The 56387-nt window shown below is 53.0% G+C and carries 56 protein-coding genes; 26 read left to right on the top strand and 30 right to left on the bottom strand.

Annotated features, from left to right (window positions below):
• Positions 1-389: 389 nt before the first annotated feature.
• Positions 390-791: a GFA family protein gene (locus tag AAC019_RS13910; RefSeq protein ID WP_339899638.1), complete on the top strand. Its 402-nt coding sequence runs from the start codon at positions 390-392 to the stop codon at positions 789-791.
• A gap of 247 nt (positions 792-1038) precedes the next feature.
• Here the strand turns inward: AAC019_RS13910 and AAC019_RS13905 are convergent, their stop codons facing one another.
• From AAC019_RS13905 to AAC019_RS13890, 4 genes are all read right to left on the bottom strand, one after another.
• On the bottom strand, positions 1039-1641 hold the full coding sequence (locus AAC019_RS13905; protein ID WP_339899637.1) for a PRC-barrel domain-containing protein: 603 nt from the start codon (positions 1639-1641) through the stop codon (positions 1039-1041).
• Positions 1642-2293: 652 nt separating this feature from the next.
• The gene (locus tag AAC019_RS13900) at positions 2294-2650 is read right to left on the bottom strand and encodes a phage holin family protein (protein WP_339899636.1); all 357 of its coding nucleotides are present in this window, start codon (positions 2648-2650) and stop codon (positions 2294-2296) included.
• Between the two features lie 234 nt (positions 2651-2884).
• Positions 2885-3481 (bottom strand): chromate transporter, encoded by a 597-nt coding sequence (locus AAC019_RS13895; RefSeq protein ID WP_339899635.1) that lies wholly within the window; start codon positions 3479-3481, stop codon positions 2885-2887.
• 621 nt (positions 3482-4102) lie between these two features.
• Positions 4103-5773: an endo-1,4-beta-xylanase gene (locus AAC019_RS13890; protein WP_339899633.1), complete on the bottom strand. Its 1671-nt coding sequence runs from the start codon at positions 5771-5773 to the stop codon at positions 4103-4105.
• Positions 5774-6418: 645 nt separating this feature from the next.
• Between AAC019_RS13890 and AAC019_RS13885 the strand changes: the two genes are divergently transcribed.
• Together AAC019_RS13885 and AAC019_RS13880 are read left to right on the top strand one after the other, a co-directional pair.
• Positions 6419-8188, top strand: coding sequence for an SLC13 family permease (locus AAC019_RS13885; RefSeq protein ID WP_339899632.1), 1770 nt, complete (start codon positions 6419-6421; stop codon positions 8186-8188).
• 218 nt (positions 8189-8406) lie between these two features.
• A complete protein-coding gene (locus AAC019_RS13880) occupies positions 8407-9828 on the top strand; it encodes an MATE family efflux transporter (RefSeq protein ID WP_339899630.1) in 1422 nt (473 codons plus the stop codon).
• Between the two features lie 35 nt (positions 9829-9863).
• Here the strand turns inward: AAC019_RS13880 and AAC019_RS13875 are convergent, their stop codons facing one another.
• The 3 genes from AAC019_RS13875 to AAC019_RS13865 form a co-directional block, all read right to left on the bottom strand.
• A complete protein-coding gene (locus AAC019_RS13875; protein ID WP_339899628.1) occupies positions 9864-10397 on the bottom strand; it encodes a peroxiredoxin-like family protein in 534 nt (177 codons plus the stop codon).
• A gap of 162 nt (positions 10398-10559) precedes the next feature.
• Entirely contained in the window at positions 10560-10970 is a 411-nt protein-coding gene (locus AAC019_RS13870) for a Dabb family protein (RefSeq protein WP_339899627.1), read from the bottom strand.
• Positions 10971-11076: 106 nt separating this feature from the next.
• A complete protein-coding gene (locus tag AAC019_RS13865; protein ID WP_339899625.1) occupies positions 11077-11349 on the bottom strand; it encodes a DUF2798 domain-containing protein in 273 nt (90 codons plus the stop codon).
• 139 nt (positions 11350-11488) lie between these two features.
• Between AAC019_RS13865 and AAC019_RS13860 the strand changes: the two genes are divergently transcribed.
• From AAC019_RS13860 to AAC019_RS13845, 4 genes are all read left to right on the top strand, one after another.
• Positions 11489-12415: a LysR substrate-binding domain-containing protein gene (locus AAC019_RS13860; RefSeq protein ID WP_339899623.1), complete on the top strand. Its 927-nt coding sequence runs from the start codon at positions 11489-11491 to the stop codon at positions 12413-12415.
• Positions 12416-12574: 159 nt separating this feature from the next.
• Complete coding sequence (locus tag AAC019_RS13855; protein ID WP_339899621.1) at positions 12575-13768, top strand: mechanosensitive ion channel domain-containing protein; 1194 nt, start codon at positions 12575-12577, stop codon at positions 13766-13768.
• Between the two features lie 109 nt (positions 13769-13877).
• Positions 13878-14192: a hypothetical protein gene (locus AAC019_RS13850; RefSeq protein ID WP_339899647.1), complete on the top strand. Its 315-nt coding sequence runs from the start codon at positions 13878-13880 to the stop codon at positions 14190-14192.
• A gap of 264 nt (positions 14193-14456) precedes the next feature.
• Positions 14457-15785, top strand: coding sequence for an outer membrane protein transport protein (locus AAC019_RS13845; RefSeq protein WP_339899619.1), 1329 nt, complete (start codon positions 14457-14459; stop codon positions 15783-15785).
• Between the two features lie 83 nt (positions 15786-15868).
• Here AAC019_RS13845 and AAC019_RS13840 read toward each other — a convergent pair whose 3' ends face one another.
• The 6 genes from AAC019_RS13840 to glnL form a co-directional block, all read right to left on the bottom strand.
• Positions 15869-16345, bottom strand: a complete 477-nt coding sequence (locus AAC019_RS13840; protein ID WP_339899618.1) for a GNAT family N-acetyltransferase — start codon at positions 16343-16345, stop codon at positions 15869-15871.
• Complete coding sequence (locus AAC019_RS13835) at positions 16342-16587, bottom strand: DUF2164 domain-containing protein (protein ID WP_339899616.1); 246 nt, start codon at positions 16585-16587, stop codon at positions 16342-16344. Before AAC019_RS13835 ends, AAC019_RS13840 begins: the two co-directional genes overlap by 4 nt.
• A complete protein-coding gene (locus tag AAC019_RS13830) occupies positions 16587-16763 on the bottom strand; it encodes a hypothetical protein (protein ID WP_339899614.1) in 177 nt (58 codons plus the stop codon). The genes AAC019_RS13835 and AAC019_RS13830 overlap by 1 nt, the downstream gene beginning before the upstream one ends.
• Before the next feature lie 70 nt (positions 16764-16833).
• Positions 16834-18183 carry an alanine/glycine:cation symporter family protein gene (locus AAC019_RS13825; protein WP_339899645.1) on the bottom strand — a complete coding sequence of 450 codons (1350 nt, stop codon included), beginning with the start codon at positions 18181-18183 and terminating at the stop codon, positions 16834-16836.
• Positions 18184-18306: 123 nt separating this feature from the next.
• Positions 18307-19731 (bottom strand): nitrogen regulation protein NR(I), encoded by a 1425-nt coding sequence (gene glnG, locus AAC019_RS13820; protein WP_339899613.1) that lies wholly within the window; start codon positions 19729-19731, stop codon positions 18307-18309.
• Positions 19718-20821, bottom strand: a complete 1104-nt coding sequence (glnL, locus tag AAC019_RS13815) for a nitrogen regulation protein NR(II) (RefSeq protein ID WP_339899612.1) — start codon at positions 20819-20821, stop codon at positions 19718-19720. The genes glnG and glnL overlap by 14 nt, the downstream gene beginning before the upstream one ends.
• Positions 20822-20872: 51 nt before the next feature.
• Here glnL and AAC019_RS13810 point away from each other — a divergent pair, with 51 nt between their 5' ends.
• Positions 20873-21034: a hypothetical protein gene (locus AAC019_RS13810; protein WP_339899610.1), complete on the top strand. Its 162-nt coding sequence runs from the start codon at positions 20873-20875 to the stop codon at positions 21032-21034.
• Positions 21035-21040: 6 nt separating this feature from the next.
• Here the strand turns inward: AAC019_RS13810 and AAC019_RS13805 are convergent, their stop codons facing one another.
• Positions 21041-21580, bottom strand: a complete 540-nt coding sequence (locus tag AAC019_RS13805; protein ID WP_339899609.1) for a DUF4124 domain-containing protein — start codon at positions 21578-21580, stop codon at positions 21041-21043.
• Between the two features lie 129 nt (positions 21581-21709).
• Positions 21710-23113: a glutamate--ammonia ligase gene (gene glnA, locus AAC019_RS13800; protein ID WP_339899607.1), complete on the bottom strand. Its 1404-nt coding sequence runs from the start codon at positions 23111-23113 to the stop codon at positions 21710-21712.
• 367 nt (positions 23114-23480) lie between these two features.
• Here glnA and thiI point away from each other — a divergent pair, with 367 nt between their 5' ends.
• The 4 genes from thiI (at position 23481) to AAC019_RS13780 (ending at position 28970) form a co-directional block, all read left to right on the top strand.
• Positions 23481-24962: a tRNA uracil 4-sulfurtransferase ThiI gene (gene thiI, locus AAC019_RS13795; protein WP_339899605.1), complete on the top strand. Its 1482-nt coding sequence runs from the start codon at positions 23481-23483 to the stop codon at positions 24960-24962.
• 2 nt (positions 24963-24964) lie between these two features.
• Entirely contained in the window at positions 24965-25426 is a 462-nt protein-coding gene (locus AAC019_RS13790; protein ID WP_339899603.1) for a hypothetical protein, read from the top strand.
• A gap of 141 nt (positions 25427-25567) precedes the next feature.
• A complete protein-coding gene (gene typA / locus AAC019_RS13785) occupies positions 25568-27391 on the top strand; it encodes a translational GTPase TypA (protein ID WP_339899601.1) in 1824 nt (607 codons plus the stop codon).
• Positions 27392-27632: 241 nt separating this feature from the next.
• Complete coding sequence (locus AAC019_RS13780) at positions 27633-28970, top strand: glycoside hydrolase family 2 TIM barrel-domain containing protein (protein WP_339899599.1); 1338 nt, start codon at positions 27633-27635, stop codon at positions 28968-28970.
• 26 nt (positions 28971-28996) lie between these two features.
• Here AAC019_RS13780 and AAC019_RS13775 read toward each other — a convergent pair whose 3' ends face one another.
• The 3 genes from AAC019_RS13775 to AAC019_RS13765 are packed head-to-tail and all read right to left on the bottom strand — an operon-like array spanning position 28997 to position 30530.
• Entirely contained in the window at positions 28997-29182 is a 186-nt protein-coding gene (locus tag AAC019_RS13775; RefSeq protein ID WP_339899597.1) for a YrhK family protein, read from the bottom strand.
• A gap of 22 nt (positions 29183-29204) precedes the next feature.
• Positions 29205-29660, bottom strand: a complete 456-nt coding sequence (locus AAC019_RS13770; protein ID WP_339899595.1) for a carboxymuconolactone decarboxylase family protein — start codon at positions 29658-29660, stop codon at positions 29205-29207.
• Positions 29661-29711: 51 nt separating this feature from the next.
• Positions 29712-30530 (bottom strand): helix-turn-helix domain-containing protein, encoded by an 819-nt coding sequence (locus tag AAC019_RS13765; protein ID WP_339899594.1) that lies wholly within the window; start codon positions 30528-30530, stop codon positions 29712-29714.
• Positions 30531-30748: 218 nt separating this feature from the next.
• On the opposite strand from AAC019_RS13765, the gene AAC019_RS13760 reads away from it, so the two are divergent.
• Genes AAC019_RS13760 through AAC019_RS13750 form a run of 3 tightly spaced genes read left to right on the top strand, consistent with a single transcriptional unit; the run spans position 30749 to position 35224 of the window.
• Positions 30749-32866 (top strand): BCCT family transporter, encoded by a 2118-nt coding sequence (locus AAC019_RS13760; RefSeq protein ID WP_339899592.1) that lies wholly within the window; start codon positions 30749-30751, stop codon positions 32864-32866.
• A 10-nt stretch (positions 32867-32876) separates the two neighbouring features.
• The gene (locus tag AAC019_RS13755; protein ID WP_339899590.1) at positions 32877-34139 is read left to right on the top strand and encodes a hypothetical protein; all 1263 of its coding nucleotides are present in this window, start codon (positions 32877-32879) and stop codon (positions 34137-34139) included.
• A 5-nt stretch (positions 34140-34144) separates the two neighbouring features.
• The gene (locus tag AAC019_RS13750; RefSeq protein WP_339899588.1) at positions 34145-35224 is read left to right on the top strand and encodes an ABC transporter substrate-binding protein; all 1080 of its coding nucleotides are present in this window, start codon (positions 34145-34147) and stop codon (positions 35222-35224) included.
• 59 nt (positions 35225-35283) lie between these two features.
• Here AAC019_RS13750 and AAC019_RS13745 read toward each other — a convergent pair whose 3' ends face one another.
• Together AAC019_RS13745 and AAC019_RS13740 are read right to left on the bottom strand one after the other, a co-directional pair.
• The gene (locus tag AAC019_RS13745; RefSeq protein ID WP_339899587.1) at positions 35284-36237 is read right to left on the bottom strand and encodes a hypothetical protein; all 954 of its coding nucleotides are present in this window, start codon (positions 36235-36237) and stop codon (positions 35284-35286) included.
• Positions 36238-36313: 76 nt separating this feature from the next.
• Positions 36314-37390, bottom strand: coding sequence for an NAD(P)-dependent alcohol dehydrogenase (locus AAC019_RS13740; RefSeq protein ID WP_339899586.1), 1077 nt, complete (start codon positions 37388-37390; stop codon positions 36314-36316).
• A gap of 51 nt (positions 37391-37441) precedes the next feature.
• Between AAC019_RS13740 and AAC019_RS13735 the strand changes: the two genes are divergently transcribed.
• The 3 genes from AAC019_RS13735 to AAC019_RS13725 all read left to right on the top strand — a co-directional run bounded on the left by AAC019_RS13735 (position 37442) and on the right by AAC019_RS13725 (position 40005).
• Positions 37442-38359: a LysR substrate-binding domain-containing protein gene (locus AAC019_RS13735; RefSeq protein WP_339899585.1), complete on the top strand. Its 918-nt coding sequence runs from the start codon at positions 37442-37444 to the stop codon at positions 38357-38359.
• Positions 38360-38425: 66 nt separating this feature from the next.
• Positions 38426-39136, top strand: coding sequence for a lysozyme inhibitor LprI family protein (locus tag AAC019_RS13730; RefSeq protein ID WP_339899583.1), 711 nt, complete (start codon positions 38426-38428; stop codon positions 39134-39136).
• Complete coding sequence (locus AAC019_RS13725) at positions 39133-40005, top strand: hypothetical protein (protein ID WP_339899581.1); 873 nt, start codon at positions 39133-39135, stop codon at positions 40003-40005. The genes AAC019_RS13730 and AAC019_RS13725 overlap by 4 nt, the downstream gene beginning before the upstream one ends.
• Before the next feature lie 58 nt (positions 40006-40063).
• Here AAC019_RS13725 and AAC019_RS13720 read toward each other — a convergent pair whose 3' ends face one another.
• From AAC019_RS13720 to fusA, 3 genes are all read right to left on the bottom strand, one after another.
• On the bottom strand, positions 40064-40435 hold the full coding sequence (locus tag AAC019_RS13720; protein WP_339899580.1) for a Solitary outer membrane autotransporter beta-barrel domain: 372 nt from the start codon (positions 40433-40435) through the stop codon (positions 40064-40066).
• The gene (locus tag AAC019_RS13715) at positions 40377-41069 is read right to left on the bottom strand and encodes a Solitary outer membrane autotransporter beta-barrel domain (protein ID WP_339899577.1); all 693 of its coding nucleotides are present in this window, start codon (positions 41067-41069) and stop codon (positions 40377-40379) included. The genes AAC019_RS13720 and AAC019_RS13715 overlap by 59 nt, the downstream gene beginning before the upstream one ends.
• A gap of 129 nt (positions 41070-41198) precedes the next feature.
• Positions 41199-43286 carry an elongation factor G gene (fusA, locus tag AAC019_RS13710; RefSeq protein WP_339899576.1) on the bottom strand — a complete coding sequence of 696 codons (2088 nt, stop codon included), beginning with the start codon at positions 43284-43286 and terminating at the stop codon, positions 41199-41201.
• Positions 43287-43656: 370 nt separating this feature from the next.
• On the opposite strand from fusA, the gene AAC019_RS13705 reads away from it, so the two are divergent.
• Positions 43657-43950: a hypothetical protein gene (locus AAC019_RS13705; protein WP_339899575.1), complete on the top strand. Its 294-nt coding sequence runs from the start codon at positions 43657-43659 to the stop codon at positions 43948-43950.
• Between the two features lie 21 nt (positions 43951-43971).
• On the opposite strand, the gene AAC019_RS13700 is transcribed toward AAC019_RS13705, so the two are convergent.
• Positions 43972-44772, bottom strand: coding sequence for a polysaccharide deacetylase family protein (locus AAC019_RS13700; RefSeq protein WP_339899573.1), 801 nt, complete (start codon positions 44770-44772; stop codon positions 43972-43974).
• A 139-nt stretch (positions 44773-44911) separates the two neighbouring features.
• Between AAC019_RS13700 and AAC019_RS13695 the strand changes: the two genes are divergently transcribed.
• The 7 genes from AAC019_RS13695 to AAC019_RS13665 all read left to right on the top strand — a co-directional run bounded on the left by AAC019_RS13695 (position 44912) and on the right by AAC019_RS13665 (position 50793).
• Positions 44912-45625, top strand: a complete 714-nt coding sequence (locus AAC019_RS13695) for a gamma-glutamyl-gamma-aminobutyrate hydrolase family protein (protein WP_339899572.1) — start codon at positions 44912-44914, stop codon at positions 45623-45625.
• A 57-nt stretch (positions 45626-45682) separates the two neighbouring features.
• Positions 45683-46231: a YdeI/OmpD-associated family protein gene (locus AAC019_RS13690; RefSeq protein WP_339899571.1), complete on the top strand. Its 549-nt coding sequence runs from the start codon at positions 45683-45685 to the stop codon at positions 46229-46231.
• Between the two features lie 533 nt (positions 46232-46764).
• On the top strand, positions 46765-47577 hold the full coding sequence (locus tag AAC019_RS13685) for a hypothetical protein (RefSeq protein ID WP_339899570.1): 813 nt from the start codon (positions 46765-46767) through the stop codon (positions 47575-47577).
• A 150-nt stretch (positions 47578-47727) separates the two neighbouring features.
• Positions 47728-48963 (top strand): hypothetical protein, encoded by a 1236-nt coding sequence (locus AAC019_RS13680; RefSeq protein ID WP_339899568.1) that lies wholly within the window; start codon positions 47728-47730, stop codon positions 48961-48963.
• Positions 48964-49114: 151 nt separating this feature from the next.
• Positions 49115-49852, top strand: coding sequence for a trypsin-like serine protease (locus AAC019_RS13675; protein WP_339899567.1), 738 nt, complete (start codon positions 49115-49117; stop codon positions 49850-49852).
• 171 nt (positions 49853-50023) lie between these two features.
• Complete coding sequence (locus AAC019_RS13670) at positions 50024-50338, top strand: hypothetical protein (RefSeq protein ID WP_339899565.1); 315 nt, start codon at positions 50024-50026, stop codon at positions 50336-50338.
• Positions 50339-50481: 143 nt separating this feature from the next.
• Positions 50482-50793, top strand: coding sequence for a hypothetical protein (locus tag AAC019_RS13665; protein WP_339899563.1), 312 nt, complete (start codon positions 50482-50484; stop codon positions 50791-50793).
• Between the two features lie 277 nt (positions 50794-51070).
• Here AAC019_RS13665 and AAC019_RS13660 read toward each other — a convergent pair whose 3' ends face one another.
• From AAC019_RS13660 to AAC019_RS13635, 6 genes are all read right to left on the bottom strand, one after another.
• Complete coding sequence (locus tag AAC019_RS13660; RefSeq protein WP_339899562.1) at positions 51071-52294, bottom strand: MFS transporter; 1224 nt, start codon at positions 52292-52294, stop codon at positions 51071-51073.
• Positions 52295-52540: 246 nt separating this feature from the next.
• Positions 52541-52798, bottom strand: coding sequence for a cell division topological specificity factor MinE (minE, locus tag AAC019_RS13655; protein ID WP_339899561.1), 258 nt, complete (start codon positions 52796-52798; stop codon positions 52541-52543).
• Positions 52798-53607: a septum site-determining protein MinD gene (minD, locus tag AAC019_RS13650; protein WP_339899560.1), complete on the bottom strand. Its 810-nt coding sequence runs from the start codon at positions 53605-53607 to the stop codon at positions 52798-52800. The genes minE and minD overlap by 1 nt, the downstream gene beginning before the upstream one ends.
• 27 nt (positions 53608-53634) lie before the next feature.
• Positions 53635-54351, bottom strand: coding sequence for a septum site-determining protein MinC (gene minC, locus AAC019_RS13645; protein WP_339899558.1), 717 nt, complete (start codon positions 54349-54351; stop codon positions 53635-53637).
• Positions 54352-54518: 167 nt separating this feature from the next.
• A complete protein-coding gene (locus AAC019_RS13640) occupies positions 54519-55658 on the bottom strand; it encodes an endo-1,4-beta-xylanase (RefSeq protein WP_339899557.1) in 1140 nt (379 codons plus the stop codon).
• A gap of 22 nt (positions 55659-55680) precedes the next feature.
• Positions 55681-56229, bottom strand: a complete 549-nt coding sequence (locus AAC019_RS13635) for a DUF2058 domain-containing protein (protein ID WP_041521600.1) — start codon at positions 56227-56229, stop codon at positions 55681-55683.
• Between the last annotated feature and the right edge of the window lie 158 nt (positions 56230-56387).

The raw sequence follows: 56387 nt of genomic DNA, 5'->3' as shown, positions 1-56387 counted from the left end.
CGAGATCTTCTGCACCTTCCTCTATGTCGTGCCACGCTGAGGAGGTGGCTTCTTTGGTGTTCTCCCAAGCGCTCTCGCTAACGTCTTTGGTTTTTTCCCAGGCCTGTTGCAGGGCGGCACAAAGTAGATGAGGGTCAGGCCTTACAATTTACACGCGCGAAAAGACTCTAGAGCCTAGATTGTAAGATCTGACCGGAGTGCCGTTCTACAAAGGCCTCTTTTTGACAGAAGTAGATTGTACAAAAAGATGTCTTAATTTGTTGATTTTTATAAGATTTTAGGCGAAATGAACGATAATAAGAGACGTGAGTTCGAGTTGTTTAATCGAAATTGCGTTTAATATACTGTTATGTGTGCGTCACCTACAAGCCATAGAAGAAGGGAATTTGATGACTAAATATTTAGGTTCTTGTCTGTGTGGTGCCGCGAAATTTGAAGTGCAAGGCGAGTTTGATAGCTTTTACCTGTGTCACTGTCAGCATTGCCAGAAGGATAGCGGTTCTGCTCATGCGGCAAATTTATTTTCACAGTCAGCTAAATTAATCTGGCTGGCAGGTTCAGGTTCTGTGGCTACCTTTACGTTTGCAGGTACTCGCCACAAAAAAAGTTTTTGTAAGGTTTGCGGTTCAGCATTGCCAAGCACTCATGACGCAGGTCTTCTAGTCATTCCCGCTGGGTGCTTGGACACGGAAGTCTCTATGTCGCCAACAGCTCACATCTTTACATCTAGCAAAGCTGTTTGGGATAAAGAGTTAGGCGCACTGCCGTCGTTCGACGGACTTCCAGATTGATAGCCCATCACATAACAAGTCAGAGCATTGAATGCTGGGGCAAATCTTGAATCGGGTTTTTTTCTGGTGGCTACTAGGTTCCACTTTAACTCCTCCAGCAGCCAGCTGAGTAAAATCTTCGGGGCGGGCCTTACAAATCACATGCACTAGAGCCTGAGCACGTTGGTGTAGATTCTATAATCTGATTCTTTCGCTTATGTAACTAAAAAAGGGCCCGAAGGCCCTTTCTGACAAAGATGAACTCAAATTAATCAGTCTTTTCTTCAATCTTGTCACCGAGATCTTCCGCACCTTCCTCTATGTCGTGCCACGCTGAGGAGGTGGCTTCTTTGGTGTTCTCCCAGGCGCTTTCGCTAACGTCTTTGGTTTTTTCCCAGGCCTGTTGCAGGGCGGCGCTGGTTTTGTTCCACCAATCTTCAGTGTATTCGGGCTGTGTTTTTAACTCGTCCTTGGTCATCTCCAAATGGACTTCATATTCCATGTCGTCAAAGCCTTTGTTGCCAGACTCTGGCTTAACGGTAAATGAGCCGCGCTGTATCACGACCTCTTTGCCGCCGAGGCCCATGACTTCTCCGGTTTCGATAACCAGCGAGTGTACGGACATATCGTTGCTCATTAGGATATCTTCTACTTCACCGATTTCCTGGCCGGTGCTGTCGAAAACCTCCGCCTCTTCAAGATCAGACATAGAGTACAGCCCTTCTGCCGCCAATGCAGAGCTGGCCATTGTGGTTGCGAGTAGAGCGGGAAGTGCAAGCTTTTGAAAATATTTCATTTTTAATTCTCCAGGAATGAAAAACTGTGCATAAATGATGTTAAAAGTCCTTCTTTTATCGAACTTAATGGTCATAGAGCAACTCTCGTACCAGAGTTGTGTGAAAATAAAAAATACTATTGGTAGGGGTGTGCGTATTGCTGGAAGAATGCTGCTGTTTTAGCGGTTTATAATGCGGTCGTACTCGGCCGCGTGATCTGTACCTGGTGCTGGCAATGTCATACGCCGCGTGGTGCCCAACGGCCATGGATATTCCACTGTCGACCGTTAAGGCTGTTGGGGCGAGGTGACTTTTTTCTAGCTGATTTGCATAGTTTTTATTTTTTTAAACTGCGAGAAAAGGCAAGTGCCGGCACTCGGTTACGGGGTTTCGCTTTGGGAAATAGAGAACGTTTTACAAGGGTATGCGATCAGCTTACAAAGTAGTAGGACAATAGGAAGGAGGTTCCGTTTAAGTTATGCAAATATCAAAGCGCCCGGCTTACGAAAAGTAGCTAGACCAGATGAGCGAAAGGCATGATAGGCCCAATCAATACAGTCGTAAAAAACTTAGGGGAGAGCTTCTAGCTAATTTTAGAGGTAAAAGATTTAGTGAGGTCGCCGGTTGACGTGGTGACGCCGATTGAGGCCCTTGGGCGTGTCTGTATATGGTGCGCTGCTTGTGCGTGGTTATATAAGCAGCGCACCAAGTCAGATCCGCCTTGATTACGCGAGGTATAGGGCTGCGTTATAGCGCGTTGTACAGTGCCCACTGGCTCAGTGTTCCTAGTGCGGCCATTATGAGGGCACCTAACAATGCCCAACCGAATCCGTCGATAGTGAGGTGGTCGGTCACTTTATCGGTAATTTTTAGCACGATGGCGTCGATGATCCAGCGGGTAATAAAAGCAAGTAGGTAGGCGATGCCTAAGGTCAGCACGGTGAACACGGTAAAAAATAGCCATCCGAGTAAAAAATTCAAAATGCCAAATATCGCTGCTACCCACAATGCGCTTTTAAAGTTCTTAATGTGAAACCCCGGTAATATAGCTGCCGTTAGCCACACAGTGAAAGATAAAATTAACCAATTTAAAATCAACGTCATTACGCTTCCGCCCAGATATTTTAGTATCAAATTTAGATTTTTATAAAGCGAAGATCATGCCAAATAAAGTGCCAAACAAGGCGAGCGCGCTCTTAAAAAGTTTCTGTAAGAAGCTAGGCATCCGAAAGTCAGTAATGGGAAAGCTTTACATTTGACGCTGCTTGCTTGAATGTCAGGTTGTCGTTTAGCTGTCAACGGTAAATACTTGCCCTTACACTCTACTCACTCTTTGTATTACTTGGTAAATACGATCAAGGATGTCATATGCGGATACGCCTGAAACACGAAAGGGCTCCCAGGTGTGAAGGTACTATCCTGCAGCGAGAATACATCGTCCGGTAGCTTAGCCATGAAATACATCTGATGGGGCGGAAAAGAAATCAGCTCTTTTATATCTTCGCGATAAGCGCGGTTATTTTGAGACATCATATACACCAGAGACCCTGTCTTTGCCGTGGGTAATTCATCGCTCTCGAATTTTTTAGCAATCTCATCCATCACTTGCTGTTCGCTGGCTCCAGCGTAAAGACGCGCTGTGTGATATTCGTAGGTCGGCAGCACTGACTCTAGGGCGGGCTTGTTTAAACAAGCCGGCTCAAAACGTTCGTTTGGGTTGCGCAACACCAAACATGTAAAATCATTGCTCCCCTCTTTTATCGTCTGAAATGTTCCGTCACGGAACATTAGGAATGTCGCTGAGTCGGTGATGTGTTTCGGCGCGGCTTCACTGGCATAAGTGACCTCACGCTTTTCTTCATCGGTCATGGCAATAGCCCCTGCCGCCACAAAAACTAAACCAAGTGCCGATACGATTTTAATAGCCTGTTCCATTTTACTGTCCTTTGGTAGGTTTTATTTACGTTATCGAAATGTTCAATGCGCTTTTACCCAACCCCTTAAAATCTATTAATCCTGTTTTTCACGGGTCAGCTTTAATTGGGTGGAGAGCTGAAATTGGTATTGCTCTAAGCTTTAACGGCCGTTATCCGCCTGCAAAGCATGTGACGACATCGCTCATCTCTTCGGTGTCACAGTAAATCGCCAAGCGTATTGCCGGTAAGACACGTGTTTTTCGTATTCTGGTTCCGAGTATTGCGTGCAGTGGTGCACCCAAGCATATTCAAAAACTTAAGGTGTTGGCACGTAAAGGTAGAGGCGAGTTAAGTCACAAGGTTATCGTGACCGTAAAAGAAGAATAGTCCACAAATCTATTATTTACTATTAGTGACTGTGGCCCGCAAAGACATTGCGGGCACCCGTACATACAAGAATCATATATGTGCCAGCGTGGGCCAACCTTTGTGTGTGTCCCGCATGCACGCTCTGGAAATAAGCAGCGTTTTGGGTGCCAAGGGTGCGCACCTTTCATAAATCACCGCGGGAATAAAAAAGCCCTGCGGTTGCAGGGCTTTAGGGGCGGATGTCCTTATCCGTTTTAGCGTTAATCCATTGCTATCGGTTCAAATAATCCATTAACCACTGCATGGCGGGGCGCTGTTGACCATTGCTGGTTATCAGGCCAGTGCCGTCGCGCCAGGTGGCGCCGACTACGTAACCCCAAAGGGTAATGCCTACCACATCCGGATGGTTGTAAAAGATCGGAAAGTGGCGCTGCATGTACTCCAGTTGCAGTTGGTCGTTGGATTCCTGAATGTCGTACTCGGAAATGTACAAAGGCAGGCCCAGTGCGGCGATCTGGTCCAGCTTGTCTTCAATTTCCTGCGCGCTCCAGGGCTGTGGGTTGTATAGGCCGTGGGCCTGCAATCCCAGAGCATCGACGTAGCCGGAGTTAACGGCGGGGCGAATCATGTCGATGATGGCATCGGTATCCCAGGTCATAAAGTTATAGTCGTTGTAGATAAGTATCGCGTTCGGGCAGTGCTCGCGCGCCAGGCGGAAGGACTCGGTAATCCAGTCGCTGCCAAAGGCGTTTGCTGCGTAGTTGGCCGGTGCGTGCGAAGGCAAGGCCTCGTTTACCACGTCAATCATCGCGGTGTCCGGGTAGCGCTCGCAGTAGTCGATCATCCACTCTTCTATTTCCGCGCGCTGCTCGGCTGCACTCAGCCCGTCGATCCAGCCTGGGCGTTGGCTGCCCCACACCAGTACGTGGGCCTTAACCGGAATGCCGTTGGCCCGTGCATAGTCGTAAATATCATCCAAAGGCCCCCAGTTGTACTGGTCGCGGGTGCCTTCTACCGAGCCCCACTTGCCTTCGTTTTCGGGGGTGATCTGATCCCAGTACTGGGTAAAGTCCGATCTCACGCTGCCATTGGTGGTGATGTTACCTACAAAAAACTCCGGGAAGTCGGGGTTGCCCGATGAGCTGCTGCTGGAGCTTGACGACGAGCCGCCATCGAACGGGTTGCCAAAACCAATAGAGCCACTGCAGTGCAGCATCTCGGAGTAAGAGCCCGCGCCGCATTCGCCGTCCCAGGCGCCGGTGTTGTCCTGTTGGTCTTCGGCTTGATAGGTGACATTGTTGACCATCACATAATCGACTTGTACGTCGCGGTCACCGGAGTCGTTGGTAAAGGCGACGCGCAGTTCGCCGCTGGCGTCGGTGTTGACGGTGTAATCCAGCATGCCGATGCTGAGCGTCCAGGTTTCGATGGTTTGCCCAGCAATTTCCAGGCTGACGCTTTCGTCGCCGGTGACACCGCTCATGCGCACGGTAATGCTGTTGCTGCCACTGCCGGTAGAGGACGAGCTGCTAGAGCTACTCGAACTGCTGGAGCTAGAACTAGAGCTGGCAGAGCCGCCGCCCTCTACCGCCAGGCTTGCCAGGCTCGCGGTGGCGCTGCCATTGGCGCAGAAACCAAAACTAGTGTCGCTACCCGGCGCGATGCTGGCGTTGTGGGCGGCCGGCGTTACGCTGGTGCCGCTAAGGTTGCCGTTCCACAAGTTGGTGATGTTAGAGCCATTTAGGCTAAGGTCTACGGTCCAGTTGGTAATGTTAGCGCTGCCGTTGTTGGCAACGATAACATCGGCGCAGTATCCGGCACCCCATTGGTTGGAGACGTTGAGTGTGGCCTCGCCAGAGCCGTCGGTAATGGCGTGTGCTGCGCTGGTACAGATGAGGGTCGTTGCTGCAAAAAGCAGCTTTATTCGAGTTGGGCTTCTCATTGCTGAACTCCTGTAAGAATCGTTATTGGCTTTGAGTTGCTCCTGTTACATTCAGGAACAGGGTTAAGCGCTAACCGGTGTCGCCGTACATCCTTTAAGCTCTAAAAGCTAATAATGAGTAACGAACATGGCTTCGCGATTCATTATTTGGCTACTGGCTAGCGAACAGCACCGCAGATTTAAGTCCTGCAGCACCTTATTGTCAATTTGAACTTAAGTCGAATGAGAGGCTTTTTACTTTTGTTTTTAAGTTTGTGCCGTGTGTCACGAAAGCATCTTGCTATTAGAAATATGTAATGGATTGTCTTATTCTGTGAGGGCTTGAAGAGAGGCACAAATATATAATTAAGCGCAACGCATAATAATAAAATTGTGTGCGTGCGTTTCACATGGCGGATACCCTTGTGCGTCGGGCACTGCACATTTGGACACTAACTGTACGTTCCCGGTATACCTCACGGCTGGCTGGGGAGATTCTGCAATCCTCTCCGACCTCCGACCTCCGACCTCCGACCTCCGACCTCCGACTATATCCCCACCCCACTTATACAAACCAGTTATAACCCTAGCAGAAATTACTATTTTTCCTGTCGCCTAAGTTTCGGTATGCTCGCGGCCTTATTGTCAGTAATTGGGTCTACGTAAATGGAATGGCAAGGGTTGTTATCGCTGGGTTTGGCGGTGGGTGCACTGTTGGTATTGATTTTTACTCGCATCGCGGCGCATCTGGTGATGATGGGGGTACTGGTCATTCTCAGTGCCACTGGCATCTTGACCGCCACCGAGGCGTTTGCCGGCTTTAGTAACCACGGGGTGCTGACGGTGGCGGCGATGTTTGTGGTGGCCGCGGGTATCCACGGCTCGGGCGGGGTCGACCTGTTGGTGAAGAATGTGTTGCGCCACCCGCGCAGTGTGCGCCTGGCGCAAATGCGTATTGGTGTGCCCGTGGCGCTGCTGAGTGCGTTTTTAAACAATACCCCGGTCGTCGCGACTATGATTCCGGCGGTGCGGGCCTGGGCGCGGCAAATTGATATCCCAGCCTCTAAGCTGATGATTCCCCTTAGTTACTCGGCCATTTTGGGCGGCACCTTAACGCTGATTGGTACCAGTACTAACCTGGTTGTGAATGGTCAGTACCAGGAGCTAACCGGCAGTGCCGGCTTCTCGCTGTTTTCGATTACCGCCGTGGGCTTGCCGGTGGTGATTGTGGGCATGCTGTTTATGTATTTTGTGTTTCCTAAACACTTGCCCGACCGCCAGGAAAAAGCCATGTTTGGCAACCTGCGCGAGTTTACGCTGGAGGTGGCGGTAGCCTCCGATGGCCCGCTGGTCGGCCAAACCGTAGAAGAGGCGGGGCTGCGCAACCTTAAACGCATTTACCTGGTCGAGATTGAGCGCGCCGGGGCGATTGTGCCGGCGGTAAGCTCGGAGGAGCAATTGCAAGGCGGCGACCGCCTGGTGTTTGCCGGTAATACCGAGGCGATTTCGGATTTGCTGCGTATTCGCGGCATTGTGCCCTCGACCGATGGCGAGCCGACGCTGGCGCGCGAGCACCGCGAGCGGCGCCTGGTAGAGGCGGTGATTTCACCTCATAGCTTTTGCATTAACCAAACGGTACGCGACGCGCAGTTTCGCGAGCGCTACGGGGCGGCGGTGTTGGCGGTAGCGCGCAACGGCGAGCGGCTGCCGGGCAATTTGGGTACCACCAAGCTTAAGCCTGGCGATACATTGTTGCTGGAGGCGCGCCCGGCGTTTGTCAGTCGGCAAAAATACAACAAAGACTTTTTGCTGATTAGCGATTTAGGCACCGAGCCGCCGCGTCATCAGCGGGCTTATTTATCTTGGGGCATTTTGTTGGCGATCGTACTGGCGGCGGCATTTGGGGTAATGAGCATGCTTAATGCCGCCCTGTTGGGCGCGGCAGCGATGATGATTACCGGTTGCTGCTCGGCGCAGCAGGCGCAAAAAAGCCTCGACCCGACAGTACTGCTAACCATTGCGGCATCGTTTGCCTTGGGTAACGCCATGTACAAAACCGGCGTCGCCCAGTGGCTGGCCGATGGCTTGTTGGTGGCGGGGCTGGGGCACCCGGTGTTGCTGCTGTTTTTAACTTATCTGGCGGTGTGGTTACTCACCGAGTCGATTACCAATAATGCTGCGGCTATTTTAATGTTGCCGGTGGTATTGGAGCTTACCCAAAAAGCCTCGCTTAACCCCGAGCCGTTTGTGTTGGCGACCATGATGGCGGCCTCGGCCAGCTTTAGTACGCCGCTGGGGTATCAGACCAACCTAATGGTTTACGGCCCCGGTGGTTACCGTTTTACTGACTTTTTAAAGGCCGGTGTGCCCATGAGTTTGTTGGTGGGCCTTACCACTGTCACCGTGCTGGCGCTGGGTTGGCCGCTGGCGCTGTAAAGAGTTTTGTTTTAGCCGCTTTTGCATGTAGGCCGCGCTGTTAGCGCGGCCTTTTTGTTTATGGCGCGGCCGCGCGCTAACAGGGGCTAATAACATTGCTTGTGTGTTTGCTCGCACAGGTACCTGGGCTTTGCACTTCTTTTACAGGCCCTTTTGCGTAATTGCACTATGGTTAGCTTAAGGATGTTTTTGTGGCGAGCCATGCTGGGGGAGTTGTTATGGCACAAGACCGTCGGGCCTTGTTTTTAAGTGGTTCTATTTTTCGCGCGTTGTTTGTGCTGGCTGCGCCCATTGTAATGGCCAATGTGCTGCAGGCCGGTTATCAGCTAACCGATGCTTTTTGGGTGGGGCGGTTAGGGGCCGAGGCGGTAGCCGCCGTGTCAGTAAGTATGCCGGTTACCTTTTTGGTTATCGCTATTGGCTCGGGGTTGGCCATGGCCGGGGCAACACTTACCGCGCAGTATATCGGGGCCGGGCGACAAGACCGGGTAAACCATGTGGCGGCGCAAACCATGCTGATGGTAACGCTGACGTCGGTATTGCTGGGTGGGCTGGGGTTTTGGTTGGCGCCGCACTTTTTAGCGCTGCTGGGTGTGGCGCCCGAGGTGTACCAGGGGGCACTGGGCTTTATGCGGGTGTCTTTTATTGGGGTTATCTTTGTATTTATCTTTTTTATGTTTCAGTCGTTAATGCGCGGTGTGGGCGAAACGCGCATTCCGCTGTTAATTGTGCTGGTCACTGTGCTGCTAAATTTTGGCTTAGACCCATTGCTGATTTTTGGTTGGGGGCCGATACCGGCTTTGGGCGTGCAAGGCGCCGCCGGTGCCACGCTTATCACCCAGTGTTTAGCGGCGAGTGCCGGGTTGCTGGTAATGCTGCGTGGGCGTCATGGTATTGCGTTGTCGTGGGGTTTGTTTCGGCCCGATCTTAGTTATATTAAAAAGGCGTTTTTTCTGGGGTTTCCGGGTTCTGTGGAGTTGTCTACCCGCAGTTTGGGTTTGATGGTGATGTCATTTTTGGCGGCCAGCTTTGGCACCCTGACCATCGCCGCTTACGGTATCGGCTCGAATATCTTACAGCTGATTACCATCCCGGCAATGGGGCTGTCGATGTCGGTATCGACCCTCGTGGGGCAAAACATCGGCGCGGGTAACCTTGAGCGCGCGGCGCAAATCACTAAATTAGGTGTGCTGATTGGCGGCGCCGCGTTAACGGTGTTGGGTGTGTGCGCTTATTTTATCGCGCCGGCGATTATTGCTTTTTTTGTGCCCGACGACCCGGACGTAATTCGCGAGGGGGCGCACTTTATTCAAATTATGGCGCTGGCGTGGGGCGGTATCGCGGTGCAGCTTTGTATTGCCTCGGCGTTTCGTGCCTCGGGCAATATGGTTAACGCCATGGTACTGGCGCTGCTGGCGCAGTGGATGTTTCAGTTTCCAGTGGCGTATGTTTTATCCAAGCATACCGAGCTTGGTGCGTCGGGTATTTGGTGGTCGTTTCCGGTTACCAATATTGCCGTGGCACTGGTGTCTGTGTGCTGGTTTGCCCGCGGCGGCTGGAAGCACACCCGCATCACCGAGGATGAGCAGCAAACGCTGCAGGTAACGCGCGAGACACTAGCGGAAGAGGGCTTCCGCTAGCCGTTAACACCAGGCGGGTTAACGCCAGGCAGGGGTTAAGAATAGGTGCCGCGAATGGGGTAATCGTTGGCCGGATCGCGCAGAAACTCTAAGCCCGATACCAGTGTGTCGGGTGCCGGCCGCGAGAAGGGGGCGTTGGCAATGTCGGCGACCTGAATGCGTCCTTCACTGTTGATGACAAACAGCGCCGGCTCGGCAAACGGGTGGTCGGTCTCCTGCTCCGAGCGCGGCTCGGAAATGTATAAACCTAGCCCTTTCATTTGCTCGATACTTAAGCCGTAATACAGCGGGAAAGAGACATCGAGCTGCTCTTGATGCTCTTTTAATTGCGCGGCACTGTCGGCCGATACGGCGACTAACTCGACCTCTATGTCGGCCAGGCGCTGCTTGTAAGCTTCGAGTTGATTTAAGTATTTTGTACAAATCGGGCAGTGCTTGCCCCGGTAGATCACCACCAGTTTCCAGCCCGTATCGGAGCTTCGCTGACCGAGAAACACCTCGTTGTCGGCGGTATCTTTTACGGTAAGTGCCGGAAATACAGCGGCGGCGGATATTTTGTTGGATCTCATTTGTGTGCTCCCTATAACCAACATGTGCGGCTTGGCGGACGGTGCGTCCACTCCCATAGACAGGAGGAGCAAGAATTAAGCCAGCCAGCATGTTTGGGCCGGGCTTAAAATATGTTGGGGCACGCAGTGACAGGCTCAGGCCGAGCCTGTCACAAGGGGGGGTTATACGGCGATTGAATCGTATACCACTACTTTGCTCCACAGGTGGCTGCACTGCTCGACAAACTTAAGGTGGATAGGGTCCACCTGATAAGCATCCTGGTCGGCGGCACTGTTAAACAACAGTAACTCCGATACCTGATAGCTGTTGTCTACGACCTCACGCTGCTCGGTGGAGGCCGGCACGCCAATATGAATGCCTTTTACCTGCTCAATCGCGCCCAGGCTTTTTAACCCGGCTATTAGCTGCTCGCGATCTTCTTTTGAGTCGGGGTTTTTAAGCCAAAAGTACACCTTGTGTACCACCGGTGGCAGGCTGCTGCAGTCTTCGGCGGCCTGTGCGGTGCCTATAGCAGCCGCCGCGCTTAGGGTAGCGGCGCCGGCCAGAAACTGGCGGCGGGATGAATCGCTCATGGTGCTCTCCATTTTTGGGGTATTGTTGTGCAGCAATAGTAGCAAACCCCATAGTTTTGCACAGCGCCAGCTTACGGTTTAACAGTTCTTTGCCTGAGGCGCATGCTTAATGCGGGTGGACTGTCCAGCTCACCAGCTTAAGCACCAGCGGGCGAACCATTAGTACGCAAACAAAGGCGCAGGGCATCGCCACCTGGTAGGCCCGCCACACCAAGCTAAAAAATGCGTCGTCTAGCCCCCGGTTTACTGCGGTAATAAGTGCGCACATCAGCAGCGCCATAATGCTGGCCATATAAAATGAAAATACGATAGGGGTGTATCGCGGGTGTAATTTACGCCGAAGCGCTGGGTTTTGCTCTGTTGCTTTGGATTGAGTCATAGAACCTCCTGCGGTGGTTGTGCCGTCAAGGTAGCGTGCTGGCAGCGGTGCCGGTAGAGGTTTGGGAGTGATAGTAGCAATAAGCTAAAGTTACGAATGATTTGGCTATTATGTTTGTTTTGGTTTTGGGTGGGTAGGTATGGATAGTCTGCGAGGTATCGAGAGCTTTGTGCGGGCGGTAGAGGCGGGCAGCATTGCCGGGGCGGCGCGGCGCCTGGGGATAAGCCCCGCCGCGGCGAGCCAAAACATCACCCGGCTGGAGTCTCAGTTGGGGGTGCGGCTGTTGGTGCGTACCACCCGTAGCCTGGCCCTTACCGACAGTGGCCGCGTGTATTATCAGCGAGTGGGATTATTGCTGCACGAGCTAAACGCGGCCAGTGAAGCGGTGAGCGAGTTGCATGATGAGCCGCGCGGGCGCCTGTGTGTTGCCGCCACGGCAGCGTTTGCCCGACATGTGCTGGCGCCGCTTATTCCCGCGTTTAACCGCTTGTATCCGCACATTAGTATCGAGCTGATGGCGACCGATCGCAATGTCGATCATGTGCGCGAGTCGGTCGATGTCAGTATCCGAATTCAGCCGGCGCTGGAGGAGGGGTTGGTCGCGCGGCATATTGCGCGCGTGCCATCAATCTTTTGCGCCGCGCCCGAGTACTTGGCCGTGCGAGGTGTACCGAAAGCACCGGAGCAGCTGCAAGAGCACGACTGTCTGGTGTTTCGGTTTCCGCTGGATGGCCGGTTTTTGCGCTGGGGCTTTGTTCGCGATGGTGAGCTTTTTTACCCTCCGGTGCGGGCGTCGACGATCAGTGACGACATCGATACACTCGCGCGTATGGCGGTAGCGGGGGCCGGTATTACGCGTTTAGGTGCGTTTATTGCCGCGCCTTTTATCGAGCGGGGCGAGCTGGTGGAGCTGTTTAGTCCCGTTGGCACGGGGGCGGCGGTAGCCGAGATAGAGCCACTGGATTTTTATTTTTGTGTCGGCGACCGGCACCAACTGACGGGCAAGGTTCGGGCGTTTCGCGATTACTTGTTAGAGGCCGTTCCGCCGGATTGGCGAGCGCCATAAGCCTACCTGACGACAAAAAAAATAACCGTTCAAAGTTAGCGGTGCTCCCTTTAAGGGCGGGTTAATAAGCGACAGAAAATTACTCGCCGCAAAGTCGCTTGCGCTATAGTAAATCTCGCTAGCAAACAAAAGTTGCTGTATGCCTTGGGGGATGGATGAATGCCGTTAATGCGCTGGATAATAGTCGTATGGTTTGCCGTGATTGCGGCGATGGTTGCCGCACAAGACGAGCCGCTGCACGAACCGGTAGAGGCTGTGGCCCCAGGCGCTGTTGATTTATGGGGTATGCATATCACCACGATCCGGGCGCAGTACCGGCAGTACACTCCCAAGCAGCGGGCTAGCACAACCCTCGAGCGCATTCGCGCAATTCCGGTTGCCAGATCGTATGATGTGTCCGTCAACCTGGTTCAGGAGCAAGATTACAAAGGCGCCTGGGTTATGGTGAATGATCAGCGGGTGATTGGCCTGCTGGATGATGACGCACCCGAAAAGCTAACCATTGGCGAGTATGCCGAACAAGTCAAAGCTCGGTTAGAGGTGTGGCTGGAGCGGCGCGATGCGCAAAAACGACCCGAGCTGTTGCTCAAAGGCGCGATTTATACCGCTATTGCCTCACTGTGTTTTGGCGGCATTATTTATCTTTTATTGCGCGGCCGCGAGCGGTTATTAGCCTGGCTGGAAAAGCGCAATAACCCGGCGGCGGTGGCGAGCCGGCTAAACGTTGGCGGTATTTATCTGGTGCCTTATTTGGTGTCGATGCTGTCAAGCTTGGCGCGATTGTTATTAATGGCGTTGATCGCGTTGTTCAGTTATTTGTGGCTGGCGTATGTGATGCGCCAGTTTCCGTACACGGTGGGTTTTGGCCAAAGGCTGACCGATTATATCGTCGATATTGTCACAGAAATTGGCTTGGGAATTATTGGCTCGATTCCCGATATTATTATGGTGCTGGTCATTTTTTGGCTGGCCAGTATTGTTAACGACATGGTTAAAAATGTGTTCTCGCGCATTGAGCGAGGCCGCTTGCGCTCGAGCCTGTTTGACCCGGAAACCGCCAAGGCGACCCGTCGCGTTATTGTGGTTTTGGTGTGGCTGTTTTCAATTGTGATTGCCTACCCCTATATCCCGGGCTCGGATACTGAAGCGTTTAAAGGCGTCAGTGTATTTTTAGGTTTAATTGTGTCGCTCGGCTCGGCCGGTATCGTCAGTCAGGTACTGGGTGGTTTAATTGTGGTTTACTCCCGTGCGTTTCAGCCGGGCGAGTATGTAAAAGTCTCGGATTATGAAGGCACCGTGACCACGGTTGGCGTGTTGTCGACCAAAATTAAAACCATCAAAATGAAGAGATAACCATTCCCAATGCGGTGCTGTTAAATGCCTCGAGTACTAACTACAGCCGCCTGGCTAAACCCGACGGTGTTATTATTTCTACCTCGGTGACTATTGGTTACGACACCCCCTGGCCTCAGGTGCACCCCATTTACTGCTAGACGCTGCCCAGCGTACCGATGGGGTGCGCGACAAACCCGAGCCCAATGTGCGGCAAACCGCATTAAGCGATTGGTATGTCGAGTATCGGTTACTGGTGCATATTGATAAACCCGAGATAAAAGTGGCCGTTTTGTCTGAGTTGCACCAGCATATACAGGACGTATTTGCCGAGGCCGATTTGCAGATTATGTCGCCGCACTTTATCGATCAGCCCGAGCAGGCACTAGTGCCCGCGCCTTGGGCGGCACCCGAGAAACCCAAGGCAACAGAGGGGCCGAAATAGCCACTGCTTATCGCTAACGGGTGGTTGATAATTGTGCGGTAATCGCAAATTTTACTAAGAGATGCTGATTTTTTTCTGGCTTCTGCTAGGCTTAGGGCAGCGTGCGGGTAACATTATCCCGACATGTTGCGGAAACTGTGTGCGGCCTTCCCGTAGGGCAATACCCGTAACCGCCGATTGCACTTGCCGATAGCACTGTAAGTGGCCTGCGGGCTACTTGGTGTATCGCTGATTTCGTCGCCTGGCGACGCAGAGGAGTCATCTATGCCTAATAAATTTAATAAAACGCTACTCGCCACAACCCTAGCTATAGCCCCATTTTTAGCCCACGGTGCATCTTTTCAGTTGCTGGAACAAAGCCCGGCGCACCTGGGTAAAGCATTTGCCGGCACCGGCTCTGATATTACCGATGCCAGCACCGTTTACTTTAACCCTGCCGGTATGACCAAGCTCGATCGCGTATCCTTTACCGCGGGTGCCAATCTGGTTGCCACTAACGCCAAGTTTAACGACGAGGGTTCGAGCTATACCGGTGGCGGTGATACCACCGACGAGTTGGGCTTTATCCCTAACGGCTACGCTGTGCTCCCCTTGGGGGATAGATTGGCCGTGGGTTTTGGCGTTAATGCTCCCTTTGGGCTCTCCAGTAGCTTTAGTGATGACTGGGCCGGGCGCTATTCGGCAACCTACAGTGAGTTGCAGCTGGTTAACGTCAATGCCACCGCCTCCTGGGAAATAAGCGATTTTATCGCGGTGGGCGCCGGTATTAACTATCAAATGATTGAGGCCGATTTACAGAGTCAGGTGGACTCAACCTTGGGTATAGCACCCGATCCGTCAACCGATAGCAGCGCTAAAATATCGGGTGATGACGATGACTTTGTGCTGGATTTAAGTGTGTTAATTACGCCGTCAGAGCGCACCAGTATCGGTGTTGTATGGCGTGAAGGTGGCGAGTTTAAGCTCGATGGCGACGCCGAGTTTACTAACAACGCCGCCTGTATGCCCGGCGCTGGCTACCCCACTGGTGCACCACCGGCGCCCACCACGGGGACTTTGTGTGCCGGGGGGTTACAGGCCTTATCCGGCGACATCGAGGCACCGGTTAATATGCCCGATACCCTTACCGTTAGTTTTACGCAGTATGTCTCGGATGGCTGGGCGTTTCACGCCGATATCGCTCAAACAAGCTGGAGCAGTATTCAAAATGTTGAAGTCACTAACAGCGGCAACGGCCAACAAGTAGACGAACTGGACCTGCAATACGACGACACTATGCGCTATGCGTTGGGTACGAGTATCGACACAGGCGCCTGGACCTGGCGCGCCGGTATCGCCTTAGATGAAACACCGCAAAGCAACCCAGAGCATGTTAGCCCGCGCATTCCCGATGCCGATCGCACCTGGTTAAGTGTCGGGGCAAACTGGGAGCTATCGAGCCATTTGTCGCTGGATTTTGGCTACGCCCACTTGTTTGTCGACGACGCCTCGCTGCGTGAAGAGTCGCAAACCGCCGCTGGCCCGGCAGTACTGGCCGGCTCGTTTGACAGCAGCGTGGATATTTTTGGGGCACAGTTAAACTGGCGTTTTTGATTTTTACGGAGAACGGGGAACGGATAACGGAGAACGGGGGCGGATAATTATTTCGTACCCCGTACCCCGTACCCCGTACCCCGTCACAACTTCTTTTCCCAAAACTCAGCCCGGCCCGCTTGCGGGTCGAGCTGGTAGCCGCTAAAGCCAAATTTTTGGTAGGCCGAGGCGGCAATTTTGTTTCCGCTCAATACCTCTAGCGTTAATTTGCAGCAGCCTTGTTCGCGGGCGATACCCTCGATATTTTGCAATAACTGTTGGCTGATACCTTGCCCGCGAAACTCCGGTAATACTGCCACGTCATGAATATTGATTAATGGTTTTCCCGCAAAGGTCGAGAACCCGGTAAAGGCATTTAACAGCCCCGCAGGCTTTTGCGAGACAAACGCCAATAAAGAGATGCCTTGGTGCTTTATGAGCCCGGCAATAATGTGGCAGCGAGCAAAATCACTTAACGGCTGGCCGCCGCCCATTGGGTCGCGTGCGTAGGCATCCAATAAATCTATAAGAGTCGCCGTGTGTTGCCGGTTGTTGTAGTCGACAGGTGTAATCTGTATCAACGCGTAAACTCCGTGGGTTTTTCTATTTCAATAATGGCGTCGGTGATAGAGTCCATTTTATCGCTCAACAGTGCCGCTGCATCGTACAAGCCGCGGTTGTAAAAATACGGGCCAATTTCTTTGACAAAAAAATCCAACAGAAACTGCGCATCAAAGCTGCCAATGCTTTGGTCTAGCTCATCGCGAAAGTATCCCTGAATTTTGTTCACGATAACGTCTTTCTCCTGATCGGAAAATTTCATTATTGTTCTCCTAAAGGCGTAATTACGGGTATGTCGGGAAGTGAGTTAACCTTGGCTTTGTCGGTATTTTTAGTGAGTCCGCGAGTCAGCGCCGCACTTTTTTGTTGTACGGTTTTACTCTGCCAATCAATATATTTTCTATCGGCTAGGTAGCGGGCCAGGCTGTCGGCTGCCATGATTTTTATATCCTTTCACTTGCTATCGCGGATCCCGCACAATTATCCGTCATCCGTCATCCGTCATCCGTCATCCGTCATCTTGCTGCCGCGCAAAATACTCTTTGGCTGCCTGCATGATACGCGGCGCGAGGATCAGGGCGGAGATCATTGTGGGTATCGCCATGGCCGCATACATCGCAATTAAAAAATTAAAAATAACCCCTACCGAGCCAACACTACCCGCGATAATCAACAGGCAGTAGGCCCAGACATAATGATGTTGGTGTTGTGCGCCGATTAAAAAGCCCAAGCATTTGCTGCCGTAGTACCAAAAAGTCATGATGGTACTAAGGCTCAAAAAAATTACCATAATCGTTAACAGCAGTGGGCCCCAGTTACCGTAGGTACTGCTAAAAGCGTTGGCGGTGAGTGTTACGCCATCGGCCTCGGTGCTTTGCCAGACGCCGGTTATAAGAATCACCAGGGCGGTACAGGTGCAGACGATTAAGGTGTCGATCACCGGGCCGGTCATCGCCACTAGCCCTTCGCGCACGGGCTCGTTGGTGCGCGCGGCGCCGTGCGCCATGGACTCTGTGCCAATACCCGCCTCGTTAGAAAAAGCGCCGCGGCTAACCCCTACTTGAATCACCGTGCCTAACGCGCCGCCAGCTACTGCCTGACCGGTAAACGCGTCTTGAAAGATTAAGGCGAAGGCGGCGGGTATTTCACTCAGGTTTGTTATCAGGATGCCCAGCGTCATTAGCATATAACCGACCACCATGGCCGGCACTAAACGCGAGGTTACTTTGCCCACGCGCGGCAGGTTGCCACTGATAACCGCCAGCACCAGTAGCGCGGCAACAATGCCGACTGCTAAGTCAAAGCCGAGGTGTGATTGCTCGCTGGCCAGTTGCAGTGGGTAGGCGACAGAGGTACGCAACATGGCCACCAGCTGATTAATTTGAAACACCGGCTGGGTGCCGCACAGGCCAGCAAAGGCAAAAAATATCGCCAGAGGGATCCAGCGTTTACCCAGACCTTCGCGGATGACATACATTGGGCCGCCCTGTAGCGCTCCCTGGCTGTCATACCCCCGGTACATAACGGCAGCGGTACCGGTAAAAAATTTGGTGGCAATACCCACGATGGCCGTGAGCCACATCCAAAATACGGCGCCCGGCCCGCCGGCGGTAATGGCGAGTGCCACACCGGCAATGTTGCCGAGCCCGAGTGTGCCCGACAGGGCAGTGGTGAGGGCCTGAAAATGACTCAGTGTGCCTTTATCGGTGCTGTTGTCGTAGCGGCCGGTGAGAATCGTAAAACCGTGGCCGAAGTGACGGTAGGGAAGGGCGCGACTGTAGAGCAGAAAAAATAAACCGCCACCCACCAGCAGTAAAATTAGGGGCGTACCCCACATAAAGCTGGCGAATTGCTCCATCCAGTTAGCCACGACATCCTCCCGTTAATAAATATACGGGATATACCCTAGCATGCTAACGGGGAACGGGGAACGGGGAGCGGGGAACGCCGGGCCATCTGAATAGCCCGGCGTAATGCAGGTTTAGTTGTTGGCTTCTTCGGCGCCGGCCATACCTAACTCTTTGAGTTTACGGGTCAGGGTGTTGCGGCCCCAGCCCAGCAGGTTGGCGGCGTCGCGCTTGCGACCTGCGGTGTATTTTAGAGCCGTTTCGATCAGCGCTTTTTCAAACGTGGGTACGGCCTCGCTAAGAAGTTGGTGATGGCCGCGGGCCAACGCTTGATCGGCCCAGTGGCGCAGGGCTTTCTCCCAGTCATCAGCCGGCGCGTTGCCCTCTTTGTTGTCCATCAGCTCGGGGGGTAAATCCTCGGTGTGAACTTCACGGCCCGATGCCATGACCGTAATCCAGCGGCAGGTGTTTTCCAGTTGGCGAACGTTACCCGGCCAGGGCAAGCTGCACAAAAACTCTTCGGTTTCGGAGAGCAGAATTTTGGTGTCGACATTCAGCTCGCTAGCGGCTTTTTGCAAAAAGAACTGCGCCAGCTTAGGGATGTCTTCGCGGCGCTGGGCGAGTTTTGGAATATGGATGCGAATCACGTTTAGGCGGTGAAATAAATCTTCGCGGAACGAGTTTTCGGTCACCAGGTTTTCCAGATCCTGGTGGGTGGCGGCAATGATACGCACATCCACTTTCACCGGGGTGTGACCACCGACGCGGTAAAACTCGCCGTCGGCCAATACCCGCAGCAGGCGCGTTTGTGTTTCGGCGGGCATATCACCAATTTCATCCAAAAACAGGGTGCCGCCGTTGGCTTGCTCAAAGCGGCCCTGGCGCTGGGTAGCGGCCCCGGTAAAGGCGCCTTTCTCGTGGCCAAACAGTTCGGATTCCATTAAGTCTTTAGGGATGGCGGCCATATTTAACGCGATAAACGGCTCGTTGCGGCGCGGGCTGTGGCGGTGCAGCGCGCGCGCCACCAGCTCTTTACCGGTGCCCGACTCGCCGTTAATAAGCACAGTGATGTTGGATTGTGACAGGCGTCCGATGGCGCGAAACACCTCTTGCATGGCGGGCGCTTCACCGATGATTTCCGTATCAATTTCGACGGCGTCCGGGTGGCTGCGCTCGGACTTTTGCTCCTCGGCGTGGGCCAGTGCACGCTGTACGACGGCAACGGCCTCGTCGACGTCAAACGGTTTGGGTAAGTATTCAAACGCACCGCCTTGGTACGCCGCCACGGCGCTGTCTAGATCTGAGTGGGCGGTCATAATAATCACCGGCACCGTCGGGTGGTTGGCGTGCAGGGTGGACAGTAACCCCAAACCGTCGACGCCAGGCATGCGAATATCGCTGACGATGGCATCGGGTACTTCGCGGCTCAGTTGGCCAAGGGCTGCATCGCCCGAGTCGAAGGTGCGGGTTTCGATGTTCGAGCCCTGCAGGGCTTTTTCTAGCACCCAGCGGATAGAACGGTCGTCGTCAATGATCCAAACTCGATTAGACTTCTGCATGGCGGTTTCTCATTGGTGTTGAGTTTGTGTTGGAGGCGGCCATTGGCAAGAACAGCGAGAAGCGGGTTTCGCCCGGCTCACTGTGGCACTCGATCAGCCCCTGATGTTGATGAATTAGGTGTTGTGAGATAGTCAGCCCAAGCCCGGTGCCTTCGGCGCGGCCCGATATCATCGGGTAAAAAATCTGCTTTGCCATTTCTTCGGGGATGCCGGGGCCGTTATCAATCACTTCAATATGTGTCACCAGCGGGTGGTGTTGGCGGCCAATGGTAAATTGGCGACGCACCCGGGTGCGCAATGTCAGCGATGGCGCCAGCGTCTGGTTTTCGAGCATCGCCTGCATGGCATTGCGGGCGATGTTGAGCAATGCCTGAATCAGCATCTCTTTGTCGCCGTGCATATCGGGAATGCTTGGGTCATAGTCGCGCACGATGCGAATGGCATCGTCGCTCTCGGCGCGAACCATCGTGGCTACCCGCTCAAGTACTTCGTGAATGTTTAAATCACTTTGCTGTGGCAGCTGGTTGGGGCCGAGCATGCGATCGACCAGGTTGCGCAGTCGGTCGGCCTCGTCGATGATGATGCTGGTGTACTCGGTAAAGGCGTCGCCGGGCAGCTCCCGGGCTAACAGCTGCGCCGCGCCGCGAATACCGCCCAGTGGGTTTTTAATCTCGTGGGCCATGCCGCGAATCAAGCCACGGGTGGTTTCCTGGCTCGAGGCCATCATCTCTTCGCGTGAAATTCTCAGCAGCCGGTCGATGGGTAAAATCTCGATCACCAGGCCGTCGTTGTTGGTAAAAGGCGTTACGGTGTAGTCCACCGTAATTTGCTCGCCGTTTAGCAGCTGCCACTCGGCGTGGCGCTTGGTGTAATGATCGGCATTGCGCGCCGCCTGCAGCAGCTCGCCGGCGGTATCGGCTGACTCGTGAAAAAAATGCGTAATCGCCTCGCCCTGACAGCGCTCACAGCTAATCGACAGCAGTACTTCGGCCGCTGGGTTCATGTGGCACAGCTGCAGGTGGCTATCGAGCAAAATGATGGCCGTGCTCAGGCTGTCCAGCAGTGGTTTGTGTATATCCTGGGGCGTCACGTCGGCTTACTACTCCAAAGACCGCGTTGCGGTGGTTGATAGAGGTGCACTATGCAAATAGCGAACCAAAGCGAAAAAGCCCGAAAAACGGGCGTTTTCGTCATGATTGTTAAAGAGTCTTCGTTATTTTTGCACAAAAATGGTGCTTTTGCGTTAAAGCAGGGCGCAGAATGCGCCCTTATTTGGGGTGTGATGCAATTTAGGGCTGCTTGAGAGCGGTTAGTTCAGAACCGAGGCGCGGTGCACATAAACCGTTACGGTCGCGCTTTTGGAGAGCACTTTACCCTTGGCCGATTCCACCTGGGCGTAGATTTTGTGTTCGCCGCGATAGATCTCGCGAATCGAGTAGTTGTTAACGGTGCCTTTACCCAGCAGCTCGCCGTCCATGTAGTAGGCGATTTGGGCGTTATCTTGCAGCGGGGCCTGCAAGCTGACGGCGATAATTAAATCCCGTTGGCCGGGGGTGACTGTGTGCTCGTCGGCCGGGCTGACGATACGAATTGCGTAGTTCGGCCGGTCGCGCTCGGACTGGCTGGAGGCTTCCGGCTCGGTAATTTCAATGGCTTTGCCGGCGGGCATAACATTGGTGGGGCGCACCTCGATTTTCTCCGACTTACCGCTTTTTTGCGCGGTGCCCGGGTCGTCGGTATAGGTGACGTTGCCGTACTTGTCGACGGACTTATACACCTCGGCCTGTGCGCTTGCCGCAAATAGCAGCAGAGCGGCAATAAAAAGCTTTTGTCCTGTGTGCGGTTTCATGGTGCTGTCCTGCGATTGACCGTCCAAGGCTATAAGATAGCGTGTCGGCCGGCAAAGAAAAAGGCCCGATCATTGCTGATCGGGCCTTTTTGTGAGCATTGACACGCGAGCGTGTCGGGCTCGGGTGACTTACAGGCTGTAGTACATTTCAAATTCTACTGGGTGCGGAGTCATTTGCAGGCGCTGGATGTCGGCTTTTTTCAACTCGATGTAAGAGTCGATAAAGTCTTTGGTGAAAACACCGCCAGCTTGCAGGTACTCGTTGTCGTCTTCCAGGGCGTTCAGAGCTTGCTCCAGGCTAGAGCACACGGTTGGGATCTGTGCTTCTTCTTCTGGTGGCAGGTCGTACAAGTCCTTAGAGGCTGCTTCACCTGGGTGGATCTTGTTTTGAACACCGTCAAGGCCGGCCATCAGCAGTGCCGCAAAGCACAGGTAAGGGTTGGCGGTTGGGTCAGGGAAGCGAGTCTCAACGCGCTTGGCTTTAGGGCTGGTAACAAACGGAATGCGGATAGACGCAGAGCGGTTACGCGCCGAGTAAGCCAGCATAACAGGGGCTTCAAAGCCAGGTACCAAACGCTTGTACGAGTTGGTAGAGGCGTTACAGAAAGCGTTCAGTGAGCGCGCGTGCTTAATGATACCACCGATGTAGTACAGGGCAGTTTCAGACAGGCCAGCGTAGTCGTCACCGGCAAACTGGTTAACGCCGTCTTTAGAGTAAGATTGGTGTACGTGCATGCCAGAGCCGTTATCGCCAATCAGCGGCTTAGGCATAAAGGTAGCGGTTTTGCCGTAGGCGTGCGCTACGTTGTGTACACAGTACTTCAGAATCTGAACTTCGTCGGCTTTTTTCACCAGAGTGTTGGCGCCAACACCGATTTCACACTGACCGGCAGTGGCCACTTCGTGGTGGTGAACTTCAATTTCCAGGCCCATGGCTTCCATGGCGTTACACATAGCGCCACGCAGATCGTTCAGTGAGTCGACCGGAGGCACGGGGAAGTAGCCGCCTTTAACGGTTGGGCGGTGGCCGGCGTTGCCGTCTTCAAAGTCGTCGCCAGAAGACCAGGCGCCTTCTTCAGATTTGATTTTGTAGAACGCGCCGCCCATTTCTGAGGCCCAGTGTACGCTGTCAAAAACAAAGAACTCAGGCTCGGGACCGAACAGAGCGGTGTCGCCCAGGCCGGTAGATTTTAAGTACTCTTCAGCGCGCAGGCCGATAGAGCGTGGGTCGCGATCGTAGCCTTGCATGGTGGTAGGCTCAACGATGTTACAGCGAATGATAATAGTCGCGTCTTCAGAGAATGGATCGACGATCGAGGTTGCGTCGTCGGGCATCAAAATCATGTCTGATTCGTTAATGCCTTTCCAGCCGTTGATGGATGAACCATCAAACATTTTGCCTTCTTCAAAGAAGTCGTCGTCGATGGTAGATGCGGGAATGGTTACGTGTTGTTCTTTACCGCGAGTATCGGTAAAGCGCATATCTACCCAGCGAGCTTCGTGTTCTTTGATCAGATCCAGTGTTCTAGACATCGAGTGCCTCCAGTTTGTAATAGCCAGCAGGGCTACGGTCGTTAATAATCAAACTTATTGAAAATACGTGGTAGCGTATTTTCGGTGCTCGTTCGCCATTGCTGCAAGCGGCAATGGTTAACAAACACAATTTTGTCTCTGGCTAAGGGCAAGAAGTATGCCACTGCTCAGGTTGCCAGTGTAGCACGGCAAATGCGCGCTTGAAGCACAGAAAATGAGTTGCACTTACTTTTGTTGGCACGATTTTGGTGCGCACGCCATCAAGGCGTGCACCATATTTGTGCGGAAGGGTTTTGGTGAGTTTTGTCTCGCTCCACTCCATGCATTATAATGTTGCGCCTTTACCCCGCGCTTACAGTAGGCTTTCATGCATTTCATCGTCAAGGTTTTCCCAGAAATAATTATCAAGAGCCCGCCGGTTCGCAAACGCTTTATTCGCCAGTTGCGAGATAACCTGCGCTCACTGCTGGCGGGCATTGATCGCGATATTAAGGTACAGCGCGACTGGGAAAAAATCGAAATTACCGCGGATGATTCCGGCCTCGACGAGGCGATCCGGGCGCAGCGTGAAGCGCAAGTGGCCGAGGTGTTGGGGCGCACTCCTGGCATTGGTAATTACCTGCATGTGGTGGAGTATCCGCTGGGCGATTTGCACGATATCTATGAAAAAACCCTGGCCAACTGGGGTGACTCGCTGGCCGGGCGCACCTTTTGCGTGCGGGTAAAGCGCAGTGGTAATCACGATTTTACCTCGACCGAGATCGAGCGCTATGTGGGCGGCGGCTTGGCGCAAAACACCGAGAACGCCGGTGTCGCGCTGAAAAAGCCCGATGTAACGGTGCGGCTGGAGGTAAAACAGGAGCGGCTGTTTGTGGTCGCCCGTCAGTGTCAGGGGCTCGGCGGCTATCCGCTGGGGTCGCAGGAGTCGGTATTGACCTTGATATCCGGTGGTTTTGATTCGACCGTGTCTACTTACCTCACCATGAAGCGCGGTATTCGCACTCACTTTTGCTTTTTTAATTTGGGTGGGCGCCAGCATGAGCTTGGCGTGAAAGAGGTGGCCTATTACCTGTGGCATAAATACGGCGCCTCGCACCCGGTTAAGTTTGTCACCGTGCCTTTTGAGGGGGTGGTGTCCGAGATTTTACAGCACGTGGATAACTCTTATATGGGGGTGGTGCTTAAGCGTATGATGCTGCGCGCCGCCAGCGCGGTGGCCGAGTCGGCTAAATTGCCAGCGCTGGTGACCGGTGAGAGCGTGGCGCAGGTGTCGAGCCAGACACTGCCCAACTTAAGTGTGATCGACCGGGTTACCGATACGCTGGTGCTGCGGCCGCTGATTACCATGGATAAGGGCGAGATTATCGATATCTCGCGCACCATTGGTACCGAGACGTTTGCTGCCAGCATGCCCGAGTACTGTGGGGTGATCTCTGTTAAGCCCACCACCCGGGCGCGGCTGGATAAAGTCGAGCAGGTGGAGTCGAAGTTTGATTTTACTGTGCTGGAGCGCGCCATTGCCGATCAGGTAACGGTGGATGTGCGCGAGCTGGCCGAGACCATCGACGATGGCGCGACTGCCGAGGTGGTTGAGGTATTGCCCGCAGACGCCGCCGTGGTGGATATTCGCCACCCCGACGAGCAGGAGCTGAAGCCACTGGTGGTTGAGGGGGCCGAGGTACTAAAAATTCCGTTTTACACGCTAAACAACGCCTTGGCGCAGCTAGAGGCGGGGCGGCAATACTATCTGTACTGCGATAAAGGCATTATGAGCCAGTTGCACGCATCGCACTTAGTGGATGACGGCCACACCAATATTGGTGTGTTTCGTCCGCAAGGCAAAGTCTAGCCATGCCGACTAAGACGCCGCTGCGCCAGCTTATTGCGCTGCTGGCGCTAGCGTTGGGGATTGTAGCTCTATCGGTGGTGTCGACACTGTATGTGCTGGACGTGCCGGTGGGCGACTTTGCCGGGAAGGTGGGGCGCTCACTGGGGCTGCGCTACCATCACGCCACCATGACGGACGCTCAGCTAAACTGCGAAAAAAAGCTCAATACCAGCTTTAAAGATCGCATCAGTGTGATGCATATGGACAGCTACAGCAGCCGTCTGTCGGCTGACGGTGAACTGTATAAGATTTTTTTAGAGGCGGACGTCTACCCCGATAGCTCTCGCGTGGGTAAGCCGCGCGAGATTTTTGTCAGCTGTTTTGTGTTTGCCAGCAGCGGCAAAATCGAGCGTTTTCAGTACGCTGGCGACGGCGAGCCGGTGCGCGGTGTCGAGGGTGAAGGCACCAATGCCTTCGGTTTATAGCACTAATTCACCATTGTTTGTCTGATTTCTGATCTTTTTGATTCCTGCCGGCGCACTTGATAGGTATAATGCGCGCCTTTTCAGCGCTATCGCCCTTGCTAAGGGGACGCTGCCATTTCTATCGCACCCGAGAGCATTACAGTGACTAGCCAATCTAAAATCGCAAATTTGCGAAATATCGCCATTATCGCCCACGTTGACCACGGCAAAACGACCCTGGTAGACAAGCTGCTGTCGCAGTCCGGCACTCTCGATCGCCGCGACGAAGGCGCCGAGCGCATCATGGACTCTAACGATCAGGAGCGTGAGCGCGGCATTACCATTCTGGCTAAAAACACCGCGATCCAGTGGAACGAATACCGCATTAATATCGTCGATACCCCCGGGCACGCCGACTTTGGCGGTGAAGTAGAGCGGGTACTGTCGATGGTCGACTCAGTGTTGCTGTTGGTTGACGCGGTAGACGGCCCCATGCCGCAGACGCGCTTTGTGACCAGTAAGGCGTTTGAAAAAGGCCTGAACCCGATTGTGGTGGTTAACAAGGTCGATCGCCCTGGCGCGCGCCCAGATTGGGCCGTGGATCAAGTGTTTGATCTGTTTGATCGCCTGGGTGCCACCGACGAGCAGCTCGATTTTCCGATCATTTACGCCTCGGCCCTAAACGGCGTTGCCGGCTCCGAGCCAGACGCGCTGGCCGACGATATGACGCCGCTGTTTGAAATGATCACCAAACACGTAAAAGCCCCCGATGTTGATATCGACGGCGACTTCCAAATGCAAATCTCGGCGCTTGATTACAACAGCTATACCGGCGTTATTGGTATTGGCCGCATCTCGCGCGGTAGCTTGTCGCCCAACCAGCAAGTGGTTGTGGCCAAGCGCGAGGGCGGCACTAAAAAAGCCAAGGTACTGCAAGTGATGGGTTACCACGGGCTGGAGCGGGTTGAGACAGATCGCGCAACCGCGGGCGATATTGTTTGTATTACCGGTATCGATGGGCTGGGTATCTCCGATACGCTGTGCAGCCCCGACAATATCGATCCTTTGGTGCCGTTAACCGTAGACGAGCCCACCGTTAGCATGACCTTCCAGGTAAACGACTCGCCGTTTGCCGGTAAAGAAGGCAAGTTTGTGACCAGCCGTAATATTCGCGAGCGCCTTGATCAAGAGCTGATCCACAACGTCGCACTGCGTGTGGTGCAGGGCGATAGCCCCGATAAATTTGTGGTATCGGGCCGTGGTGAGCTGCACTTGTCGGTGTTGATTGAAAACATGCGCCGCGAAGGCTTTGAGCTGGGTGTGTCTCGCCCTGAAGTGATTCAGCGTGAAGTGGATGGCGAAATCCACGAGCCCTATGAAAACGTTGTTATCGATGTAGAAGACCAGCATCAAGGGTCGGTCATGGAAGAGCTGGGCTTGCGCCGCGCGGAAATGACCAACATGGAGCCAGACGGCAAAGGTCGCGTTAAGCTTGAGTTTATTATTCCTTCACGCGGGTTGATTGGCTTTCGCGGTCAGTTCCTGACGCTTACCTCCGGCTCGGGCATTATGACCAGTATTTTCGATCACTACGGCCCGGTGAAAGGCGGTGAGATCATCAGCCGTCACAACGGCGTGCTGGTCTCTATGGTTAAAGGTAAAACGCTGGCTTACGCGCTGTTTACTCTGCAAGATCGCGGACGCCTGTTCTTGGGTCACGGCGCCGAGGTGTACGAAGGCCAGATTATTGGTATTCACTCACGCGATAACGACTTGAGCGTTAACCCGACTAAGGCGAAACAGCTTAACAACATTCGCGCCGCCGGTACCGATGAGGCACTGACCCTGTCGCCGCCAATTCGCCACACCCTGGAGCAAGCGCTGGAGTTTATCGAAGACGATGAGCTGGTCGAAGTGACTCCCGAGTCAATCCGGGTGCGTAAAAAGCTGCTGACCGAGAACGAGCGTAAGCGCGCTAAAAAGTAAGTACGACTTTACGCGCTGGTGATGCGCCATGCGTCACTCCAAAAGCCCTGCCAAGTGCAGGGCTTTTTTGTGGGCGGGTTTTATTGCGCGTCGCGTTGGGGCTAAGCGGTAGCCGCTTGCGTGGTTCGGGCGCAATTGGGCAGAGTTGGTTAATTTAATGTCCCACTTTTCTGGCCGTGTGTTAGTGGGCCGCAAATGCAGTCTGAGTTTGGTCTGATGGCAAAAAAACATGAGGCTTACTATGTATAAAAATATCTTGATAGGGGTAACACTACTGGTTGCCACTGCGGGCGCATCCACGATGACTCTCGCCTCGGCCGAGCCGGGCACCGTGGCACACGTTGAAATCGTCAAGCGCGATGGCGCCTACCAATTGTTGGTTAATGACGCTCCATTTGCGGTTAAGGGCGTGGGGTTGGGCGGCAATGCTCAGGGCAGCTTACGTATGCTTACCTCGGCTGGCGGCAACAGCATACGCACCTGGAGCGCACGCAACGCCGACGCGGTGCTGCAAGATGCAGCCGATAACGGCGTGATGGTTGCGCTGGGGTTTAATACCGATAAAGAGCTGCACGGCTTTGATTACAACGATGAGGCTGCCGTACAGGCACAGTTTGAGCGCTTAAAGCAAACCGTACAACGCTATAAAAATCATCCCAACCTGCTGGCCTGGGTGGTGGCAAACGAGCCGAACCTGCTGTTTAACGACGATGGCAGCTTAAAAGACGTCAACCCCAAGGTGTATCAAGCCATTGGCGAGATGATTGACTACATTCACCGCGAGGACCCCAACCACCCGGTGACCTACGCGTTTGCCGGCGCGCCCGAGCGGCACATTAAAACCGCCATGCAGTACACGCCCAACGTAGATTTTATCTCGTTACAGTTGTACGGCGATGTGGGCGACCTGCCCGAGATTATTGCCAAGCTCGATATCGACAAGCCTTTTATGGTGACTGAGTACGGCGCTATCGGCCACTGGGAGCGCCCGGCGACTGAGTGGGGCCGTGAGATCGAAGAGCCCAGCGGCGTTAAAGCGGCGAGCTTTGCCGAGCGCTTACACAGCGCCTTTGACGGCAACCCCAGCGGTAAAGTGATTGGCTCGTTCGCGTTTTTATGGGGCCAAAAGCAAGAGCGCACACCCACCTGGTACGGCATGATCAACGCCGACGGCAAGCCCAATGCACGGGTTGATGAATTAACCCGCTACTGGACTGGCGAGTACCCCGCAAACCGTGCACCGCGCGCGCAGCAAATTACCTTAAATGGTAAGCAGGCCACCGAGAGCGTTTACGTCGAACCTGGCCAGACAGTGGTAGTGAAAGTCAAGGTCGAGGATGAAGACGAGCTGCGTTACCAGTGGGAGCTGCTAAAAGAAGTGAGTGTGCGTAGTCAGGGCGGCGCCTACGAGAAGAAACCGGATGCGCTACCGATTGCCGTACTCAAAGAGCGCGAGGGTGAATTGCACTTTAAAGCGCCAGCCGCCGCCGGCGAGTACCGTATTTACTCGTACAGCTACGATGGCAAAGGCAAGGTCGGTAACGCCAACTTCCCCTTTTATGTAAAGCCGCAGCCGTAGGCGTGCGGCTTGGTTTGGTCGGCGCGCTATTCGTTACGGGTAAAGCAAACGTGTAGTGCGCCTATCAACATTAGTAATGAACCTAACGCAAACATCCAAACGCCGGCTGTGGCGTAAGGGGAGAATCGGGGCAAGAATAAAAGGCTGCCCAGTAAAAATGCCACACTGGATACAACATTAATCCAGCAAATGGCTTTGCTAAATACGGTCATAGTCGCGCTCCCTGGTGGTTTTTTAATCGGCGATCGCAGGTTGAAACTGCAGGCTAACCGAGATTCGGTTCCAGCTATTAATTTCCAAAATAACGCCGGTTAACTCAATCAAGTCGGCCTCGCCAAAATGTGCCACGGCATTTTGGTAAACCTCGTCGTCGACCGCTTGCTGGCTTATCAAAGTGGTGGCCTCGGCCCAGGCCAGTGCGGCGCGCTCTCTGGGGGTAAAGCAGGCGACTTCGCGCCAGGCCGGCAACACATCCAGCCGCTCTTGTCGCTCGCCGTCTTTACGGGCCTCGGCTGAGTGCATGTGCTGACAAAACCCACAGTGATTGATCTGCGACACGCGAAGCTTTATCAGATGAATGACGGCGGGCTCAATGTGGGCGCTATCAGCCACTTTGCCCAGCGCTACTAAGTGCTTTGCTAATCGAGGGCAGTATTGGTAAACGGCTGGTTGGGAAATACGGGTGTGCATGGCATAACCTCCTGTGAAACTTTGAGAGGCAAGCCTACCTAAGGGTAAAATTTAAACCTTGTAAATTTGCGACAATTTGCGTTTTCGGTACTCGGCGGGAGTCTCGAAGGTGCTTTTTTGAAACACGTGAGAAAAGTGTGGCTGATCGTAGTAGCCGCACTCAAGCGCAACGTCTGCCAGTGGCAGGGTGCTGGTGGCCAACAATTGTCGCGCCCGATGGGTGCGACAGTAACCGACGTACTGGCCCGGTGAAACGCCCAACTGACGTTGAAAGGTTCGCTCTAGCGTGCGCCGGCTTACCCCTAACTGTGTCCCGAGCTCGCTGGGTGCTAGCGGGCGCGCTCTAATAGCGTTAACGAGTTTCCATGTGTCGCCATGCTTAGCCGCGCTAGCGCTCAGCCGCTGTAACAGCCACTGCTCCAAAACGTTTATTTTACCGCTCAGCCCTAGAGTATAGAGCCGCGATGCGGCGGCGATTAAGTCGCTGTGCCAGGTGGGCGTAAAATCACGACCCAACACCAACAGCTGGCCAGAGAGCTCTTGTGGCTCGAGCCCGAGTAAAAAATAGGCACCAGTGGGGTTGAAACGAATACTCACGCAGGCGTGGCTCGCTTTGATCAAACGCATGGAGGTACTGGTGTTTTGCTCAAAGGTGACGAGTGGGGCGGGGCTTGATAGGTCCACTGTTAAGCTGGCGCCGCCATCGGGGTAAAATTTTTCAATATTCTGATGGTCGCTTGCCTGCTCTGTGCCGATCGACCACAGGCACTGAACCCAGGGCGCGAGCCGCGGGTGAGGGGCAAACCTCTGAAAATTCAAAGGCGAAAAGCTGCGGGTAGGAATAACGTCAGCCATATTATTAGCGCTCAAAATGAACTCTGCCTGCGGTATTGTATGCTGTTGCTGGCAGGGAATTCCAGCCCGCGGCACCCGGTATTAGGCGGTGGCACGCAATACCGTTACCTCGCGGCTTGTGTCATTTTTATTGCGCATTCGAGAGTTGCGGTTGCTGGCCGCAAGGGTGCAACCAGCGCGGCAGCCTGCTAGGCTATGGGTTGTCGTTGATAACATTCACTCTGGACGGATCTATGACTGAAGAAGCCACAAAGCGTGGCGCCGGCTCGACGGTGCTGATTCCTGTTTTTATTCCCGCTGTTGTCGTGATGGTTTTACTGGTGGTAGGCACCATCAGTAACCCCGATTTGGCCGGCAAAGTGTTTAGCTCTACGTTGGCTTATATTACCAACAGCTTCGGCTGGTTTTATATGTTATCAGTGGCTTTCTTTTTGGTGTTTATCGTGGGACTGGCGATGACCCGCTGGGGCAATATTAAGCTCGGCCCCGATCACGCTGACCCCCAGTATAGCTTCCCGGAGTGGTTTGCGATGCTGTTCTCGGCCGGTTACGGTATTGCGCTGTTATTTTTTGGTGTCGCGGAGCCAGTGTTGCATTTCTCCTCGCCGCCGCAAGGCGCACCCGAAACGGTGGACGCCGCAAAACAGGCCATGCAAATAGCGTTTTTCCACTGGGGTTTTCACATCTGGGCCATTTATGGCTTGGTGGGGTTAGTATTGGCGTATTTTGCGTTTCGCCACGGTTTGCCGCTATCGATTCGCTCGGCCCTGTACCCCCTGATTGGCGATAGAATATACGGTCCTATTGGTCATGCCGTTGATGTGTTTGCCATTTTAGGGACAATGTTTGGGATCGCTACCACGCTTGGGTTATCGGTCGCACAAATCAATGCGGGCATCCATTACCTGTGGCCGAGTGTTCCGGTGAGTACCACGGTGCAAATTATTTGTATTACCGTGATTACCGGGTTGGCTATTTTTTCGGTGGTCGCGGGTATGGACAAAGGTGTAAAACGTCTGTCCATTTTAAATATGGTGTTAGCCGTAACTCTGATGCTGTTTGTGTTTGTCGTGGGCCCGACAATACATATCTTAGAAACCTTTTTACAAAACACCGGTAGCTACCTTAACAATATCGTCGAGCGGACCTTTAACCTGGAGGCGTATTCTCACAGCGACTGGATCGGCAACTGGACTCTGTTTATTTTTGGCTGGACCATTGCCTGGGCACCATTTGTCGGATTGTTTATCGCGAAAATCAGCCGGGGCCGAACGATTCGTCAGTTCGTGGTCGGTGTCATGTTGGTGCCTTCGATATTTACCTTTATGTGGTTCTCGGTGTTTGGCGATACCGCGCTTAACCAAATTATGGAGCAGGGGTACACAACGCTTATTGGTGAAGTGCAAAATAATCAAGCAATTGCACTCTTTAAACTCTACGAGGTACTGCCACTGACCTCAATCGTCTCTTTCATTACGGTGATACTGATTATTACCTTTTTTGTCACCTCTTCAGACTCGGGCTCGCTGGTGATTGACTCGCTGGCCTCGGGTGGCGCCTTGCATACACCGGTTTGGCAGCGGGTTTTCTGGGCCTCCGCCGAAGGTGTGGTAGCCTCGTCGCTGTTGTTGGCTGGTGGCCTGAGTGCCTTGCAGACGATGACCATCGTCAGCGCCTTGCCCTTCTCGATTATTATGATTATTGCGGCAATCGGTATGTGGCGCGCGTTAACCATTGAAGGGCACCATCAGCGCAGCTTAAAAACAGATGTGCAGCAACGTTTTTCCGGAACTGGCGGGCGTGGTTTGTGGCGTCGCCGTTTACACGGCTTAGTTACCTTCCCCGACCGAGAGCGCGTGTTGGAATTTCTGTCAACTACCGTGAGCAAAGCGATGCACCGGGTAGAGCGTGAGCTGGTAAAAGAGAATTGGCAGGCGGAAGTTCATACGGATGAGGAGTTTCACCGAATTTACCTCGAGGTGATAAAAGACGAGCAGGTCGACTTTATTTATGAGATTCGTCTGCTTGAACACGATCTGCCGGAGTATGCCGCCACTGAAATGCCTGAGTCAGTGGGTGACCCTCAAGTGTACTATCGTGCGGAGGTGTTTTTGCGTCGCGGTGGTCAGTCATACGATATTTATGGTTTTGATCAACAAGATATTATCACCGACATTCTCGACCAGTTTGAAAAGCACTTGCACTTTCTGCATGTGTCTCCTGCGATACTGCCATGGCGTATGGAAGAGCACGACGATATGTTGAGTTCACCGCCCGAGCCGCCGGAAGATGAGCCGGGTGTTGATGCCGGTGACCCGTCCGGTAAAGATACCGCCAACCCATCGAGTTAGGAGCGCTGCGGTGAAAGGGACTAACTTTTACATAGCGCTGGGCACCGCTGCGTTGTTCAGTGGTGGTGCCTGGGCGCAAGACGACAGTTCTATCAAAGCCATGCAGGCGCAAATTAAAGCGCTGCAAGAGCGCATCGAAGTGCTTGAGCGTGAACGCAGTTTGCCACCAGTACAAGATCTGGGCGAGGTTGAGCTGCCCGCTGAGCGCGACGACAAACCTGAGGCTGCGCCTGAGCCCGCGATAAAAGTCGGTGGCGCACTGCGTTTTAATTTGCTGTACAACGAAGAGTCAGATGCCTCGGTAGGTAAACGGGGTGAGAGTGGGCTGGATACGTTTCGGTTAAATGTCGATGGCAAACTCGATCAGTTTTTAATATCCGCCGAGTATCGGTTTTACTCTTACATGAATGTGATTCACCACGGCTGGGTGGGTTATGAATTTGATGACTCCAGCCAGCTGCAGTTGGGTATTAGCCAAGTGCCGTTTGGTTTGCTGCCCTACGCATCGCACAACTCTTGGTATGGCGTACCTTATTACCTTGGCCTGGCCGACGATTACGACATGGGTATTAAATATGTGCGCAGCGATGGCCCCTGGAGTTCGCATTTGGCTTTTTACAAAAATGAAGAGCTTAACGATGCCAGTAACCTAGATCGTTTTGGTTTTGATTTAGTGCGGGTCGACGAGCAACAAAATGAAGAGGCTAATACCGTTAATGGTCGCTTGGCTTATACCTTTGGTTTGCAAAGTGGCTGCGAAACCGAAGTGGGCGGCTCGCTAGAGGCCGGGCAGATTTACAACGCGCTGACAGACGACAGCGGTGAGCGTTACGCGGCGGCGGCCCATGTGGATAGCCGCTGCGGCCGTTGGAATTTTCAGCTACAGGGCACGCACTATGAGTACGATCCGGTAGCTGCCCCCGGTGCCGACGACTCGGTGGTGCGGGTAGGCGCCTTTGCGGGCAGCTACGACATCGACAGCGACGCCGATGTGTGGGTTGCGAATATGGCTTACAACTTACCTTCACCGTGGCGTTTAATTGACAGCATAACCTGCTACAACGATTACTCGCGCCTGAATAAATCCATTGCCAATGCGGTTGACTCGCAAATTAATACCACCGGTTGCGCTATCGGCAGTGGCCCGATTTTTACTTACGTGGATTATATTTTGGCAAAAAATATGCCGTACTTTGGTGCCGGATCGCTCGCCGGTGGTGGTGAAGATGACTGGCAAGGGCGGTTTAATATTAATATTGGATACTATTGGTAGCGGTTATGGTTAAGCAAACTTTTTTTGCGGCACTGTTAATGGCAGCCGCCTCTGGTGCGGCAGCGGACACCCTGAATGTTGTGTCCTGGGATGGCGCCTACGTAAAAAGTCAGATACTGGGTTTTATTCGCCCCTACGAAGAGGCCACCGGCACGCGTGTTAATGTTATCCAATACGCTGGTGGTATCGATGAGATTCGCGCCCAGTCGCGCGCCTGGAATGTCAGCTGGGACGTAGTAGATTTAGAATTGTTTGACGCTATTCGCGCTTGCAATGAGGGGCTGCTGGAAGTCATTGATCGCACCACTTTGCCCGCCGCTCCCGACGGCACAGCCGCTGAAGACGACTTTATTAATCGGCAGGTTACGCCCTGTGGCGTGGCCAATGTGGCCGGCTCAACCATTGTGAGTTTTCGCCGTGGCGCATTTGCTAAACCGCCTACAAGCCTTGAAGACTTTTTTGACTTAAGTAAATACCCGGGCAAGCGCGCACTGCGTAAATCGCCTCAAGGCAATTTAGAGTGGGCGTTAATCGCCGATGGCGTACCGCACCAAAAAGTGTATGACGTACTGGGTACTGAAGCGGGTTTGACGCGCGCCTTTGCCAAACTCGATGAATTAAAACCTCAGCTACAGTGGTGGGAAACCGGTCAGCAGGCCATTCGCCTGCTGGAAACTGAGCAGGTGGTTATGTCGGCCGTTTACAGCGGGCGAGTTGCCGCGGCGGTAGAGCGCGGTGAGCCGCTGGATATTATTTGGGACCACCAGGTGTGGTACTACGACGTTTGGAGCATTGTCAAAAATGGCCGCAACACCGAGCTTGCGCAAGATTTTGTGCGCTTTGCCAGTTCGGCCGAAAGCCTCGCCGCGCAAGCTGGCTATATTCCCTATGGCCCCATGCGTCGCTCGTCCATGGCAATGTTAGATGAGTCTTTGCGTGAACGGCTGCCCACCTCCAGGGCGCATTTAAAAACGGCGGTAGAGCTTAACGCCACCTGGTGGTCCGAGAATTTAGATCGTATAGCGCCACGCTTTGAGCGCTGGCTTGAGCGCCCGGTGATGGTGCCTAAAGCAATGCCGCGCTAGAGAGGTTACGTTATCGCCCTTTTAAGGTATGCCCTAAAAGGGCCGGGCAGGTCCGTGGGTTAATCCCCCAGTGATGGGCGAAAGTTAAACCCGATGTTGATATACGGGCTGTTGCTAAGCTTAAAGTCGGGCGCTTCCCACTCGCCATTATCCACATCAATACTCAGCCCTTTAAGCCCGCCCACGCCAGCTTCCAACTCAAGCCAAAAGTGGCTGTGTACGCGCTTTTCTACCGATAGCGCTAAGTCCCAGTTGTCCATCACATAATTAAACTGGTCGCCGTTGGTATCGAGCTGCCAGGAGTTGCCCGCCGGCGCCAGACCAAAGCGAAACAACAAACCATCGTTGGGGGCGTACATAACAGCGGGCCAGGGCATGATGGCGCTTAGGGTCCAGCGGTCATTAAACTGATACGAGGCACCCACGTAGGGCAGTGCCAAGTTGGATTGCTCGTTGATATCAAAGTACAAACCAAACGCCCACCAGAGGCGGTCCGTTTGCGTGTAGCGGGCGAAACCGCCGCCCATAAGCTCCCAGCTCCATTGCGCGTCGGCACTGTCGGCTTTGTGCCCCAGGGGCATTAGAAAACCGCCGGTTTGCCAGTTTGAGTCGCGCTGATGAAACCAACCTACCGGGACGCCAACAGACAGTACTTCGAGATCGTTGCGCTGCTCGGAGTCGGGCGATAGGCGCGACCAACTGACCCATTCCCCTACCAGCAAGGCGTCGCGCTCGCTCATTAAAAACGGCAGTATCGCGCCCTGAGTCACGGTATCTTGAGTAAAGCTTAAAGAGCGGCCGTCGCCCAGCTCGACATCGCTTTCTTGGTAGTGGTTGTAGCCCGCAAAGGCCAAAGGTAAAAACGGCGCGTTAGAAGTCGAGCGGCTAAATTCAATATCGCTTTGGGCAAAGGCCTCGGCCCATTCGGTTGTCAGGTCAGCGTGGCTTATGGGCGTTATAGCGCAGCCTGCTGTGAGCCATAAGAGTAGGCGCGGTAGTGTCTGCCTTGACATAGAGTTACCCGGGCAAAAATGAGGAGTCGGGAATATTGTGCCCGACTCCTGGATGCGCTTCCAGCCGGTTTGAACTTTAGTCCTTGGTCAGCACTATGCGGTAATGGGCTTTACCGTCGCGCAGTGCTTGCACTGCGTCGTTGATCTGGCTCATGGGGTAGGTCTGGGTGGTGGGTTCAATCTTGTGGCGCGCGGCAAACTCCAGCATCTTTTCAATAGTGGCCGGGCTACCCACGGGCGAGCCGGATACCGAACGCTGGGCCGCAATCAGGCCAAATACGCCGAGCTCGATAGGCTCAAGGGTGGCACCCACAAAGTGTAAACGCCCCTTGGGCCCCAGGGTGTTGAGATAGGCGTTCCAGTCCAGCTTTACATTGACCGTAGACAGAATCAGGTCAAAGTAACCGGCGGCCTCTTCCAGTGCATCGGCACTTTTGGAATTGAGGGTTTTGTGTGCGCCCATCTCCAGTGCCTCGGCCTTCTTGTTTTCACTGCTGGTAAACGCGGTGACTTCACAGCCCCAAGCGTTTAAGAACTTAACCGCCATATGTCCCAAACCGCCAATTCCAATTACGCCGACTTTCGCGGTGGAGGGGATATCAAACTGCACCAGGGGATTAAACACGGTAATGCCACCGCAAAACAGCGGGCCGGCGGTTTCGGGGTTAACCCCTTCGGGCAGCGCGACTACGGCTTTTGCCTGGGCGCGTACTTTATCGGCAAAGCCCCCGTGGCGTCCGGCAATAGTCGGTTGCGCACTGGCACACAGGTTTTGATCGCCATTATTGCAGGTGCTGCACTCGTTGCAGTAGGCGCTGTGCCAGCCCAGGCCCACTGTTTGGCCGGGCTGCAAATGGCTGACATTGGTGCCGGTGGCGGCGACCTTACCAATCACCTCGTGGCCCGGCACGAAAGGGTATTGAGTAAAGCCCCACTCGTTATCCAGCATGCTCAGATCACTGTGGCACAGGCCACAGGATTGCACATCAATCTCCACCTCGTCGGCGCCCAAGGGCCCCGGGTCGTATTCGTAAGGTGTTAATTCTTGTCCGGCTTCTTGTGCAGCATAGGCTTTAATCATAATCCCTCCATAGGAGTTGTTGATAAGCGAGCGGATGCTCGCCCCTTCAATGTGATGGGCTTGAACAGTCATTATGGTATCTTGTTTTAATTGAAACAATGCGGCCTTTGGAAACCCACTGTTATGAATTTAGAAACAATAGATTTTAAAACGTTGCGAATGTTTGTGGCGACGGCTCAGCAGCTTAGCTTTACCCGGGCCTCGGAGGAGTTGTCGGTGCCTAAGTCGGCGGTCAGCAAAGCTATTCGTCGGCTGGAGGCGGAGCTCGGGGTGCGGTTATTTGAGCGCTCTTCGCGTGTCGTCCGTTTGACCGAGCCCGGGACTATTTTGCTTAACCGCGCCCGCTCTCTGCTGGAGGAGACCTCGCTGATGTTTGCCGATGTGCAGAGCAGTCATCGGCGCGTCAGCGGTCAGCTGCGTCTGGCGGCGCCGCCGGCGCTGGGGCGGTATATCTCGCGCGAACTTTTACCTCTGTTTCTGGCCGATTGGCCCGAGGTGAATGTCTCTCTCAAGCTGTCTTACGATTACGAAGATTTGTTTCGTGAAGGCTTGGATTTGGCCTTTCGCATGGGCGGGCCGCGCGACGATAACTTGATCGAGAAAAAACTGGGGTACGCCAATCGTGTGGTGGTGGCCGCGCCTGAGTACCTTGAGCGGTATGGGCAGATTACCGATCCCCAGCAGCTGCCGGCGCATCGCTGTCTGCAGGTGTTTGATCGACCCTTTATCGATTGGACTTTAGCGCAAGGCGGTAACAGCCATGTGGTGACCGTGCCTCGAGTGTTTCAGTGCAGCGATATGGAAGCGTTAAAAAGTATGTTGCTGGCCGGCGTAGGCGTAGCGCAACTCCCCTGGCTGGTGGTGCGCGATGAGATTCAGCAAGGCAATTTGGTAGAGGTTTTACCCGGCTGGGTCAGCAGTGGCTTGAGTGTTTCGGCGGTGTATCGCTTTGGGGTTAACAAACCGGCCAAACTGGCGGAGTTTTTGGCACTGATTGATCGGCATCAGCATCTTTTTGATCTGCAGCGTTATTCCCAGTAAAAAGTACAGACCTGCCCGAGCTACCACCAGTGGTATACAATTAAAAAAATTCAAGGAGTTGAGTTGATGAGACATATTGGAATATTTTTGACGGTGGGGCTATTGTCGCTTCCGGTAATGGCCATGCATCCGAGCTGGGATGCCAATGGTGACGGTATTAATGACTGCGAATCTGACGGCAGTTGCGATCACACGGTGGATTACACCCAGCCCCGACCTGCCAGCGATACTCTATCCCCCTCTTTTAGCTGCAGCGGCGAAAATTTAAGTTCTGTTGCGCAGCTCATATGTACTGACTCTGAGTTGGCGCGCTTAGATGTGCAGTTGCAGCAAGACTATCAAGCGCTGCTTGCGCAAACGGATGATGCGGCTTTTACCTCGCACTTAAGAGCGGTGCAAAGAGGTTGGATAAAGGGGCGCGATGAATGCTGGAAGTCCTCGCCCGTTGGAGCCTGTGTTGCCCGTGAATACCGCCAGCGTCTTAGTGCCGTGCAAGAGTTTGCCGGACAGATCAGTCAGAGTCCTCGCTTGGTAACCGTGTGTGAACCACTGCCCGAGCATGAGATGATCATTCATTTTTACCCCACCCAGCCCCATATTGCCACGCTATCCTGGCAGGGTGAGGCTTCGCTTTTGTACCGAGACGACAGCGCTTCAGCAACGATTTATCGTGGCGCGGGCACGCAGCTGCGCCAGCAAGACTCAGAATTTATCATCGACGGTCTTGAGGAAGAAACCTCCCTGAGTTGTCATCCATTGGAGACATGGGAAAAATGACAACCCTAAAACATACAGCCCGACTTTTAAGTGCCGTGCTTTTGATGGCCGGTTTAACCGGTTGCATCTCTATCGAGCAGTCTACGCCGTTGCAGTGGGGGCAGGGGCATAGCGTTACGCCAGTTCGTGGTCTGCCCGAGCAGCTGCCGTCGGGGATTGTGCGCCTTAAAGAAACTCAATACGTTTATGTTCACGCCGATCATGGCGCCGAATTATTGGTTTCTATGGTGGTGCCTATTCCATTTGTTACCGATATGGCGATTGGCAGCTATAAGGATGCCGTGGATAATTCCCACAAGAATCAGTATGCGAAGATCGATCCCTATGTCATTACCGTGCAGCAAATGCGCGGTCATCCAGCATTTCGTGCCAGTGGTGGCAATTACACGCTTTATCCGGTGGTGGTTTTAAGCGAGACCTCAGACGAGCGCTATCTGTTGTCACTGGTGTATCAAATTGAAGCCGGCGATTGGATGAGCCGGTATTTCTATCATCTGCCCATGTCCATTGCGGCGGCCGATATCCAGGAAATTCCAGAGCCTCAGTTGGCGCAGCTGGCGGAGCAGTTAGAAACCGGGGCGAAAATACTGATCGATACCATTGATAAGCGGGTGAGGGGGGACATTCCCGAGCATGGCCCTGGTGTGACTTTAGGAAGCTTGTACTTTTTAAGCGGGAACATCGGTGGCCTGGTGGGCCCCGAAACCTTTAAGGTAAAAGACAGCGAGCTGCTGCTGGAGGAGAGCGATTATATTATTGCTCGGGTGCCGGGCGATCCGGATACCGATGCTGCCGGTGGTGGTTTAGCCTACGGCGTACACTACCTTTATAAAGATCAGCTGCATCTGTTTGAGCGTCAAGCTCAGTAGCGCAATAATAGCCGCAGGCAGCGCTGTAATGGCTGCCTTAGCGTGCCAACGCCTGGGGTTACATGGTCTCGTTAAACAAAATGACCACACTGCCACCGCTAAGCTCGCTGTCGATGTTTAGCGATAGGCCTATTCCGACGTTGTTAAGAAAGCTAATGTCGTTACTGGTATCCACCAGCCAGCCGGCGCCAAACTCGTAGTAGTGATGCGTGCCCATGGCCGGCACGGCATCGGCGCTGAGGTCGATGCGGCGGCCGAGTACCCGAATCTGGCTGCGCCGGCTCCAAACGTCGGGGGTGTCAAAGTGAAAGACGACGCTGTTGCTTAGGCGGCCGGCCTCGACGGTAGTGTCTTGTGAGTGGTGATCGGTATCAAAGCTTTGGCCGATGGCATAGCGGTAAACGGCTTTGTACTCCCAGCGGTAGCCCAATAGCTCGCCTTTGTACGAGGCGCCGATGCTTGGGTCGGCGGTCCACACCCGGTATAAACAAGGAGCCATCTAGGTAGGGGCCAAGCTGTTGCAGCAGGCTGTCGCGATAGCTTAAGTTATTATCGTAAAACAGCACCTCGGTGCCCAGCCCGGCCTGCAGCGACCAGGCATCATTCAGCTGATAGCGCCAGTTGTTTTCGGCGTACAGCAGATAGGTGGTTTCATCCAGCGGGTTGCCGACGGTTTCGTCATCAAAAATAAGGTCTTGCTCGAACGATATATACGACAGCCGCAACTGCGCTTGCGAGCTTAAGCGGTCACTGAGTTGACGCTTTTTAAAGCTCCAGGGGAGTGAGTAGATGGTGAGCTGGCTGCGTTGCTCCAGGGTGGACTCCTCGCCGGCGTTGATATTGTCGAGCTCGACAAACTCATTGGGGTCAAAGTCCATTACCCCTAAGGTCACCAAGTTTGCATCCGATAAAACAATCGAGCGCGCGCTGTTTTGTGACACCGTATCACCCACTATATCGCCCAAGCCTAAGTCATCCACAGATTGGGCGAAGGTGCTGGTGCATAACACGCAGCCGAATGTGAACAGAAGTGATTTATTGATAACGCGAGGGACGAGGCACATGGCAATCCCAGCAAATTGTGAAATTCAGTAGGGTATTAGTTATACCCAAAAAATGTGGAAATACCAGTTCCAATACAAAAAAGCCCCCGCAACCGTTAGGCTGCGGGGGCTTTTTAATCGTACAAAGGCTTACTTCTCAGCAGCTTCGCGCGCTTTCACCTTGGCGATAACGTCTTCGGTGACGTTAGCCGGACACGGTGCGTAGTGTGCGAACTCCATAGAGAACTGGCCGCGACCCGAGGTCATGGTACGCAGGTGACCAATGTAGCCGAACATCTCCGACAGAGGCACGTCTGCTTTGATGCGGATGCCGGTAGAGCCAGGCTCTTGACCGGCGATCATGCCACGGCGACGGTTCAGGTCGCCGATAACATCACCAACGTGATCTTCCGGGGTGAACACGTCAACCTTCATGATCGGCTCCAGCAGCTGCGGGCCGGCCTTGGGCATAGACTGACGGAAGGCGCCTTTAGCGGCGATTTCAAACGCGATGGCCGAGGAGTCAACGGCGTGGAACGCACCGTCGTACAGCTCGATCTCTACGTCCAGCACAGGGAAGCCAGCCAGCGGGCCTTTTTCCATCATGCCTTTAAAGCCTTTCTCAATCGCTGGGAAGAATTCTTTTGGTACGTTACCGCCCACAACGCTCGAGCTAAAGGTGAAGCCAGAGTTTGGCTCGCCCGGCTTGATGCGGTAGTCGATTTTACCAAACTGACCCGAACCACCAGACTGCTTCTTGTGGGTGTAAGAATCTTCGATCGGAGTGGTGATGGTTTCGCGGTAAGCCACCTGCGGCTGACCCACAACCATTTCTACACCGTAGGTGCGCTTCAGGATGTCGACTTTAATGTCCAGGTGAAGCTCACCCATACCTTTCAGGATGGTTTCGCCTGAGTCTTCGTCGGTCTCAACGCGGAAAGACGGATCTTCAGCAACCATTTTACCAATGGCAACACCCATTTTCTCGGTAGAGCCTTTGTCTTTAGGCGCAACTGCAATCGAGATTACCGGCTCTGGGAACACCATGGCTTCCAGCGTACAAGGGTGTTTAGGATCACACAGGGTGTGACCGGTTTGTACGTTCTTCATGCCCACGATGGCGATAATGTCACCGGCCTGGGCGTGCGACAGCTCGTTACGCTCGTCGGCTTGCATCTCAACCATACGGCCAACACGCTCGGTTTTACCGGTAAACGAGTTGAGGATGGTGTCGCCTTTGTTCAATTTACCCGAGTAAATACGCACAAAGGTCAGGGCGCCAAAACGGTCGTCCATAATTTTAAAGGCCAGCGCTTTCAGCGGCTCGTCGGCACTTACAATGGCTTTCTCGCCAGTTGGGTTACCTTCTTCGTCGGTCAGCTCCTGCGGGTCAACTTCAGTCGGCGCAGGCAGGTAATCAACAACGGCGTCCAGTACCAACTGCATACCTTTGTTTTTAAAGGCAGAGCCACAGAAAGTGGGGAAGAAGGTCAGATCGCGGGTACCCTTACGGATGCAGCGCTTCAGGTCTTCGATAGAAGGCTCTTCACCTTCCATGTAGGCCATCATCAGGTCGTCGTCTACTTCAACGGCGGTTTCGATCAGCTGCTCGCGGTACATAGCCACATCGTCAGCCATATCGGCTGGAATCTCTTCTACGCTGTAGTTTTCTGGCTGGCCAGAGTCGTCCCATACGTAGGCTTTGTTTTCCAGCAGGTCAACAACACCTTTAAAGGTGTCTTCGGCGCCGATTGGCAGGGTCATAACCAATGCGTTAGCACCCAGTACGTCGCGAACCTGGTCAACCACTTTCAGGAAGTCGGCACCAATACGGTCCAGCTTGTTAACAAAGATGACACGGGCAACTTCAGAGTCGTTGGCGTAGCGCCAGTTGGTTTCTGATTGTGGCTCAACACCACCAGAACCACAGAATACGCCGATACCGCCGTCCAGAACTTTCAGCGAGCGATATACTTCAACGGTAAAGTCAACGTGCCCGGGGGTGTCGATGACGTTCAGGCGGTGACCCTTCCACTCACAGGTAACGGCGGCGGACTGAATGGTAATACCGCGCTCGGCTTCCTGCTCCATGAAGTCAGTGGTGGATTCACCCTCGTGCACTTCACCCAATTTATGGATTTTACCGGTGAGCTTAAGGATACGTTCGGTGGTGGTGGTTTTACCCGCGTCAACGTGGGCAAAGATACCGATGTTTCTGTATAAACTAAGGTCTGTCATTTCGATACTCGTATAATCAAGGCCAAAAATTGGACGGCATTGTACAGCGAGGCAGGTGCCAATTGCCAATACTAATTAGCTAACAATGTCCAGCTTTTTACTCGGCGGCAATTTTAACCGCTAAATAGCCCCAATGGCGCGTTATTTCGGGCGATTTCGTGTAATTAGCCAATAAAAAGCAATGGTTGCAGTTTGATCGATTTGTATTTTTTATAAGCTTGGTCGCCACTGTCTCATTAACCGCTGTTATTTGATTGCAACAAAGCCTCGCTAGGGTGTTACAGCACACTAGCTGCAAGCACGTGTGTCACCCTCAGGGTTGGCGCGACTAAAGAGCGGGGAGGCAAACGATGCATAAGGGGCGCCAGTCATGAAGATCGTGCGCGACTGGTTGGTAACGCTGGTGTCCCTAGTTGGGCTGCTGCTGGGCGTGTTATTGCTGTTATCGCCCATTCCGGTGGGGCTGGTGGTTATCACTATCAGCCTGGCAGCGTTACTGTGCGTTAATCAGCGCTCGCGCCACTTGCTACAGGCGGCGCGCTCACGCTGGCACAAAATTAACCGCACCGTCCATAAAGTGGAGAAACTACTAGAGCGACGTTTTCGGCGCTTGTGGACGGTTATCTCCAGCACCCGGCCCCACAATGACGATCATTCGGGTTAATCGGGCGCTTTACCCTGTGCCTTACTTATCTGTTAAGCCCTCATCTTTGAGGTATTGGGCGATGTCTACCATGGGTGCCACCCACAGCTGATCGCGCTTTTGGTCCAGGTATTCAACCAGTGCGGTGTGGTTGGCGTTGTCCACGTTTAACGGGTGCTCGCCGCCCACGCCGTGAAACAAAAATACCACCAGGCCGCCCTGGGCGATGGCCTGATCTACCAGCGCGGTTAGTTGCTCAATGCTGCTGCCGTTAATCATGTATGAGTCGATATCAAACAGCTGTACCTGCGCGGGCTGCATAATGCTGTTTTTAACCCCGCGTGCGGCGCTAAACAGTGGCTTAATGGCCTCGACAAAAGACTCTCCACCGGCGGTCATATCGCCGCAGGGGTAGGCGTAAGTCCGCGCTTTTTTACCATCCACCGCCTCCAGTGCAATATTGGCCACCTTTAGGTTATCTACGACCCGGTTTACGCTCCACTTGGATAAATCCCGCTCGGGGTTTACCCACTCGCGCCCCGGTTGCGAGGCGTCGCAGGGGTGGTACAGCGAGTGGTTGCCCAGCTCGTGGCCGTTTGCGGCGACGGCGCGCCACTCGGCTAACCGGTCGCCAAAGGGCGGGTAACCCACGGTAAGGTAAAAGGTGGCGGTAAACTTGTGCGCATCCAGTACCGGTATGGCGTTGTCTAAATGAACGTTTAGTGAGTCATCATAGGTGAGCGACACGGCCGCGCGCTTGCCGTTCCAGTCGCCGCCAGCGGCGCACAGTTGGCTGGTGCTGATTAGTAGTAGCGCAAGCAGCCCGCAAGATAATAGACGCATGAAAAAATCCTATTGTTATTGGTGTGTGGGTCCTATTCAAGAATAATAGACGGCGCGCCGATCGCCAAGGCATGATTCGTAAAGGCATTTTAACGAGTGACAAGCCGCGCCTTTGGCTTGTCAGTATTGCGGAGGACATGTGAAACCTATTGCCATCTTTAACACCGATACCATCCCCGCCGAGCTTGCCCGCGAGCACGGCCAGTACCCCGATATGTTTATCAAAAGCTTATCGGCCGTTAACCCCGCGCTTAGTTTTGCGCGCTTTGATGTCAATAGGCAGCAGTACCCAAGCTCCCTTAACCAATACGCCGGTGTGCTCATAACCGGCAGTCAATCGGCAGCGTACGACAGTGACGAATGGATTGAGGTATTAAAGCAGCGCATAAAAACCATGGCGAATGATCGGGTGCCATTGGTGGGCATATGCTTTGGCCATCAAATTATTCATCAGGCCTTGGGTGGATCTGTGGTTAACGCGCCGGGCGGCTGGTGCGTCGGTGTGCACCGCAATCAATTAACCGAATCGGCACAAATGTATGGCTCGCCCGGCGATTCATTTACGCTGCTATCCAGTCATCAGGATCAAGTGGTAGCGGCAGCGCCCGGTACCAAGGTGTTAGCGGCAACCGACTACTGCCCAATAGCGATGACGTCGATTGGCCAGCATATTCTTACCCTGCAGGGGCACCCGGAGTTTACCCGCGATTACGCCAAAGCCTTAATGGATAAGCGCCGTACTGCGATTGGCGAGCCGGTGTATCAGCGGGGAGTAAGCTCCTTGGCGGAGCCGTTAGATGATGTGCAGGCGTTGCAGTGGATGTTGGATATGTTTTCTCGCGCTTGTGCTTAACTCTCTAATACTTGATGCAATGTGTTGTTGTGAATGACGGTATAAGGTAATGAGCTTATGGATAAATTTGACGCCAATTCTGTGTTTAATACGCGACTGCTTCGCCCAAAAAAAATGGGCGAGAGCCTGTGGGCTTTTATCGTGTTGCCGCATGAGGTGAGCGACATGCTACCCAGGCGCGGCCGTACCTCGGTAACCGGTGAGCTTAATGGCCAGCCCTTTACTCTAATGCTTGAGCCCGATGGCAACAAAAGCCATTGGTTGCGCATCAATGAAACGCTTATGCGGGCCGCGGGTGTTAGTTTTGGCGACCTGGTGGAATTAAAAGTCGCACCCGTGACGGACGAGCCCGAACCGGCTGTGCCGCGCGATTTGCAGCAAGCACTGGATGCTGCACCGGCAGCGCTGGATGTGTGGCAGGCAACCACCACCCTTGCGCGCGTTGATTGGATTCACTGGGTGGAGTCGGCCAAGCAGGCTAAAACCCGCGCCAAGCGAATTGACGATGCCTGTGACATGTTGGCCTCGGGCAAAAAGCGCGTGTGTTGTTTTGATCCGTCGGGGTTTTACAGTAAGGCGCTGAAGGCACCAGAGGCCGATGGTTAACCGTCTGTTTGGTATTTTGGGGCATTATTAGTGTGTGTCAGGCGCGGTTGTGTTTACCGCTATGGCGTAATATTCTACGGGAACATAAGATCCAGGCTTGTCCACTGGGGTAAAGCGCCGTCAGAAATCGCCGTTATTTCTTTACGGATACCGTTTTTTGCCGCGTGTTTAAGCAATTGACTTAGCGGTGAAATCTAAGCGCGCGCATCGGGCGATTGAGGTGGTATTCGCTGCTCAGGGAAAACCCTTGAGCAAAATAGTGTGCTAATGTGACTCGGGCGTTTATTGCTAAGAAATTCAATGGCTTAGCAGGGTTTGCATATAAAGAGAAAAAATAAAGTTAAACTGCTGATTAACATGAGTCGCACTTTCCCCAAACATGGAGCTGTTAGATTATGAGTATTTCCCCTTTTTTTTCAACGGCTTCTATATTTGACTTCATCCAGCTTCTACCGGGGATAGGGTGATAGGGCAAAGTGCGACTGAGTCGCATGAATTAGCTGTTAGCAATCAAGTCGATAATGGAGTGAATCTTGAAAATAAGAGAAAAATACGAGAACGGCTTGTTCACCATTCGATTTGTTGGTGAGGACTTCAATCAGCGTGGTGTGAATATCTATGATTTAGGCCATAGTTTACTTGCAATGCAGCGGATTGTTCATAAGGCATTTCTTTCTCAGGAAGGTAGGCTTCAAAAAGGGGCGTTTCCTCGGAAAGAGGAAAGAGAGGCTCTCTCTCTTCAGGTTGGCGAACGGAAACGAAAGTCAGATGCATTCGCATTGGTTCCGGTACTTTCTGACCCAGCAGTACAGGAAGCGATGAAGGAGCTGGCGAAATATATTTTCTCGGGAATAGTAGGGTATTACACCGGAAACGTGTTAGACAAAATCCATAAAGAAAAGGATCAAGATAAGAAGATATTTATCGGATCTTTGTATACTGAAGTGGCAAACATAGTAAACAGAATTGATGCATCCGGTAGTGTCGAAGCGATATCGTTAGGCTCTCCTTTATTGGAGCGAGAAACAATTGCATCGTTTAACTCTGAGACGAAGGAATACTTGAACTCCCTTAAAGATGAATACTTTCTAGGCGATTACCAAGAGATTAAAGGTTCGGTTTATAAGCTATATCCGTCAAGTAGGATTGTTGCTATTAAACGAGCTGGTGGTAGTACGGTTAGTATTTTTCTTAAGGATGAAGATTTTAATGAAATACGATATCGGCGTGAAACAAAACCTGAATATCTATTTAAAGGCCGCCCAAAATACCAGTTTGGTGTCGAAACGAAATCAGTAACAGAGTTTGAGGCAGATGCTGTCGAGTATGTCGCAAAAGATAGCTAACAAGTTTGTCCATTTGACGTTTTGGTCTTCGCTTCGTTTTTGGGTGGCTGCGCCACTTTATCCCAAAACTTCACTACAACCAAAACGCAACTGAAAAAGGCGTTAGCTTAAGGGTCTACCAAGCTCTAAAAGAAATCAATAGAGAGGAATATGAAAACAAAAACAGTTGCAAGTATCGCTCTAGTCATATTGGTTGTTGGGGTGCTCACAGTATTGCTGATCTTATCCTTCTCGACCTTAACTACGAGAGAGACAGGGTTGATGAGTACCATTCTTACGCTCCTATCCATTTTGGCTACGTGGATAGTTTCTTTTGTTTATTCCGAATCCATACATAAAAACTCTATTTTTGAAGCGAAAGAAGCGCACCAGGAAAACTTACGAACCTATGCATTAAAAGCATCTGAGAAAGTTACTAATCTGTCTGATCAACTATCTCAACTGAGTGAATTTCTTGAGGCAGAAATTGGGAGCAGTGATTTTGAGACAATGCAAGAGCTTGTAAATAGTAGAGAGCAACGCATTGTCAGCGCAATACAAATGCTTTCAATGTTGAAGTCGGTTAATGATACATCTCTAAGTGATTGGCAAGGTGTAATAGGAGATGAACTTGAAGAACGGAGGGAAGAAAAGCAAGAATTGCAAGAGCACGTTTTAGAGCTAACCGAGAGATTGGAAAGGCTACTTGAAAAAGACCAAGAAAAAACCGTAGATAGTGGCACCTACAATCACGATCAATTAATGTTTCTTCGTGACGACATCTCTAAAATTGTCGGAGATTTAACAGGTCGTCGTCCTGTCCCACGTATTACTAGAAAGACTATTCGAAGAGATGTGACGTTGGATTGTAAAAAATGCAATGATGCCATGACTTACCGGCAAAGATCTAAGAAAAATACCGCTAAAAAAGTAGAGTGCAGGGCATGTAAATCTAAGTTTGTGTCTCGATATGATGAAGACAAAGGTATTTTCTACTTGGAAGATAGTAGAGATATTCCGGAAAAAATCGAATGTGAGGAATGTCATACAGTCAATGATATATTGCTAAATTCTTTCCCTGGTTCTGTGGCAAATATCGACTGTACTGGATGTGTAGAAAAATATCGAGCAGTTAGGTATAACACCGGTGAAGTTAGATTAAAAAAAATCGGTGGAAATCAAACTCCGCCAATAGAGTTGACCGATGAAGTTGTAGAAAAAGTACAATCCTTACTGCCAGACCAACCTTGGCCTAAACACATTCATAAATCTGTAGCTCAGAAGTTAGGGGTATCGAATGCTACGGTGCAAAAGGCGATCCGTAAATTAATTAGAGATGGTGTGTTTAAAGAGCAAATTGACGGTAAGCTATATGAGCTTACGCCGGCTTCGGGAAATATAATCTAAAAAAATCTGCACGCGGAAACATTTTACTACGCTCATTTTCGTGCATTTCGCTGCGCTTCATTTTTCCACAAAAACGCTCTCCGCAAAATGTTCCGGTGAGCTTGGCGTTAGGAAACCAAGTTACCCACAAAAAGTATAAAAGGAATCCCACATGAAATTAGCTGTTTACGTAATATTGCTTGCATTAATAACGATCTCTCCGGCACACGGAATCATCATTCGACATGATGTTAGTGATAAAAAACATCAGGAGCTTGGCGAACAGTATTCATCATCCGTCGCCTATATAGGGGGCTGTATGGCCACCTTAGTCGAGCCAGACTGGCTATTGACTGCAGCGCATTGTATGAGAGGTGAGAGCGTAGATATTAAAACTGCAATGCACCTTGAAGCCGAGTATCAGGTTGAGAAAATTTTTGTCCATCCAGACAGAGACATCGCTTTGGTTCAGCTTAAAGATCCTGTTCGTAATGGTGAGCCCGTTACTTTATACAACCAGATAGATGAAGTTGGAAAAGTCGTTGTATTCGTTGGGAATGGCGTTTCCGGTAACGGTCGCAACGGTTTAACGGGAGAGGATGGAAACCTGCGTGGTGCAAGAAATACGGTGATTGAAGCTACCCAATATAACCTCGTATTTCTATTTGATAAACCTGAAACCGCGACAAATCTGGAAGGGATCAGTGGGCCCGGCGATAGCGGTGGTCCCGCCCTTGTAGAAATAGACGAGCTGCTCTATGTTGTCGGCGTCAGCGCTTATCAAAAGGGTAACGGATTTGAAGAGGGGCATTACGGGGTTAAAGAGTACTATTCTCGGGTATCTGCACATTATCTCTGGCTAAGAGAGATTATTGATAATGCCAGGCCAGCTCATGTGCCAGAACATTAGTAGGCGCTCTAAAATAATTATGAGTCTTAGTAAGCTATAACAATCGGCTGTTGCCGCCCCTTCCGGGCTGGGACGGTTTTTCCGCGCAGCGCGGCTTCATGTCCCCCCCAAACCGGGTGTTAAGTATGAAGGAGTATTAAAATTAAAATATTTTTAGGTGTAATAATTGGAATGTTACTTTCTATCGGTGCTATCACGTTAAAGTCTATTCTGACTCAACCAAACGAAAGGGATTTTTTAATCATTATCAGTATCAAAAATGACACCGATAATGAAATAAGCCACCTAACTATAAAAACCAATAAAGGCCAGGTTTTTTCATGTTCACTGATCAATAACCTTTGTAAGGTCGGCATTCTGAATACGGGAGACGCAAGCTTTACTGTAATGGCTGAGCTAATCTCAGGTGGCTTATTAAAAGCTAATATCGGTTATGCGGAACCCGGAACTAATCATGAGCTATTGGTTAGTGAATTTAGAGAATAAAGCACTTAATAAGGCGGTTCAACATCGTCCCGCCTAGGCCCACTGGACAGGTTCTAAGTAGTTTTTTTGTGGTTTTACTTTGTAACATATTTTACAAAAGGCTACTTAAATTCTGCCGTTTGCCACAACGTTAGGTTGTCAATATGAAAAAGCTTATATCTATAATCATTATCGGAGTTTGCTCAATTTCTGCCTATGCAGAAAAAATTGATATTAAGCCATTGGATTGTGGCCCGCTTGATCGGGGCGAGTATGGTGTTGTATTCAAAGTCTATGAATTTCCAAAAGGACAAACTTATTTTGTGAAAGGGAAGGCAGGCACAATTTGTCTAAAGTGGCTTTCGGGCGGCCTAATTACTGGATATGAGATGACACTTCCAAAAAGCGAGCTGTTTTCAGAAAGTGAACGTGTTGTTATAAAAGAATTCGTGGTTACGAGTTATGGTAAAAGCTAAACACTTAACAGGCGACTGTGGTAAAAGTTAAGGGCTAGGGTTTAGAGGTTGGGTGGCTTATGCCTGACGAATATCTGCCAGCGTTTACCAGCGCCGGTTTATTACACCGAGCTCCTCTTTGCGGTGATATGGGTTTGCTTTTTATCGCGGTTGTTTTTGGATAATTCGTGTGTGGTTGCGAAGCGTTAACCGTCGTCGACTACCTTTTGATTTTTTGCAAGTGAAGCTCGCTGATTCGCTATTGCGAAAAGGCGGCTCGATAGGAGCCGCACGAAATTTACCCCGCTACCGCATCACTTGCTTCGCGTACGTCTTTATCCTGCCATTGCAGTGCAATCACAAAAAATATCAAGCCGACGGTGGCGGTGGCGGCGCCTACGTAGCCGGTTGAGCTCCAGCCAAAGCCGGCCGAGATGGCCATGCCGCCCAGTAGCGGGCCCAGAGCATTCGCGGTGTTAAAGGCGGCGTGGTGCGAGGCAGCCGATAAGGTTTGTGCGCCGGGGGCGACGTCCATTAAATGGGTTTGCAGCGGTGGCGATACCGCTACGACGGTGCCGACTAAAAAAGTGGCGAGCAAAATGCTCCACAGCTCGGAGGTGGTTTGTGGGTAGAGCAATAAAATAAATATGCTCCACAGCAAGACGCCGCCCACGGCCTTAAACTGGTATTTATCAAACAGCCAGCCGCCCACGATATTGCCGGTAAAGCCGCCCAAACCAAAGGTGGCCATGGCGATGGGAATCCACATTTTGCTTTCGCCGGTGACGTGCAAAATGGTGGGCGCCAGGTAGCTGAATACGGCAAACACGCCGGCAAAGCCAGTGGCGCCAATCAGTAGCGCCAACCACACTTGCGGCCGGTTAAAGGCTTTGATTTCGTGTAGCGGATTGTTACGCACTTGCTGCTTGTTGAGCGGTACAAACCACACGATTAAGGCGAGCGTAAGCACCGAGATAACGCCCACTAAGGCGAATGCGTAGCGCCAGCTCATGGATTGCCCGAGCCAGGTGGCCAGCGGGTTGCCAATCAGCACCGCGAGGGTGAGGCCGATCATGACCCGGCTGACGGCCTTGCCGCGCTGGCTGGGCGGCACCAGGCTTGCAACCACCAGTGCCGCCACGCCAAAGTAAGTGCCGTGGGGCAGGCCGGCAATAAAGCGCATGGCGATTAAGCTTTCGTAGTTGGGGGCAAAGGCGCTGGCAATATTGGCCAGCGCGTAAAAGCCCATCAATAACAGCAGCAAGTGCCGGTGAAACAGCCGCGCGCCGGCAATGGCCAATAGGGGGGCGCCGATCACCACGCCCAGCGCGTAGGCGCTGATAACAAACCCTACCTGTGGTTCGCTCACGTCGAGGCCTTCGGCAATGCCGGGCATTAAGCCCATGGCCGCGAACTCGCCGGTGCCGATACCAAAGCCACCGATGGCCAGGGCAATTTCAATCATCAGCATGGCGCCTTTGCTGAGTGGCGCAGGGCTTTGTGTGGTAGCGCTGTGGGTCATGTCGACTTCCGTTGTGTAAACACCAGCAGCGCCGGCTGCACGCAGAGCGTGGCCGGTAGAGAGACGTGCGGGTGTTTTAATTATGGGGCTAGAGCTTGGTGAGAACCAAATAGTGCAGCCATTGTAACGCGCCAGCGGTGGGTGTGTCTGTTAGGCAAAGTAAAGCTCGCGGCAGTTGGTGTGGTGGGTTTTGTCACCAGGTGCCGCGAGTTTAAGTGGGGCGTGCCGGTTTCACCTTGCCAGAGGTTAACGCTCTGGCAGGGTAATATTTAGCTCCAGTACCGAGCAGTCGTCGGCGTTATCGAGCTGGACCGACACTTGGTCTTGATCGATGTCGACGTATTTGCGAATCACCTCAATGATTTCCTGCTGCATCAGCGGCAAGTAATCGGGTTGGCCGCGGTGGCTGCGCTCGTGAGCGACAATAATTTGCAGCCGCTCTTTAGCCACCGATGCCGAGGAGGTGGGTTTGGTTTTCTTTAACAGATAATCCAATATGCCCATTATTTGCCTCCTAGCAATCGCTTAAAGAAACCTTTTTGAGTTTGCTCTAAAAAGCGATGCTCTACTTCGTCGCCCAGCAGGCGAGACACGGCATCTTCGTAGGCTTGGCCGGCTTGTGATTCGGTATCTAAAATCACCGGGGCGCCTTGGTTTGAGGCTTTTAGTACGGCCTCGGACTCGGGGATTACGCCCAGCAGCGGGATAGCGAGAATCTCTTCGACGTCCGCCACGCTGAGCATTTCGGCACTGGCCACGCGCGAGGGATTGTAGCGGGTTAAGAGTAAGTGCTCTTTAACCGCTTTGCCCTGCTCGGCCATGCGCGATTTACTTTGCAGTATGCCCAAAATACGGTCGGAGTCGCGCACCGAGGATACCTCGGGGTTGGTGACCACGATGGCTTCTTCGGCAAAGTACAACGCCATTTGTGCGCCCTGCTCGATACCCGCAGGGGAATCACAAATGATGTAGTCAAAATCTTTGGCCAGCTCATCCAGCACCGCTTCAACGCCTTCGTGGGTCAGGGCGTCTTTATCGCGGGTTTGCGAGGCGGGCAAAATAAATAAGCCGTCGGTGCGCTTGTCTTTGATCAACGCCTGTTTTAACGAGGCCTCTTTGTTGATCACGTTAACAAAGTCGTACACCACGCGGCGCTCGCAGCCCATAATTAAATCCAGGTTGCGCAGGCCCACGTCAAAATCGATTACCACGGTTTTGTGGCCACGCAGTGCCAGCCCGGTAGAGATGGCTGCACTGGACGTGGTTTTGCCCACGCCGCCTTTACCCGAAGTCACAACAATAATTTTAGCCACGGTGTTTCCTCAATGTGTTTGGCACTTTTACAGTGCGGCAATTTCAATGGAATCGTCTTGTAAAAAAACTTGTGCCGGTTGCTTCCAGCAACGCTCCCGCAGGGTATCGTTGAGCACAAAGTGGCCGGCGATGGACACCAGCTCGGCCTCTAGGTGCTGACAGAATATACGCGCATTAGGGTTGTCGCGCACGCCCGCTAAGGCGCGGCCACGCAATGGCCCATAAGCGTGAATGTTGCCGTCGGCAATTACCTCGGCGCCCTCGCTAACTTGCGCCAGCAAAATTAAATCCGAGCCCTCGGCGTAAATTTGCTGCCCCGAGCGCACCGGGCGCTCGATAATGCGGGTGGGGCGGCTCATGGCCTCTGGCTCCGGGTTGGCCACCGGGGCAGGTTCGGGATCGGGGCTGGGCTCGGTTTTATCCGGGCGGGCGCGCGAGGCCGGTAAGTGCACCAGGCCTAAATCTTTGGCCAGTTTGGCCTGGGGCTCGCTGCCCCCTTTACAGCCAAACAGCTGAAAACCCAGCGATTGGCAGTGTTTAATAATCTCTTGCAGCTCGGGTTTGCTCAGCTCACCGTTAAAAGAGGCGAGGTTGATATACAGGGGCGAGCCGGTAAAAAACAAAGGGGCCGATTGCACTTTTTGGTGCAGGGCGCTGGCGAACTCTTCGCTCTGATAGTGGTATAAATCCAGCACCATGCTGGTGACGCTTGTGCCTTTTATTTGAAAGCAGGGGTCTGCCATCGAGTCATCCTGATGCGTTGTAAGTGGCACTGATGGCCATTAGATCAATGTGGGCAGGTTAGCGACGCGGCGCCGGGGAGAAAAGCGCCTTGGCGCGGATTTGCCAATTGGGCCGCAATATAGCAAATATTGCGGCTTCATCCTAATGGGGCAAGGGCTCGCAGCGGTTATTTTTTCAGGGCGGCGACCGCATGGTAAGCCGCTTTACGCTGATAGTCTCGGTCAAACAGCAGCGGGTAATTGGTCCGCCCGCGTACCGGAAAGTTGTTTTTCCAGGATTCGCTGTCGCCGGTGCCCCACAGGGTAACCCGGGCAATGCTCTCGCGATGCTTTACAAACAGCGCAAACCACTCGGCGTAGCGCTCGGCCAGTTGGGTTTCTACCTCGGCGGGTAGGCCGTTGGGGTAGGGGTTTAGCTCGTCAGCGTAGTCAAAGTTGCTGGAGATCTCGGCGCCGATATGCTCCCAGGCCACCGGCAGAGCGTCTAGGTCTAGCTCGGTGATATGCACCGCGACTCCGCTGGCGGCGAACGCTTTAATGCTTTTTTCAAACTCGGCAATGTCGGGGTAACCCAGCCCCACATGGCCCTGCATCCCAACGCCGTCGATGGGCACCGCGGAGCGTTTAAACCGCTTAATCATATCGACTACAAATTGGCGTTTACCGGGGTTGTGCATGTTGTAGTCGTTGTACAGTAGCTGCGCCTCGGGTGCGGCGGCACGGGCGTAGCGAAAGGCGTGCTCGACAAAGTCCGGGCCGATCTGGTTAAACCAGGGGCTTTTGCGCCAGCCTTTATCTTCGTCCACCGCCTCGTTAACCACATCCCAGGCGTGGATTCGGCCTCGGTAACGGCCGGCCAGGGTGTCGATATGGCTTTTCATGCGCGCCAGTAGGGCTTTGCGCGGCAGAGGCTGGCCGTTGTCGTCGTTAAACACCCAGTCGGGTGTCTGCGAGTGCCACACCAGTACATGGCCCACCATAAACATCTGGTGCTGCTCGCCCAGCGCCATAAATTTATCGGCCTGCTCCCACACCCACTGATCGGGCGCGGGGTGTACTCGCTCCCACTTCATGTCGTTTTCCATGGTTAGGGCGTTAAACTCGCGGGCGACAAGGGCGTTAAATCCAGCTGGCGGGTTGTTTAGGCGGGCGTTGCCAATGGCGGTGCCGATGTAAAAGTCATCTTTATAAAGATCTTTTAAACCGGTTTCGTTGAGCGCCCTGGCGATGGCATTTTGCTTGGTGAGTGCCAGCGCACCGGCCATCATGGCCGTGCGCGTCAGGAGTGTTCTGCGATTTATTGTCATTATCTACCTGCGTTTGGCGGGTTTACCACATTAGGTCATCGGGAATCACAAAGTCTTTGTAAGGGTCGTCTTCATCCTGGGTCTCGGCGCTAACGGTGTTGGCCACCAGCACGTAAGCGGCGTCGCGCTCGGCAATTTTGTCGGCGATCATCTTGGGCACCAGCTCGTAGCCCTCGCCCAGCTTTACAATATTGAGCTGGCCGCGGGTCACCCGGCCGTGGGCCTGCTCGCCCAGCACTAGCTTTTTAATGGTCTTGCCGTCGGTAAAGTTGTATTCCAGCTCGGCCTCGCGCCCCTCGTGCTTGGGTTGGCGGTTGCTTTCAATCAGCTGCTTAATTTGCGCGGCAATGGCTTTTTTCTCGGCCTCGGCCTGGCGCTGACGGTTTAACTCGCGGTCGCGCTCGGCTTTGGCGGCGCGGGCGGCCTGAGCCGACTGTTTGGTTTCGTCCACCACCACTTGTTTGGATTTATGCGCTTGCTTAGTTTGCTTGCGCTTGTCTTTTTGAATCTGCTTGGCCTTTTTGTCGTTAATAAGGCCCGCTTGTTTCAGTTGATCCTGCAAAGACGCCATGGGTTGCTCTCTGTTGTTGCGTGTCGGGGGTAGTTGCCGTTGCGGCAGTGGTTATTATGCCATGAGTTTGATGGGGAACGGGGAACGAGCTATCTGCCCAGCCCCGGTCGATTAAAATTTTCGTCCACCGTCCACCGTCCACCGTCCACCGTCCACCG

It is taken from the genome of uncultured Gilvimarinus sp., assembly GCF_963975215.1.
In the GTDB taxonomy this organism is placed as follows: Bacteria; Pseudomonadota; Gammaproteobacteria; order Pseudomonadales; family Cellvibrionaceae; genus Gilvimarinus.
Note: the sequence above shows the minus strand (reverse complement) of the source record. Positions and strands in the feature narration are given on the sequence as shown.

Excerpts from the sequence above, each read along its gene's own strand:
- AAC019_RS13910 (WP_339899638.1), top strand. The coding sequence starts at position 390 with ATGACTAAATATTTAGGTTCTTGTCTGTGTGGTGCCGCGAAATTTGAA.
- AAC019_RS13905 (WP_339899637.1), bottom strand. The coding sequence starts at position 1,641 with ATGACCATTAAGTTCGATAAAAGAAGGACTTTTAACATCATTTATGCA.
- AAC019_RS13900 (WP_339899636.1), bottom strand. The coding sequence starts at position 2,650 with ATGACGTTGATTTTAAATTGGTTAATTTTATCTTTCACTGTGTGGCTA.
- AAC019_RS13895 (WP_339899635.1), bottom strand. The coding sequence starts at position 3,481 with ATGGAACAGGCTATTAAAATCGTATCGGCACTTGGTTTAGTTTTTGTG.
- AAC019_RS13890 (WP_339899633.1), bottom strand. The coding sequence starts at position 5,773 with ATGAGAAGCCCAACTCGAATAAAGCTGCTTTTTGCAGCAACGACCCTC.
- AAC019_RS13885 (WP_339899632.1), top strand. The coding sequence starts at position 6,419 with ATGGAATGGCAAGGGTTGTTATCGCTGGGTTTGGCGGTGGGTGCACTG.
- AAC019_RS13880 (WP_339899630.1), top strand. The coding sequence starts at position 8,407 with ATGGCACAAGACCGTCGGGCCTTGTTTTTAAGTGGTTCTATTTTTCGC.
- AAC019_RS13875 (WP_339899628.1), bottom strand. The coding sequence starts at position 10,397 with ATGAGATCCAACAAAATATCCGCCGCCGCTGTATTTCCGGCACTTACC.
- AAC019_RS13870 (WP_339899627.1), bottom strand. The coding sequence starts at position 10,970 with ATGAGCGATTCATCCCGCCGCCAGTTTCTGGCCGGCGCCGCTACCCTA.
- AAC019_RS13865 (WP_339899625.1), bottom strand. The coding sequence starts at position 11,349 with ATGACTCAATCCAAAGCAACAGAGCAAAACCCAGCGCTTCGGCGTAAA.
- AAC019_RS13860 (WP_339899623.1), top strand. The coding sequence starts at position 11,489 with ATGGATAGTCTGCGAGGTATCGAGAGCTTTGTGCGGGCGGTAGAGGCG.
- AAC019_RS13855 (WP_339899621.1), top strand. The coding sequence starts at position 12,575 with ATGCCGTTAATGCGCTGGATAATAGTCGTATGGTTTGCCGTGATTGCG.
- AAC019_RS13845 (WP_339899619.1), top strand. The coding sequence starts at position 14,457 with ATGCCTAATAAATTTAATAAAACGCTACTCGCCACAACCCTAGCTATA.
- AAC019_RS13835 (WP_339899616.1), bottom strand. The coding sequence starts at position 16,587 with ATGAAATTTTCCGATCAGGAGAAAGACGTTATCGTGAACAAAATTCAG.
- AAC019_RS13830 (WP_339899614.1), bottom strand. The coding sequence starts at position 16,763 with ATGGCAGCCGACAGCCTGGCCCGCTACCTAGCCGATAGAAAATATATT.
- AAC019_RS13825 (WP_339899645.1), bottom strand. The coding sequence starts at position 18,183 with ATGGAGCAATTCGCCAGCTTTATGTGGGGTACGCCCCTAATTTTACTG.
- glnG (WP_339899613.1), bottom strand. The coding sequence starts at position 19,731 with ATGCAGAAGTCTAATCGAGTTTGGATCATTGACGACGACCGTTCTATC.
- AAC019_RS13810 (WP_339899610.1), top strand. The coding sequence starts at position 20,873 with ATGCAAATAGCGAACCAAAGCGAAAAAGCCCGAAAAACGGGCGTTTTC.
- AAC019_RS13805 (WP_339899609.1), bottom strand. The coding sequence starts at position 21,580 with ATGAAACCGCACACAGGACAAAAGCTTTTTATTGCCGCTCTGCTGCTA.
- glnA (WP_339899607.1), bottom strand. The coding sequence starts at position 23,113 with ATGTCTAGAACACTGGATCTGATCAAAGAACACGAAGCTCGCTGGGTA.
- thiI (WP_339899605.1), top strand. The coding sequence starts at position 23,481 with ATGCATTTCATCGTCAAGGTTTTCCCAGAAATAATTATCAAGAGCCCG.
- AAC019_RS13790 (WP_339899603.1), top strand. The coding sequence starts at position 24,965 with ATGCCGACTAAGACGCCGCTGCGCCAGCTTATTGCGCTGCTGGCGCTA.
- AAC019_RS13780 (WP_339899599.1), top strand. The coding sequence starts at position 27,633 with ATGTATAAAAATATCTTGATAGGGGTAACACTACTGGTTGCCACTGCG.
- AAC019_RS13775 (WP_339899597.1), bottom strand. The coding sequence starts at position 29,182 with ATGACCGTATTTAGCAAAGCCATTTGCTGGATTAATGTTGTATCCAGT.
- AAC019_RS13770 (WP_339899595.1), bottom strand. The coding sequence starts at position 29,660 with ATGCACACCCGTATTTCCCAACCAGCCGTTTACCAATACTGCCCTCGA.
- AAC019_RS13760 (WP_339899592.1), top strand. The coding sequence starts at position 30,749 with ATGACTGAAGAAGCCACAAAGCGTGGCGCCGGCTCGACGGTGCTGATT.
- AAC019_RS13750 (WP_339899588.1), top strand. The coding sequence starts at position 34,145 with ATGGTTAAGCAAACTTTTTTTGCGGCACTGTTAATGGCAGCCGCCTCT.
- AAC019_RS13745 (WP_339899587.1), bottom strand. The coding sequence starts at position 36,237 with ATGTCAAGGCAGACACTACCGCGCCTACTCTTATGGCTCACAGCAGGC.
- AAC019_RS13740 (WP_339899586.1), bottom strand. The coding sequence starts at position 37,390 with ATGACTGTTCAAGCCCATCACATTGAAGGGGCGAGCATCCGCTCGCTT.
- AAC019_RS13735 (WP_339899585.1), top strand. The coding sequence starts at position 37,442 with ATGAATTTAGAAACAATAGATTTTAAAACGTTGCGAATGTTTGTGGCG.
- AAC019_RS13730 (WP_339899583.1), top strand. The coding sequence starts at position 38,426 with ATGAGACATATTGGAATATTTTTGACGGTGGGGCTATTGTCGCTTCCG.
- AAC019_RS13725 (WP_339899581.1), top strand. The coding sequence starts at position 39,133 with ATGACAACCCTAAAACATACAGCCCGACTTTTAAGTGCCGTGCTTTTG.
- AAC019_RS13715 (WP_339899577.1), bottom strand. The coding sequence starts at position 41,069 with ATGTGCCTCGTCCCTCGCGTTATCAATAAATCACTTCTGTTCACATTC.
- fusA (WP_339899576.1), bottom strand. The coding sequence starts at position 43,286 with ATGACAGACCTTAGTTTATACAGAAACATCGGTATCTTTGCCCACGTT.
- AAC019_RS13705 (WP_339899575.1), top strand. The coding sequence starts at position 43,657 with ATGAAGATCGTGCGCGACTGGTTGGTAACGCTGGTGTCCCTAGTTGGG.
- AAC019_RS13700 (WP_339899573.1), bottom strand. The coding sequence starts at position 44,772 with ATGCGTCTATTATCTTGCGGGCTGCTTGCGCTACTACTAATCAGCACC.
- AAC019_RS13690 (WP_339899571.1), top strand. The coding sequence starts at position 45,683 with ATGGATAAATTTGACGCCAATTCTGTGTTTAATACGCGACTGCTTCGC.
- AAC019_RS13680 (WP_339899568.1), top strand. The coding sequence starts at position 47,728 with ATGAAAACAAAAACAGTTGCAAGTATCGCTCTAGTCATATTGGTTGTT.
- AAC019_RS13675 (WP_339899567.1), top strand. The coding sequence starts at position 49,115 with ATGAAATTAGCTGTTTACGTAATATTGCTTGCATTAATAACGATCTCT.
- AAC019_RS13670 (WP_339899565.1), top strand. The coding sequence starts at position 50,024 with ATGTTACTTTCTATCGGTGCTATCACGTTAAAGTCTATTCTGACTCAA.
- AAC019_RS13665 (WP_339899563.1), top strand. The coding sequence starts at position 50,482 with ATGAAAAAGCTTATATCTATAATCATTATCGGAGTTTGCTCAATTTCT.
- AAC019_RS13660 (WP_339899562.1), bottom strand. The coding sequence starts at position 52,294 with ATGACCCACAGCGCTACCACACAAAGCCCTGCGCCACTCAGCAAAGGC.
- minE (WP_339899561.1), bottom strand. The coding sequence starts at position 52,798 with ATGGGCATATTGGATTATCTGTTAAAGAAAACCAAACCCACCTCCTCG.
- minC (WP_339899558.1), bottom strand. The coding sequence starts at position 54,351 with ATGGCAGACCCCTGCTTTCAAATAAAAGGCACAAGCGTCACCAGCATG.
- AAC019_RS13640 (WP_339899557.1), bottom strand. The coding sequence starts at position 55,658 with ATGACAATAAATCGCAGAACACTCCTGACGCGCACGGCCATGATGGCC.
- AAC019_RS13635 (WP_041521600.1), bottom strand. The coding sequence starts at position 56,229 with ATGGCGTCTTTGCAGGATCAACTGAAACAAGCGGGCCTTATTAACGAC.